Origin of the sequence: Palleronia caenipelagi, assembly GCF_007004065.1 — a bacterium.
Classification (GTDB): domain Bacteria; phylum Pseudomonadota; class Alphaproteobacteria; order Rhodobacterales; family Rhodobacteraceae; genus Palleronia; species Palleronia caenipelagi.
Window position 1 is genome coordinate 110,840 of sequence record NZ_VFSV01000007.1, and the last position, 49,874, is coordinate 160,713.

A 49,874-nucleotide genomic window follows, 5' to 3' on the forward strand; every position below is an offset into this window, starting at 1 on the left:
AAAGGCCAGATTGGCTGCACTGGAGCCCGACAGTACCTGCGTCATGCTTTACACCTCGGGCACCACGGGGCGTCCCAAAGGTGTGGTTTTGTCGAACCGCAACGTGATCGAGACAGCGCGTGCGTCGAGTGAGTTCGACAACCTGACCACAGAAGAGGAAGTCGTGGCCTATCTGCCCATGGCGTGGGTTGGCGATTTCATCTTTTCCATCGGGCAGGCTTACTGGACCGGGTTCTGCGTGAACTGTCCCGAGAGCCCCGACACGCTGACGCAGGATTTGCGGGAAATCGGCCCAACCTATTACTTTGCTCCGCCGCGCGTGTTCGAGGGCCTCCTGACAAGCGTACTGATCCGCATGGAGGATGCGGGACGGGTGAAGCGCTGGCTGTTCAGAACCTTTATGGATCACGCGCGCAAGGTCGGCCCCGCTTTGCTCGACGACAAGCCAATTGGGTTCACTGACAAGCTGAAATACCGTTTGGGTCATCTGCTGATCTACGGTCCGCTGAAAAATACCATGGGATTCAGCCATATCCGAGTGGGATACACGGCAGGGGAGGCCATCGGGCCGGAGATCTTCGACTTTTACCGCGGGCTCGGGATTAACCTCAAACAGCTCTACGGGCAGACCGAAGCGACCGTGTTCATCACCCAGCAACCCGATCACGAGGTCCGCTCGGACACCGTTGGCGTACCGTCGCCGGGGGTGGAACTGCGGATGAGTGATACGGGCGAGGTTTTCTACCGCTCGCCGGGTACCTTCCAGTGCTACTATCGCAATCCGGACTCCACTGCCGAGACCAAGGACGCGGAGGGCTGGGTGGCCACCGGGGATGCGGGTTTTATCGAGCCCGAGACGGGTCATCTGCGGATCATCGACCGTGCCAAGGATGTGGGGAAACTCGCGACGGGCGGACTTTTTGCGCCGAAATACGTGGAGAACAAACTGAAGTTCTTCCCCAATATCCTGGAAGCTGTGGTCTTTGGCGCCGGGCGCAACCGCTGCATGGCGTTTCTGAATATCGACCTGACGGCGGTGGGCAATTGGGCCGAGCGCAATAACGTGGCGTATGGCTCCTATCAGGAACTCAGCCAGAACCCGCAGGTGTTGGCGATGATGCGCGAGCACGTTGCGGCGGTGAACCGCGATGTGGCGCGGGACGAGATGCTGTCGGGCTGTCAGATCCACCGCTTTCTGGTGCTGCACAAACAGCTTGATGCCGATGACGGCGAGCTGACCCGCACCCAGAAGGTCCGGCGCAAGGTGATTGGTGACAAGTTCGAAGATCTGCTCGGGGCGCTCTATGATGGCAGCGAAGAGGTCTATACAGAAACCGAAGTGACCTACGAAGACGGTCGCAAGGGGCAGATCAAGGCGACCCTGAAAATTCAGGATGCCGAGCTGTTCACACCGAACTCCAATACAAGGACTGCCGCAGAATGAGCCGTTTTAACGTCGAAGAAAAACCGAATTACGTCATGGGCGGAATCCTGGCGCTGGCCGGACTGGTCTTGTCCTGGCTGCTGGGGTCCCTGTTCCCGCCCAAGGTCGCAACCCTGGTGATCGGCGCGCTTATCGGGGGTTTTGGTGTCGCGGCGGCGGGGCGCATCTGGCCCGGATTGCCGATGAACAAGATTCATATCTACGGCCTCTCCATGGCCGTTTATGGCGCGGTCTGTAACCTGTTGGGGAGTTTCTGAGATATGCTCGATGTTGCGACAGATCCGGGAGCGGACCAGGGCCGGATCACGGGCGAGACCTTGCTGGATCTGCGTAACATCACACTTCGCTTTGGCGGGGTAGAGGCGATCAAGAACATCTCATTTGACATCCGCGAAGGTGAAATCCGCGCCATCATTGGCCCGAACGGGGCGGGTAAATCTTCGATGCTGAACGTCATTAGCGGATTCTACGTACCGCAAGAGGGTGAGGTCTGGTTTAATGGCTCTCGTCGCCCGCCGATGAAACCCTATGAGGTCGCGCGTCAGGGGATCGCCCGGACCTTTCAGAATATTGCGCTCTTTCAGGGGATGACGGTGCTCGACAATGTGATGACAGGTCGTCTGAACGCCATGAATGCGGGGACGATGTCGCAGGCGCTCTGGTTCGGCAAGGCGCGGCGGGAAGAGGTTGAGAACCGGGAGAAGGTCGAGCGGGTCATCGATATTCTGGAGATCCAGCACATCCGCAAAGTGCCGGTGGGACGTTTGCCCTATGGTCTGAAAAAGCGGGTTGAACTCGCCCGCGCACTGGCGGCGGAGCCGCATCTGCTGCTGTTGGACGAACCGATGGCCGGGATGAATGTGGAGGAGAAGGAGGACATGAGCCGCTTTATCCTCGATGTGAATGACGAGTTGGGAACCACCATCGCGCTGATCGAGCATGATATGGGCGTGGTGATGGATCTCAGCGACCGGGTCGTCGTGATGGATTACGGGCGTAAGATCGGGGACGGCTCCCCCGATGAGGTGCGCAACAATCAGGAAGTGATCGACGCCTATCTGGGGGTGTCCCATGACTAGGTCCGGTCGCACGGCGCTCGCGCTGACGCGCATCGCCCCGCCCGCCGTCCCATGGCGCGCGCGCAAATCGAGGAAAACGCATCATGCCTGATCAGGTCCTTTTCGCCATTGAGGTGATGCTTAACGGGCTCATGGCCGGGGTGCTCTATGCGCTGGTGGCGCTGGGTTTTGTGTTGATCTTCAAGGCGAGCGGAATCTTCAACTATGCGCAGGGTGTCATGGCGCTGTTCGCCGCGCTGACACTGGTGGGGATCATGGAGGGGCAGGTGCCGTTCGAGCATCTGATCAACGTGGTCTTCGGGACCGAGATCCATGGCTTTGGCTGGACCGTCCCGGCGCTGCTCGCCATCATTTTGACCATGGTGGTCATGGTGATCTTTGCATGGCTGGTGAACAAGCTCGTCCTGCGTCATCTGGTCAATCAGGAGCCGATCATCCTGTTCATGGCGACAATCGGGCTGGCCTACTTCCTCGAGGGGCTTGGCGACATGATGTGGGGGTCCGACATCAAGGCGCTGGATGTGGGGCTGCCGCAGGGGTTGAACACCTGGATCGACGAGACGACCTTCAATCTGTTCGGTTATGGCTTCTATATCGATAACCTCGACATCTCCGCGGCGATTATCGCGGCGTTGCTGGTCGCCGGGCTCGTCGTGTTTTCGCAATATACCAAGCAGGGCCGGGCGCTGCGCGCCGTGGCGGATGATCATCAGGCGGCGCTCTCGGTCGGGATTTCGCTGAACTACATCTGGGTGCTGACCTGGTCTATCGCCGGGTTCGTGGCTCTGGTCGCGGGCATCATGTGGGGGGCCAAATCGGGCGTGCAGTTTTCCCTCAGTCTCATCGCGCTGAAGGCCCTGCCGGTTCTGATGCTGGGTGGGTTCACCTCGATCCCCGGTGCAATTGTAGGCGGGTTGATCATCGGGGTGGGAGAGAAGCTCTTTGAGTTTCTCGTCGGCCCGCTTGTGGGCGGTGCTACGGAAAACTGGTTCGCCTATGTTCTGGCGCTGATCTTCCTCGTCTTCCGGCCACAGGGGTTGTTCGGCGAACGGCTGATCGAGCGGGTATAGGGAGGTGCACGGATGAACAGTACCGCAGAGACGATCCGTTTGCTGTCCTTCATGTGCATGGCGCTGCTCGTCGTGGTGATCGCGCGGGCGTTCTATTCCGGTGTTGTGATCTGGTGGCAGATACTCGGACTGATCGCCGGATCGTGGGGATTGTACTGGCTCGGCGGGCGACTGCCGGACCAGGACGAGTGAGCGGCGCGGAAAAGGAAATGAAACATGATCTATCGTGAGGCCGGCCAGTATCGCACCAGCTATCTGGATGACGGGCAGACCTTCCCGATCCGGCTCGACCGTTGGGCGCACTGGCTGCTTATCGCCGTCGCGGTGCTGGTAGTGCCGTTCATCATTAACGACTATTGGGCCAACGCAATCCTGCTGCCCTTTCTGATCTATGCCATCGCGGCGCTGGGACTGAATATCCTGACAGGCTATTGCGGACAGGTGAGCCTCGGGACAGGCGGCTTTATGGCCGTCGGCGCCTACGCCTGTTACAAGCTCATGACGTCTTTCCCCGACATCTCCATCGCGATCCACGTGGTTCTGGCCGGGCTGATCACGGCGATCGTGGGCATTCTGTTCGGCCTGCCATCGCTCCGCATCAAGGGCTTCTATCTCGCGGTGGCGACATTGGCGGCGCAGTTTTTCCTTGTGTGGCTCTTCAACCGGGTGCCGTGGTTCTACAACTACTCCGCCTCGGGACAAATCAGCGCGCCCGAGCGCACCATATTCGGTCTGCCGGTCACGGGACCGGAGACCTCGGCCGCTGTCACGTATCTGTTCTGCCTCGCCTTCGTGCTGGCGTCGGCTTGGATCTGCCGGAACCTCACGCGGGGGGCGCTGGGGCGGAAATGGATGGCGATCCGTGATATGGACATCGCCGCGGAGATCATCGGGGTGAACCCGCTCCATGCCAAGCTGACGGCCTTCGGTGTCTCGTCTTTCTTTGTGGGCATAGCAGGGGCGCTGTTTTTCTCCGTCTATCTGGGTGCGGTCGAGGTCGGCGAAGCGTTTGGCATCAACAAATCCTTCCTCGTCCTCTTCATGATCATCATCGGCGGGCTGGGCTCGATCCTCGGGTCGTTTCTTGGGGCGGCCTTCATGGTGCTCTTGCCGGTGTTTCTGAAAAACGTGCTTACCGGCGGGCTGGGCTGGCCCACGGATCTGGCCGCTCATCTGGAATTCATGATCGTCGGCGGGCTGATCGTGTTTTTTCTGATCGTTGAGCCCCACGGGCTCGCACAACTCTGGCGCCTCCTGAAGGAGAAGCTGAGACTCTGGCCGTTCCCGCACTGACGGGCGGACCATAAAAATAAGGGAGGAAGTAACATGAAAACACGCATTCTGGCCGGGGCACTGGCTGCGGCGATGGTGACGGGGCCGGCGCTGGCGGAACTCACATTCCCCAGTCTCAGCTACCGTACCGGACCTTATGCGGCGAACGGAATTCCCTTTGCCGATGGCTATGCCGATTACTTCACGCTCCTGAATGAGCGCGATGGCGGAATCGGCGGCGAGATGATCAACATGATCGAGTGCGAGACCGGCTATAACACCGAGAAAGGCGTGGAGTGCTACGAGTCCACGAAGGGCGAGGGCGCTCTGGTGTACCAGCCGCTCTCCACCGGCATCACCTATCAGCTCATACCGCGCGTGACCGCTGACGGGATTCCGCTGCACACGCTGGGCTATGGCCGGACCAGTGCCGCGAATGGCAAGGTGTTCGAGTGGGTGTTCAACTATCCTGCCACCTATTGGGACGGCGCCTCAGTGGCGATCAAGTACCTGCTCGACGAGAATGGCGGCGATCTTTCGGGCAAGAAAATCGCGCTGGTTTACCACAACTCCGCCTATGGCAAGGAGCCGATCCGCACGCTGACCGAGCTGAGCGGCCAGCACGGTTTCGATCTGCTCGAACTGCCGGTGGATCATCCGGGGCAGGAGCAGCGCTCGACCTGGGTGCAGGTGCGTCAGCAACGCCCCGATTATGTCCTGATGTGGGGCTGGGGCGTGATGAATCAGGTCGCCATCCAGGAGGCGGTGAATATCCGGTTCCCGATGGAGAACTTCATCGGCATCTGGTGGTCCGGTTCGGAAAATGACGTAAAACCGGCGGGCGATGGGGCGAACGGGTATAAGGCGCTGAACTTCCACGCGCCCGGCGCTGATTTTGCCATCTACGATGATCTGAAAACCCACGTCTATGATGCCGGAAAAGCTGCCGGTGCGGGCGATCAGATGGGCACAGTGCTCTATAACCGTGGCCTCTACGCCGCGATGATCGCGGCTGAGGGCGCGCGCAAGGCGCAGGAGATCCACGGGGTTTCCGCGATCACGCCCGCTCAGATGCGTGATGGGCTTGAGCAACTGGCCATCGATGAGGCCCGCATGGAAGAGCTGGGTCTCGGTGGCTTCGGCCCGACCTTCGAGTCCTCCTGCGCGTCCCATGGCGGCTCCGGACGCGTCGCGGTGAACCAGTGGAACGCGGCGGATGGCAAGTGGGAGGTTCTGACCGACTATATCCAGTCCGACCAGGAACTCATCGGCCGCCTCGTGGAGGAAGACTCCGTGGCCTATGCCGAGGAAAACGGCATCGAGATGCGCTGCCAGTGACCTGACCGGCCCGGGCGTCTGCGCCCGGGTCTTTCTCCCGGAGGCGATCCATGACCCAAGCCAACACCGCCCAAGACGCGCCCCTGCTGGAGGTGAACAATATCGAGGTGATCTACAACTCGGTCATCCTCGTGCTGAAAGGCGTGAGCCTCACGGTCAGCAAAGGCGGGATCACGGCACTGCTGGGCGGCAACGGCGCCGGGAAGACCACCACGCTGAAGGCTATCTCCAACCTCGTCCATTCGGAGCGCGGCGAGGTGACCAAGGGGTCGATCCTTTATCACGGGGAGCGGGTGCAGGATCTCGCCCCGTCCGAGCTGGTGAAACGCGGTGTGGTGCAGGTCATGGAGGGCCGCCATTGCTTCGAGCACCTGACCGTCGAAGAGAACCTGATGACCGGCGCCTATACCCGTCGCGACGGGCGCGGCGCGGTCGAGGCTGATCTCGACATGGTTTACACCTATTTCCCCAGACTGAAGGAGCGGCGCAAAAGTCAGGCGGGCTATACCTCCGGCGGCGAACAGCAGATGTGCGCAATCGGGCGTGCGCTCATGTCGCGCCCCGAGACGATCCTGCTGGACGAGCCCTCCATGGGCCTCGCGCCGCAGCTCGTCGAAGAGATTTTCGGCATTGTGCGCAGCCTCAACGAGGAGCAGGGGGTGAGCTTTCTGCTGGCCGAACAGAACACCAATGTTGCCTTGCGCTACGCCCATCGGGGGTACATCCTCGAAGCCGGACGCGTGGTGATGGAAGGTGCAGCGGCTGATCTGCGCGAAAACCCGGACGTCAAGGAATTCTATCTCGGCGTGTCGGACGAGGGGCGCAAATCCTTCCGCGACACGCGGTCCTATCGCCGGCGCAAGCGCTGGCTCAGCTAAAACCCGGGAGGCCCCTATGAGTGATCCGCTGGAAACCCGCCGCACCGAGGCGCGTGCCAGCGATCTGGCCCGTGACCTGCCGCAGCAAATCGCGCGGGCGCAGGCTTTGCCCGGCGGCGGAGGTCTTGCGGATGTGGATGCCGCCTCCGTCACGGACCGCGCGGCGCTGGCGCGGCTGCCGGTGCTCCGCAAAGCCGCGCTGACCGAGGCGCAGACCAGCGATCCACCGCTGGGCGGGCTGACCGGGCCGCTCTCGGGATTTACACATCTCTTTCAGAGCCCCGGCCCGATCTACGAGCCGGGTCGGATCGACGGCGACTGGTTCCGGCTGGGCCGGTTCTTGCGCGCCTGCGGGGTGGGGCCGGGAGATATCATCCAGAACTGCTTTGGCTACCACCTAACGCCTGCGGGCATGATGTTCGAGAGCGCCGCGCGGGCCGTTGGCGCGGTGACCATCCCGGCGGGCACCGGCCAGACCGAGTTGCAGGCCCGCTCTGCCGCCCATCTGGGCGCCACCGCCTATGCGGGCACGCCGGATTACCTGAAGGTGATCCTTGAGAAAGCCGACGAGCTTGGCCTGAACCTCTCGATCACGAAGGCCGGCGTGTCTGGCGGCGCGCTCTTTCCGAGCCTGCGGGAGTGGTATGCCGACCGTGGGATCGCCTGCCGTCAGTGCTATGCCACCGCGGATCTGGGCAACATCGCCTATGAAAGCGACGCCATGGAGGGGATGATCGTCGACGAGGGTGTCATCGTCGAGATCGTCACACCCGGCACCGGCGATCCGGTTCCCGAGGGCGAAGTGGGCGAGGTTCTCGTGACCACGCTGAACCCCGATTATCCGCTGATCCGCTTTGCCACCGGGGATCTCTCGGCGGTGCTGCCGGGACAAAGCCCCTGTGGCCGGACCAATATGCGGATCAAGGGATGGATGGGCCGCGCAGACCAGACCGCGAAGGTCAAAGGCATGTTCGTTCGCCCTGAGCAGGTCGCTGATCTGGTAGCCCGACACCCGGACGTCGACCGTGCGCGGGTGACGATTTCTCGGCATGACGACGCGGATGTGATGAGTGTGGCCCTTGAGACCGGTTCTCCGGGAGATATCTCCTCTTATGAGGATAGCGTGCGCGAGGTGCTGAAGTTGCGCGCCGCCGTCCATGTCGAAGCCCCCGGGGCGCTGCCGCGCGACGGGAAGGTGATCGATGATCAGAGAGACTATTCGACCTGAGAGAGGTTCACATGAGACTTGCCCTGACCGCCCTGGCGCTGCTGGTGACCACGGGAATGGCGTCTGCCGAAAAAGAACTCGCGCTGGTGATCGGCAACAGCCAGTACCGCGATTTGCCCCGGCTTCCAGCGGCTATCGGGACCAGCGGTATCGTCGATGCGCTGCGCGCCGAAGGCGTCCGGGTTATCGAAGGGAGCGACTTGCGCCGCGCAAGCCTGTTTGATCGCTTGCGGGATTTCGACCTTGAGGCGGATAACAGCGATGCCATCGCCATGGTTCTTGTTGGCCAATTCACCGAGTTTGGGGGCGAGACGTGGTTTCTGCCAGTGGACGCAGAGGGGCGCTCGATGGTCGAGAGTGCCGAAGCGGGCGTACCGCTTTCGGTCTTTACGGGGTTTGCGGCGCGTCATGCGGGCCGCTCGATTATTGTTCTCGGCACCAACAATGATGAGCCAATCCGCGGCGGCGTCCTCACCGATCTGCCCGATGGGGTGACAGTCGTGAACGGAACGCCGTCCGCTGTTCTGCGGTTTGTGCAGGACTCGCTCGCCCGCCGGGGGGGCGTCATCAACGAGGCTGATGACGTGACGATTTCGGGATATGTACCTCCAGATTTCCGCTTCCTTGGAGATGGGGGCCCTTCGGTCATCGGCTCAGGGACCAGGTCGGTGGACACGACACCGCTGGATGAGACACCGCCGGAGCGGACGCTGTCGACGCCGAGCGCGAACGACGCACAGGAGAACTTCTGGCGTCTGACGGTGAGCCGCAATACGGAGGCGTCCTACGAGGCTTATATCGATCGCTACGTGGACGGACGCTATGTGGGCGAAGCGCAGGAGCGGCTTCGCGACCTCCGGACGACCGACGAGGAACGGTTTGAGATCTCGCTCGGACTGACACGGGAGCAGAAACAGGACATCCAGCGGGATCTGTCGCTTCTGGGCTATGACACGCGCGGCATTGACGGGATTTTCGGTCCGGGCACGCGGGGTGCAATCCGGACATGGCAGCAACGGGCCGGTTTCGGAGCCTCCGGATTTATGTCTCCAGACCAGATCAGTACCCTCCGCGCTGAAGCCTCGGAACGCGCCGATGTGCTGGAGGCTGAGGAGCGGAGCCGTCGAGAGGACTTGCGGCGTCGGGACGAAGAGTACTGGTCGCGCATGGGCGCGGAACGTGATGAGAATGAGCTGCGCGACTATCTCGACCGGTTCCCGGACGGCCTTCATTCGGATGAGGCGGTGGCGCAGCTCAACGCGCTTCGCGAGGCCGAGGCGACACGCGGTGGTGTCTCGGAGGAAGAACGGGCGCTGTGGCAGGGCGTGCAGGCGCAGAATACTGTTCAGGGATATCGCGACTACCTCGCGGCCTATCCAAACGGACCCTATGCGCAGGATGCCAAGGCTCAGATCGATCGTCAGACCAAATCGGCCGGTGCACGTCAGGAGGCCGAGGCGGCAGAGCAGGGGCTTGGCCTCAACCAGACCGCAAGGCTGGCCATTGAGACGCGACTGCAGGCGCTGGGACACGAGCCCGGCGCGGTCGATGGAGTGTTTGACGATCAGACCCGGGCGGCGCTGCGACGCTTTCAGCAGGCGTCGGGACTGCCAGCGACAGGCTACGTGAACCAGTTTACCGCCGTGCGCCTTCTCACAGACGCATTGCGCAGCATGATTCCACAGTAACGCGCGCGCCTTTGACACGGGGAATGTTTGCGTTAAACGTTTCATTAAGAGGAGAAGAGGACCCCTGATGAACGAACGCCCCATTCCGCCCCGCCGACCCATGACACTGCGCGATGTGTCGGAGGCCTCCGGGGTCAGTGAGATGACTGTGAGCCGCGTGCTGCGCAACCGTGGTGATGTCAGCGCGGCCACGCGGGAACGGGTCCTCGCGGCGGCCAAGGAACTGGGCTACGTGCCCAACAAGATCGCCGGTGCGCTGGCCTCGTCGCGGGTCAACCTTGTGGCCGTGGTCATCCCGTCCCTGTCGAACATGGTGTTCCCCGACGTGCTGGGGGGCATCACCGAGGTTCTGGATGAGACCCATCTGCAGCCCGTTGTGGGCGTGACGAATTATAGCCCCGAGCGCGAAGAGAAAGTCATCTACGAGATGCTGTCCTGGAGGCCGTCGGGGCTGATCATCGCCGGGATCGAGCATACGGACGCCTGCCGTAAAATGCTGGCTGCTGCTGACGTGCCGGTAGTGGAGATCATGGATGTGGATGGCGATCCGGTGGATTCGGTGGTGGGGATCTCCCAGCGCCGGGCCGGGCGGATGATGGCCGAGGCGATCATCAAGCAGGGATTCGAGCGGATCGGCTTTCTCGGCACGCAGATGCCGCTGGACCACCGGGCGCGCAAGCGGTTCGAAGGATTTACGGATGCGCTGGCCCGGGCCGGTCTGGAGGTCGCGGATCAGGAATTCTACTCAGGCGGGTCGTCCCTGCAAAAGGGTCGGCTGATGACCGAGGAGATGCTGACGCGGACCGAAGACCTCGACTTCATTTATTACTCCAACGACATGATCGGCGCGGGCGGGTTGCTCTATTGCATGGAGCAGGAGATCGATATTCCCGGTCGGCTTGGCCTTGCCGGGTTCAACGGCACTGAGCTTCTGGACGGTCTGCCGCGGCATCTGGCGACCATGGATGCAGGCCGGGCCGAGACAGGGCGCGAAGCCGCCCGGATCATCGCCGCGAGGGCTGATGGGGCGCTCACCGAAAGCCGTCGTATCGAGATCGAACCACGCATCGACTACGGGGATACCCTGCGCCGTTACAAACCCTGATCGCTGCGCCATTGACACCGCCTCCGGGCGGGAACAAACAGGCGCGAAACATCGAAGCAGGGGGCAGGTATGGCCGACAAAGCGGAAGAAAAGGGCGGCATCGTCGAGACGATCAAGACGGTGGTCTACGCGCTGCTGATCGCCGGTGCGTTCCGCACGCTCCTGTTCCAGCCCTTCTGGATTCCTTCGGGCTCGATGAAGGATACGCTGCTGGTCGGCGATTTTCTCTTCGTGAACAAAATGGCCTATGGCTATTCCCAGTATTCCTGCCCCTTTGCCATGTGTAAATTTATCGACGGGCGCTGGATGGGGTCTGAGCCCGAGCGCGGCGATGTGGCAGTGTTCCGCCATCCTGTGAACGGGGCGGATTTCATCAAGCGTCTTGTGGGTCTGCCTGGCGATCAGGTCCAGATGCGTGACAGCGTGCTCTACATCAACGGTGAAGAGGCGCCGCAGGAGGATGCCGGGACCTTTGTGGAGACCTATGAGCCGCAGGGGTCCATCGGCAACACGCCGCAATGTCAGAATCCGGGCGTGGCGCTCGGCAATGACTGTGTGAAAACGCGCAAGATCGAAACCCTGCCCGGCGGCGTGAGCCACAGTATCCTCGATGTGCGGACCTCGCGGCTGGACAACACCCCTGTGTTTACGGTGCCCGAGGGGCATTACTTCTTCATGGGGGACAACCGCGACAATTCCACCGACAGCCGCGTGCCGCAGACCTCCATGGGGGTCGGGTTCGTGCCCTTTGAGAACCTCATTGGACGGGCTGATCGGGTCATGTTCTCCTCTGCCGGGAAATCTATGCTCTACTTCTGGACCTGGCGGGGGGACCGTTTTTTCGAGAAGATCGAGTGAAGCTGAGCGCGGATCAGGCCCAGTTTGCGGGGCGGATCGGGCATGAGTTCGGGCGGCCCGAGCTGCTGGTGCAGGCCCTGACTCACGGGTCGATCTCCTCGGCCAGCCGTCCGGATAACCAGCGGCTCGAATTTCTGGGCGACCGGGTACTGGGGCTGGTGATGGCTGAAGCGCTGTTCATGGCAGACCCCACCAGCACCGAAGGACAGCTCGCCCCCCAGTTCAACGCGCTGGTGCGCAAGGAAACCTGTGCCGCCGTAGCCCGCGAGATCGGCCTCGGCGATGTGCTGCGGCTGGGGCGCTCGGAGATGAAATCCGGCGGCCGCCGCAAGGAAGCGCTGCTGGGCGACGCCATGGAAGCGGTGATCGCCGCAGTCTATCTCGATGCCGGGTTCGCCCCTTCGCGCGACATGATCCTGCGCCTTTGGGGCGAACGGATCACCACGGTCGAAGCCGATGCCCGCGATGCGAAGACCATGCTGCAAGAATGGGCGCAGGCCCGTGGTCTGCCGCCCCCGGCCTATGTGGAGACGGGACGCGAGGGGCCCGATCATGCGCCGGTCTTTACCATCGAGGCGCGGCTTCAGAGCGGTCAGGCCGCTTCCGCCCGCGCCAAGTCAAAGCGCGATGCCAGCCAGCAGGCGGCGCAGTCCCTGCTGCACTCGTTGAACGGCGCATGACGCCCAATCTTCGGGGTGCGAGCCTCATGGTTCTGGCCATGACGCTCTTTGCCCTCGAAGATGCGTGTTTCAAGGCCGTCACCAAGACCACGCCGCCCGGCATCGGCACGATGATCTTTGGCCTCGGTGGTCTGATCGTTTTTGCGCTCTGGACCCGGGCTGCGGGCGAGCGGGTCTGGACCCCGGCCTATCTTTCGCCCGTGATGCTGGTCCGCTCGGGATTCGAGATCATGGGGCGGCTGTTCTTCGCCTTGGCGCTGGCCTTTGCACCGCTGGCCACCACCTCCGCGATCCTTCAGGCCGCGACCTTGGTTGTGACGCTCGGTGCCGCGCTGTTTCTTGGAGAGCGAGTCGGTCTGCGCCGCTGGATCGCCATGGCGGTGGGGTTTGCGGGCGTCGTCCTTATCCTTCGCCCCGGCGCGGAGGCGTTCGAGCCGACGCTGATCTTTGCCGTTCTCGGCATGATCGGCTTCTCTGGCCGGGATCTGGCCACCCGCGCCAGCCCGCCCAGCCTGTCGCTCCGCCAGCTCGGCGTCCCCGGATTTGCGGTGGTGCTCGTCGCCGGGCTGATCATCGCTACGGTTCAGGGCGACTGGCGTCTGCCGGACGCCACAGCCGCGCTCCTCCTCTGTGGCACAATCCTCGCCGGCGTCTGCGCTTATACCGCGCTCTCGGGGGCCATGCGCAGCGGTGACGTTTCCGTCGTCGCGCCGTTTCGCTACAGCCGCCTGCTCGTGGCACTGGTCCTCGCGGTGCTGCTCTTTGATGAACGCCCCGACACGCTGGCCCTGATCGGAGCGACGCTGATCGTGACCAGCGGCCTCTACACCTTGCTGCGCTCCAGGGCTGGCGCGCGGCGCGGCTCTGGAGTATCACGCCGACCTTGACCCGGAGAGACCAGATGACCACACGCGCGGGCTTTGCCGCCCTGATCGGAGAACCCAACGCAGGCAAATCCACCCTGCTGAACCGCATGGTGGGGGCGAAGGTGTCCATCGTGACCCATAAGGTGCAGACCACCCGCGCCCGGATCCGGGGTGTGGCGATGGAGGGCGAGAGCCAGATCGTCTTCGTGGACACGCCCGGCCTCTTTGCGCCGCGCCGCCGGCTCGACCGCGCCATGGTCGCTGCCGCCTGGAGCGGAGCCGCCGATGCGGATGTAATTGTGCTGCTGATTGAGGCCCATCGGGGGCTGACCGAGGGCGTCGAGGCGATCCTGACGGCTTTGGAAGAGCGTGAGGTGCGCCAACCTGTGATGCTTGCGATCAACAAGATCGACCGGGTTGAGGCGCCGGACCTGCTGGCCCTGACCAAGGAGATGAACGACCGCTACGCCTTCGCCGAGACCTTCATGATCTCCGCCGAAAAAGGCCACGGGGTTGAGGATCTGCGTCTGGCGCTGGCCGCGCGCATGCCCGAGAGCCCGTGGCTCTACCCCGAGGATCAGATCGCCGACCTGCCCATGCGGATGATTGCCGCGGAGATCACCCGGGAAAAGCTGACCCTGCGGCTCCATCAGGAACTGCCCTACCAGCTTACCGTCGAGACCGAGAACTGGGAAGAGCGCAAGGATGGCTCCGCCCGGATCGACCAGATGATCTACGTGATCCGTGACGGCCACAAAGGAATCGTTCTGGGCAAGCGCGGCGAGACGATCAAGGCCGTCAGCCAGGCCGCCCGTGAAGAACTCGTGGAGTTTCTGGGCCGCAAGGTACACCTGTTTTTGCAGGTCAAGGTCCGCCCCGGCTGGCTCGATGAGGCCGAGCGCTATTCTGAGATGGGGCTCGACTTCTCCGACGGCAACTGATGGCGCGGCTGGCCTCGGGGATCTGGGTGGGCGCCTATCTGCGACGCCTGCAAGCTGCGCTGATCCCGGCCTACGTCACCGCCCGCGGTGACGACACCGCAGGGGCCGTACTGGTCAAACTCGCGACGCTGGACGGAAATGCCAAGGCCTTCCAGCGCAGCTACGATTTTGAGCAGGACGCTCGCATCTGGATGGAGCTTGCTTCCGGACCCGAGCCCGACGTCGACGCGTTGATCGCCCGCCAGCGCGCCTCTGACCCGGATCTCTGGGTGATTGAGATCGAAGACCGCGACGGTCGCACTCTGCTGGATGAGGAGGGCCTCGCGTGATCTCCTGGACGGAGGAGGGCATGGTCCTCTCCGCGCGCCGCCACGGCGAGTCCGACGCGATCCTCGACGTGCTCACTCGCGATCATGGACGTCACGCCGGCGTGGTGCGCGGAGGGGGCGGTCGCAGGCTGGCGCCGCTGATGCAGCCCGGTACCCAACTGTCACTGACATGGCGCGCCCGGCTCGAAGACCATCTGGGCCATTTCTCCGTAGAGCCCCTGCGCGCCCGGGCGGGTCTCCTTGCCGATCCTCTGGCGCTGGCGGGCCTTGGAGCGGTCACGTCATTGCTGGGCTACGCCTTGCCCGAGCGCGAGTCCCAGCACGGCCTCTATGAGGCGACACTGGCGCTGATCGACCTGATGGAGACCGGAGCAGACTGGCCGCTTGCGTATCTGCGCTGGGAGATGGGCCTTCTTGACCATCTGGGCTTCGGTCTAGACCTCACTTGCTGCGCCGCAACCGGGGCCTCCAGTGATCTTGCCTACATCTCCCCGAAAACCGGCCGCGCCGTCAGCGTGGCGGGCGCAGGCGACTGGGCCGATCGCCTCTTGCCACTCCCGCCCGCGATGCTCCGTAGCGACGTGAGTGCATCGCCGGAGATCGCCCGCGCCCTCACGGTTACCGGCCATTTCCTGCAAAAGCGCCTCGCTCCCGCCTCGGGGGACAAACCGCTCCCCCCCGCCCGCGACCGCCTCCTGAGTCGCCTTGCGCGGGCCCCTTCATCCGTCTGAAAATATCCCGGGGTACGGGCCCGCGCCCCGGACGGGCAGAGCCCCAGCCCTCTCCATCCTTATCCGTAGGTCGCGACTGGCGTGCCCGCGACGGCGGACATGTTCAAGAGACCGCGGGCCGTGATCGACGGCGTCACGATATGCGCCCGGTTCGCCAGCCCCATCAGGATCGGCCCCACTTCCAGCCCATTCGCCTTCATCTTCAGGATGTTACGAACGCTCGACGCCGCATCCGTGTTGGCAAAGACCAGCACATTCGCCGCCCCCTCGAACCGCGCATCGGGGAAGATCCGTCCGCGCACGTCAGGGTCAAGCGCCGCGTCCGCGTGCATCTCACCCTCATAGGCAAAGTCGCGGGGGGCGCTGTCGAGGATATCGAGCGCGGCCCGCATCCGCTGACCGGAATCGCAGGCGAAATCGCCGAATTGCGAATGGGAGCAGAGCGCAACCTTCGGCTCCAGCCCGAAGCGCCGCACGTGGCGGGCGGCGCCGATGCAGCTATTGGCGATCTGCTCCGGCGTCGGCTGCGGGTTCACATGGGTGTCGGCGATGAAGAGCGGCCCGTCCTCGAGAATCATCAGGCTCAGCGCGCCGATGGGGCGGTGGGTCTCGTCGGCAAGCACCTGTGTCACATAGTTCAGATGCCACAGATACTGGCCGAAGGTGCCACAGATCAGACTGTCTGCCTCGCCGCGATGGACCATCACCGCACCGATGGCGGTGGTGTTGGTGCGCATGATCGCCTTGGCAATATCGGGCGTCACGCCATGGCGCCGCATGATCTGGTGATAGGTTGTCCAGTAGTCGCGGTAGCGCGGATCGTTATCTGGCGCGACGATGTCGAAATCGGTCCGGGGCCGGATCTTGAGCCCCGCACGTTCGGCGCGGCGCTCGATAACATCGGGACGACCGATCAGGATCGGCTTGTCCGTGGTCTCTTCGAGCATGGCGTTGGCGGCGCGCAGCACCCGTTCGTCCTCGCCTTCGGCAAAGACGATGCGCCGTTCTGCGGTCGCCGCCGCCTGGAAGACAGGGCGCATGATGAGAGAGGACCGGAACACCGAGGCATCGAGCCCGGCTTTGTACGCGGCGATGTCGTCGATGGGACGCTCGGCCACACCCGATTCGATGGCCGCGCGCGCCACGGAGGTCGCCACGACGCCCATCAGGCGCGGATCGAAGGGCTTGGGGATCAGATAATCGGGACCGAAGGTCAACTGCTCGCCACGATAGGCGGCGGCGGTCTCGGCGGTGGTGGTCTTGCGCGCCAGTTCGGCGATGCCTTCAACGCAGGCGATTTTCATCTCGTCATTGATGGTCGTCGCGCCCACATCCAGCGCGCCCCGGAAGATGAACGGGAAGCACAGGACGTTATTCACCTGATTGGGGAAATCCGAGCGGCCCGTGGCGATGATGGCGTCCGGCGCCACCTCCCGCGCGGCGGCAGGATCGATCTCGGGGTTGGGGTTGGCGAGGGCGAAGATGATCGGACGGTCAGCCATTTTGGCGACCATCTCCGGCTTCAGCACATTTGGACCCGAGAGGCCGAGGAACAGGTCGGCCCCCTCGATCACGTCGCCCAGGTCACGCGGTCCGCCGGGCTGCGCATAGGCGGCCTTTTGCTCCGTCATGGAGGCTTCGCGACCCTCATGGACCAGCCCGTCGAGGTCGCAGAGCCAGACATTCTCGCGCTTGACGCCGAGTTTCAGCAGCATGTTGAGACAGGCGATCCCCGCGGCGCCGCCGCCGGTGGAGACGACCTTGATCTCGTCAAAGCTCTTGCCCGCGACGCGTAGCGCGTTGAGGGCAGCCGCTCCGACGACGATGGCGGTGCCGTGCTGGTCATCGTGGAAGACCGGAATATTCATCCGCTCGCGGCAGATTTCCTCGACGATAAAGCAGTCGGGGGCCTTGATATCTTCGAGGTTGATCGCCCCGAACGTCGGCTCCAGCGCGCAGACGATGTCGGCCAGCCTTTCGGGATCGGCCTCGTTCAGCTCTATGTCAAAGCAGTTGATATCGGCGAACTTCTTGAACAGGACCGCCTTGCCCTCCATCACAGGTTTGGAGGCCAGAGCGCCAATATTGCCCAGCCCCAGCACCGCTGTGCCATTGGTGACCACGGCCACAAGATTGCCGCGCGCGGTGTAGTCGCGGGCAGTGCTGGCGTCGTTCTTGATCTCGATACAGGCTTCGGCAACACCGGGCGAATAGGCTCGCGCCAGATCGCGCCCGTTGGCCAGCGGTTTCGTGGCGCGGACTTCGAGTTTTCCCGGAATCGGTTCGCGGTGATAGGCGAGGGCGGCCTCTCTCAGAGATGTGGTCTTGTCGGTGCTCATAGGTCCTCCGGGCCGCAGGGGCAGTCAAACATCCCAGACCGATAGCGTATTTGCGGGGCGCGACGCCAGACCCGTCATTGCCCTTGCGGCAGGTGTCATGCGTTAACGCTTGCCAAAGATCGTGCTCCTCATCACCATATCGTCATGACTGATTTGTTGAGCGCGGCACTGGCCGTACGAGAAAAAGCCTACGCACCCTATTCGGGCTTTAAGGTGGGCGCGGCGCTGGAGACGACCGGCGGGGCGGTGCATGTGGGCTGCAACGTGGAAAATGTGGCCTATCCGGAGGGCACCTGTGCCGAAGCGGGGGCCATCGCGGCGATGGTAGCGGCCGGGGATCGGGAGATCGCCGCGGTGACTGTAGTCGCCGACAGCCCGACGCCGGTGCCCCCCTGCGGTGGGTGCCGCCAGAAGATCGCCGAGTTTGCCTCTGGTGAAGTGGTCGTAACCATGGCGACGGTGGGCGGGGAGACCCTGCGGATGCGGGTCGATGAGCTCCTGCCGGGGGCGTTCGACGCGGCACATATGGAGATGCCGTGACCACGCGTGATCTGCTGGGCGCCCTGCGGGCCGGGGAACGCCCCGATCCCGAGGCGGTTGCACGCTTCGCCGCTGGTCTGGCGGACGGGACGGTAAGCGACGCGCAGGCGGGGGCCTTTGCGATGGGCGTCTGCATGGGGCCGGGTCTCGGCGAAGCCGGGCGGGTGGCCCTGACCCGCGCGATGGCCGAGAGCGGTGACCGGATGCGCTGGGACCTGCCGGGTCCGGTGCTCGACAAACATTCGACTGGCGGGGTTGGCGATCCGGTGTCCCTGATCCTCGCGCCTGCGCTGGCTGCGCTGGACGTGTACGTGCCAATGATCTCGGGTCGGGGGCTGGGTCACACGGGCGGTACGCTGGACAAGCTCGAAGCACTTCCCGGCGTGGTGGTCGAGCAGGGCGAAGAGCGCTTTCGCGCTATGGTGCGAGAGCTGGGCTTCGCCATCGTTGCTGCGAGCGGCGATCTGGCCCCTGCGGACCGGCGGCTCTACGCGATCCGCGATGTGACCGTGACCGTGGACCAGATTGACCTGATCACCGCCTCGATCCTGTCAAAGAAGCTGGCCGCCGGGCTGGATGGGCTGGTGCTGGATGTAAAGCAGGGCTCCGGCGCCTTTATGCAGGCGCCGGATCAGGCCCGCGCGCTGGCCGCATCGCTGGTTGCCACCGCGCGCGGCGCGGGCCTTGAGAGCGCGGCGCTGGTGACAGCGATGGATCAGCCGCTTGCTCCGGTTTGCGGCAATGCGCTGGAGATCGTGGCAGTGCTGGAGGTGCTCTGTGGATCTGGAGACGATCGGCTGCGGGAGGTGACGCTGGCATTGGGCGACCAACTCCTGACGCTGGCGGGGCAGATTGATGGCAGGCAACGTCTGGAACGGGTGCTCGATTCGGGCGCTGCGGCGGAGCGATTCGCCCGGATGATCGCCGCCATGGGCGGTCCGCGCGATGTTCTGACCGATCCGAAGCTGGCGGCGGCACCGGTGATCCGGGAGGTCTGCGCAGGTCGCGCTGGCTACGTGCGGTGTATGGATGGCCGGGCGCTCGGGCGGATCGTTGTCGATCTTGGGGGCGGCCGACAGCGCGATGGGGATCTGATCGACCCGGCGGTCGGGATCGACCACGTGGTGCGGATTGGTTCTTGGCTTGGGGAACACGATCCGTTGGGACGTGTTCATGCTCGCAGTGAGGCTGAGGCTGATCGTGCAGCGGAGGCTCTGCGGCAAGCGATCACCCTAGGGGAGGACTATGCCGCGCCAGCCCCATTGATTCAGGAGACACTCACATGAGTCGCGCGTTTCTTGTCGTCCTCGATAGTGTGGGTATTGGCGGTGCGCCGGATGCGGAGGTGTTCGGGGATACGGGTGCAAACACGGTGGGCCACATCGCGGAGGCGCTGGCGGGCAGCGCCGCGCCCCTGCACCTGCCACATCTGGACGCGCTGGGACTGGGTCAGGCGGTGACGCTCGCCTCGGGGCTGGAGGCGCCAGGACTCGGGGCCGAGCCGCAAGGCCTGTGGGGCGCAGCGACGGAAGTGAGCCCGGGCAAGGATACGCCCTCGGGGCATTGGGAGCTGGCCGGATTGCCGGTACCCTGGGAATGGACGTTCTTTCCCCATGAGGATCCGTGCTTTGACGACGCGCTGGTTGCGAAGGTCTGCGAGATCGCGGGAACGGACGGCATCCTCGGCAACCGCCATGCTTCGGGGACGAATATCATCGAGGAAGAGGGTGCCGAGCATCTGAGGACGGGCTGGCCGATCTGCTACACCTCGACCGACAGCGTGTTTCAGATCGCGGCCCATGAGGAGCATTTCGGTCTCGACCGGCTGCTTGATCTCTGTGCGCGGCTGGCACCCGAGCTGCACGCCCAGAGGGTCGGGCGGGTGATCGCGCGGCCCTTTGTCGGTACGCCCGAGACCGGCTGGACGCGGACCCCGAACCGTCAGGATTTCGCCATCGCCCCGCCCGCCGAGACGCTTTGCGACTGGGTCAGCGCGGCGGGGCGCGAGGTGCATTCCGTGGGCAAGATCTGTGACATCTTCTCGATGCAGGGGATCGATACGAAGGTAAAGGGCACCGATGCAGCGCTGCTTGAGGCGCTTACCAGCCGGATTGCCGAGGCTGAGGACGGCTCGCTGACCTTCGCGAATTTCGTCGAGTTTGACAGCCTTTATGGCCACCGTCGCGACCCTGAGGGCTATGCGCGCCATCTGGAATGGTTCGACGCGGTGCTGCCGGACTTGATGGCGCGGATGCGCGCGGGCGACATGTTGGTGATCACCGCCGATCACGGCAACGATCCGACCTGGCGCGGCACCGATCATACCCGCGAGCGGGTGCCAGTGCTCGTCGCTGGCCTCGGTGTGGGGGCGCTGGGGCAGGTGAGATTTTCTGATGTGGCGGCCAGCATTGCCGACCATCTCGGGGTTGAGAACAAAGGGCTGGGGAGGTCGTTTCTGTGAAGGATTTGCCGAAACTTGAGCTGCATCTGCACCATGAAGGCGCGGCCCCGCCCGCCTTCATCCGGGGCCTCGCGGCGGAAAAAAATGTGGATCTGTCTGGCATCTTTGAGCCTGACGGGAGCTATCGTTTCGACGGCTTCACCCATTTCCTCAGCGTCTATGAGGCGGCGACCAGTGTCTTGCAGAGCCCCGAGGATTACGCTCGCCTGACCCGTGCCGTGCTGGAGCAATCCGCCGAGGCCGGGGTGATCTACACGGAGAGCTTTGTCTCTCCCGATTTCTGCGGCGGGCGGGATGTGGAGGCGTGGCGCGACTATCTGCACGCAATCCGCGAAGCGGCGGAGCAAGCCGAGCGAGACATGGGCATCACCATGCGCGCCATCGTCACCTGCATCCGTCATTTTGGCCCTGAAAAGGCGCGAGAAACGGCGCTTTGTGCGGCAGAAACAGTGGGGGATTTCCTCACCGGGTTCGGGATGGCGGGCGACGAGATGAAGGGCACGCCGGAGGATTTTGCCTACGCCTTTGACATGGCGCGGGAGGCTGAGCTGCGGATCACCTGTCACAGCGGCGAATGGGGTGATCCGAAGAGTATAGCGCGGACCCTCGATGTATTGCGGCCGGAGCGGCTGGGACATGGGGTGCGTGCGGCCGAGGATCCGCGACTGATGGAGCGGTTGGCCGAGAGCGGCGTGGTACTTGAGGTCTGCCCGGGCTCGAACGTGGCGCTGGGCGTGGTGCCGGACTGGGCCTCTCATCCCATTGAGCGGCTGCGGCGGGCAGGGGTACGGGTGACGGTATCCACTGACGATCCGCCGTTCTTTCATACCGGCATGGTGCGGGAATATGACCGGCTCGCCGACACGTTCGGCTGGGACGAAGAGGTGTTTCGTGAACTCGCACTCACTGCCGTCGATGCGGCGTTCTGCGATGACGAAACCAAGACCCGCCTGCGCAAAAGGATTGAAACATGAGCGACCATTTGACCGTCGTGAACCACCCGCTGGTCCAGCATAAGCTGAGCCTGATGCGCGACAAAACCACGCCTACGGCCCTGTTCCGGCAGCTCCTTCGGGAAATCTCGCATCTTTTGGCCTATGAGGTGACCCGCGATCTGCCGATGACCACCCACAGTGTGGATACGCCACTGGTGGAAATGCAGGCTCCGGTTCTGGCGGGACATAAGCTCGCGCTGGTCTCGGTCCTGCGTGCCGGGAACGGGCTCCTGGATGGGATGCTCGACCTGATCCCATCGGCCCGGGTGGGATTTGTCGGGCTCTACCGCGATGAGGCGACGCTGGAGCCGGTGGAGTATTATTTCAAGGTGCCCGCAGATCTGGACAAGCGCGTGGTGATCGCAGTCGATCCAATGCTGGCCACCGGCAATTCCTCCGTCGCCGCTATTCAGAGATTGAAAGACGCAGGCGCCAAGGACGTTCGGTTCCTGTGCCTTCTCGCCGCGCCAGAGGGTGTCGCCCGCATGCGGGAGGCCCACCCGGATGTGCCGGTGACGACGGCCGCCCTCGATGAGCGGCTCAACAAAAAGGGGTACATTGTCCCGGGGTTGGGCGATGCGGGAGACCGGATGTTCGGGACGAAGTGAAGGCCGGCGCGCGATTTTGAGTATTCAAAATCGGGTTCCGGGTCGGCACCCGTGGTCTTTAAACTTGGCAGATGCGTTGCAATGCCGCCCATTGCCGTTCGGTCAGGATCTCTGACGCCCGGTCCACCTCGGCGTTGATGGCCGAACTGACGGTGGGGGGAGGGCGTGACAGCAAGCGCTCGGCCTGATCTGAGATGTCTGTTTCTGACATCTTCTTTGACATGATCAGATGGTAGGCGCTGCGGCCATCGAGATACGACCTGAGCGGGTCGCCGACTCGCGCTGCGTGTCTGGCGGCGAGAATTTGTTTTGCAATTGGCCGGAAATCCGTGGAGTTTTCGATCTTGGAGGCGTCTAACAAGAGCGTCCCGCCCGGCAGGATCGTCGCTCCACCGGGCCAGTTGGGCAATACCTTTACCTTGTTCAGGTCAGACCAACCGAGACTGACCAGAAGCAGCGAGAGCGCATTGCGCGACGCCGCGTCACCCCGGCAGCTCAGGCCCGATGGTTGCTCAGGCAGTTCTTCGATGAGCTGTCTGTCAATCTCTTGCCGTGTCTCATCGGGCGTAACGCTTGCTGCGTAGCGGATCAGCGCTACCGGCGCCCAGAGGCCGGCGGCTACCAGGAGCAGAGCGAAAAGGGTTCCGGACAAAATGAGACGGACCCGCCCCCTTTTCGGTTGGGTGCGACGGACAGATTTGCGGATCGTGCCGATGGCCTCGATCATCAGATCGTCCTCAATCTCTAGCTGCTCGTCGGTTTCGAACCCGGGCCCGAACATCGCCGGTATTTTTCCGGGATTTAAGCGCTCGATCGATGGCAGGAACCAGTGCGCCACCGGAATGTCATCCACTCCGGTGATCGAAAGGGAGCGATCTCCCAGCGACACGATGACATCGCGCGGCGTCCCATCCCCCTCGGGATGCCAGATTCCCGGAGCCTCCAGCCGCTCGAACTTACTTAGTGCCGTCATTCGGAATATCGCTCGCGCCGTTTCCCTTAGACCTAGGACGCGGAATGTGGAATCACAATGGACGCTTGCATTGCTGCGCCGGGCTTCACCGTTCAGGCGGGGCAGCAAGCTGGAGGGAGACTGTGGATGATCATTTCACCCCAACGTGGATATGTGTTTGTCCACATACCAAAGACGGGAGGCACGTCGCTGGCAAGGGCACTCGAAGAGCGGGCTACGAAGGACGACATCCTCATCGGTGATACGCCCAAGGCCCGCCGTCGGCGGCAGCGGGTCAAACAGCTGCGTGCCAGGGGCAGGCTCTGGAAGCACTCCAAGCTCCGGGATCTGGACGGGCTGCTCAGCCCGGACGAGATTCGCGCGATGCAGGTGGTCACGATTGTGCGTAATCCATGGGATCGGATGGTCAGCTATTTCCATTGGTTGCAGGAGCAGAGCTTTGACCATCCGGCGGTCCGGCTCGCAAAGACCGTTCCCTTTGACGCGTTCATGCGCGATCCTGGCACGCGAGCCTCAATCTCCGCCGATCAGGTTTCCGATTATCTTCGGCTGGCCGATGGCAGTGAGCCGCCAGCGTTGATCCTGCGATGCGAGACACTGGTCGAAGATCTGACAAAACTGGAGGAGGTGATTGGCGCCCGTCTGGAGCTGCCTCATGTGAACCGCTCAGATCGGCCTGAGGAGGTTGCTGCGCTCTATGATGACGATCTTCGCGAGATTGTGGCAAAAGCCTATGCCGGGGATATCGCGCGGTTTGGGTACGCATTTCCGGCCGAGTAGAAGATGACATGGCCGGGCGATCTGACCCGGCCATGTCTCATTTCGCGGATCAGGCGGCTTTCTGCTGAGCGGCCTGACCATTTCCGTAGCGGCCGTAGAAGGTCTCACCGGTCGCCGCCAGATCACGCAGGATCGCGGGTGCGGCAAAGCGGGGGCCCCGGTCGGCTTCGAGATCGTCGCAGATCTCGACGGCACGCTGGGCGCCGATGATGTCGAGCCATGAGAAGGGACCACCGGACCAGGGGGCGAAGCCCCAGCCAAGGATCGCGCCCACATCACCCTCGCGGATATCGGTCAGCACGCCCTCCTCAAAGGCCCGCACCGCCTCCAGCACCTGCACCATCATCAGGCGGTGCTGCACGCGCTCCAGCGACGGCTGCTCGTCGAGGGTTTCGGAGTTCTCCTCGATCCCGGCCCACAGGCCCAGACGCTTGCCGTTCTCGTCATAGTCGTAGAACCCGGCTTTGGCCTTGCGGCCCAGACGGCCCTGCTGTTCCATCCAGAACAGCGCCTCGTCGACGATCTCGTCGCTGTAGTCGTCACCGAGGGCGGCCTTGGTCGCCTTGGCGATCTTGACGCCCAGATCGACGGAGGTCTCGTCCACCAGCTGAAGCGGACCAAGGGGGAAGCCCAGCAGCTTCGCCGCATTCTCCACCAGCGCGGGCTCAACGCCGCGCTTAGCCAGCCGGATGCCCTCGTTGATATAGGGGATGATGCAGCGGTTGGCGTAGAAGAAGCGCGCATCGTTGACCACGATGGGCGTCTTGCGGATCTGGCGCACATAGTCGAGCGCCTTGGCCACCGCGCGGTTGCCGGTTTTCTGGCCGCGGATGATCTCCACCAGCGCCATCTTGTCCACCGGACTGAAGAAGTGGATACCGATAAACTGCTCGGGCCGGACCGAAGTCTGCGCCAAATCTGAGATCGGCAGGGTCGAGGTGTTGGTCGCGAAGATGCAATCCTCGTCGATCACCGCCTCTACGGCCTTCGTCACCTCGGCCTTGATAACCATATCCTCGAACACCGCCTCGATGATAAGATCGGCGCCTTTCAGCGCGTCATAATCGGTAGTGGCGGTGATGCGGCCGAGCACCTGCTCCTTCTTCTCCTGGGTCACCTTTTTGCGGGCGATGCCCTTGTCGAGGATGCTCTCGGAGTAGGATTTGCCCTTGTCGGCGGCCTCCTGCTTCTGGTCGATCAGCACGACCTCCATCCCGGCCAGAGCCGAGACATAGGCGATGCCTGCGCCCATCATGCCAGCGCCGAGAATGCCGATTTTCTTTACCGACTGGTCCGGCACATCGGGGCGGTTGGCGCCCTTCTCCAGAGCTTGCTTGTTGATGAACAGGGACCGGATCATCGCCGACGAGGACGGGTTCATCAGCACATTGACGAACCAGCGGGCCTCAATCTTCAGCGCGGTGTCGAACGGCACCATAGCGCCTTCGTAGATCGCCGACAGGAGCGCCTTGGCCGCCGGGTAGACGCCCTTGGTTTTGCCGTTGATCATTGCGCTGGCGCCGACAAAGGTCATGAAGCCCGCGGGGTGATAGGGCTCACCGCCGGGCATCTTCCAGCCCTTCTGGTCCCACGGCTTGACGATATCGGCATCGGTCGCGGACAGCACCCAGTCGCGGGCGCGGGTCAGGAGATCATCGGCAGGGACAACCTCGTCCACGAGCTGCGCACCCTTGGCCTTGGCCGGGTCGAGCATCCGGCCCTCCAGGAGCACAGGCGCGGCGGCCATGGCGCCGACCATGCGCGAGTAGCGGGTGGTGCCGCCGCCGCCGGGGAAGAGGCCCACGAGGATCTCGGGCAGGCCGATCTTGGCTTTCGGGTTGTCGGCCATGAAGCGGCGGTGACAGGCCAGCGCCAGTTCGGTGCCGATGCCCGCGCAGGTGCCGGGGATGGCACAGGCCACGGGCTTGCCACCCTTGTTGGTCTTCGGATCGAGACCTGCGCGCTCCAGCTTGCGCAGGATGCGGTGGCCTTCCATCGTAAAGTCGAACAGCCCCTGAGCCGGGTTGTCGCCGGATTCCTCGCGGATCCGTGCCAGCACATTCAGGTCCATGCCACCGGCAAAGTCCTTCTTGCCGGAGGTGATCACGATGCCCTTGACCGCATCATCGGACAGCGCGTCGTCGATTAGTTCCTCGACGAGACCGAACGCCTCACGGGTCATGACGTTCATCGACTTGCCTTCCGCGTCCCAGGTCAGGATCGCGACGCCGTCGTCGTGCTTTTCAATTTTGAAATCAGCCATTTGTCCGACCTCCTTTACACGCGTTCGATGATGGTGGCCGCGCCCATGCCGGAGGCGACGCAGAGGGTGGCGAGACCGGTGCTCTTGCCCGAGCGCTCGAGTTCATCGAGCAGGGTGCCGATGATGATGGCGCCGGTGGCACCTAGAGGGTGGCCCATGGCAATCGCACCGCCATTGACGTTAACCTTGCTGTCGTCGACGTCAAAAGCCTGCATGAAGCGCAGCACGACGGAGGCGAAGGCTTCGTTCACTTCAAAGAGGTCGATATCCCCGATCTTCATGCCGCTGTCGCGCAGGATTTTCTCGGTCACGGGCACAGGGCCGGTCAGCATGATCGTGGGATCGGTGCCGATTTTCGCAGTGGCGCGAATGCGGGCCCGGGGCTTCAGCCCGTTGGCCTCGCCGAATTCCTTCGAGCCGATCAGAACGCCAGCGGCGCCGTCTACGATGCCCGAAGAGTTGCCGGCATGGTGGATATGCTCGATGCGCTCCAGATGCGGGTACTTCATCAGCACCAGCTGGTCAAAGCCGGGCATCACCTCGCCCTGATCTTTGAACGCGGGCTTCAGCGCACCGAGGGTCTGCATGTCGGTGCCCGGGCGCAGATATTCGTCGCGCTCGAGGATCGGCAGGCCGTTCACGTCGCGCACGGTGATGACGCTGTTGTCAAAGCGCCCGTCGGCCCAGGAGGCGGCAGCGCGCTTCTGGCTCTCGACGGCCAGCGCGTCGGCATCGTCCCGGCTAAACCCGTATTCTGTGGCGATGATGTCGGCAGAGATACCCTGCGGCACAAAATAGGTGCGCATGGCAATCGAGGGATCGACCGCGATGGCCGCCCCGTCCGAGCCCATCGGTACGCGGCTCATGCATTCCACCCCGCCCGCGATATAGGCATCGCCCGCGCCGCCCTTTACCTGATTGGCGGCGAGGTTCACGGCTTCCATGCCGGAGGCGCAGAAGCGGTTGATGGAGAGGCCGGGGATGCGCTCATCAAGGCCGGAGGCGAGCACGGCGGTCCGGGCGAGACAGCCGCCCTGTTCCTTGACCTGCGTGGCGTTGCCCCAGATCACGTCCTCGACCGCGTGGCCCTCCAGCCCGTTGCGATCTTTCAGCGCGTCCAGCGTTACGGCAGAGAGCCGGGCGGCGGTCACTTCGTGCAGCGAGCCGTCAGGGCGTCCCTTGCCGCGCGGGGTGCGCACAGCGTCGTAGATATAGGCGTCCGTCATCGGTGTCTGTCTCCTTGTCAGGCCGCAGGCTCAGGCCGCGCGGGGCATCAGATCGTAGGGGTGTTTCCAGCCGTCGAGCGACTGGATCCCCGAAAGCCAGCGGTCGATCGCCGGCCAGTCAGCACGGTCGAAACCGAAGGGCTCCGGGTAAAACAGGTAAGAGCAACAAGCGAAATCCGCGACAGTGACGTTCCGTCCAACCAGCCATTGACGAGTGGTCAAGTGGTTTTCGAGCAGCTTCAGAGCGTCGTTCAGGCGTGCCTGATGAAAGCCGATCACATCCGCTGAGCGTTTGGATTCGGGCAGGAAATTCAACATGAAGCGCGTGGTCGCGGCCACGGCGGACATCTTGTGCGTGTCCCAGAAGAGCCAGCGGCGGATCTCCTGCACGTCTTCGGGCGTGTCGCCCGCGAACTGTCCGGTCTGCTCCATCAGCCACAACAGAATGTTGCCTGACTGGGTCAGGCTGGTTTCGGATGTCACGAGCACCGGGGCCTCTCCCATGGCATTTACCTCGGCGCGCCAGGCCGGGTCGCGGGTCTGGCCCTTGAAGAAGTCGATGAACACCGGCTGCCAGTCGAGCCGGGCCAGTTCGAGGAAGAGGGCGACTTTGTAAGAGTGGCCGCTCTCGCCCAAGCAATGGAGCTGGTATGTCATGCAGGGATCCTGTCGGGTCAGAGGCCGGGGGTTTCACACCCCCGGACCCCCGTGGGGTATTTTTGGAAAGATGAAGTCCTTTATGCGGATCTTCATGTTTCAGGTTGAGGATCCTCTCGCGGGACAGGCTGGGGAGCCGATGCCCGCGAAAGGTGAAGCCCTGCCCGCGACGAAGGTGCGGGCAGGGTGGACAGAATCAGAAGTTGGCGGCGTCGAGGGCCATTACCGTCTCGGAGCCGCTCAGGATGCGGGCGAGGTTGGTTTCGGTCATCGGCAGCTGGCGGGCCATGTAGTATTTGCCGGTCGTGATCTTGGTCTCATAGAACTCCGGGTTGCCTGTGCCGGCGTCGAGCGCGGCGTAGGCGGCCTTGGCCATGTGGGCCCACATCAGGCCGAGGCAGACATGGCCGAAGAGGTGCATGAAGTCATAGGAGCCAGCGAGTACGTCATTGGGGTTCTTCGCGCCGTTCTGCATGAAGAACATGGCGGCGTTCTGCAGACGCTTGGAGGCCTCTTTCAGCGGATCAAGGAACGGGCCCTTGAGGCGCTCGTCGCCCTCGTTCTCTTTCAGGAAGGATTTCACCTCCTCGAAGAAGGCCATGGCCGTCTTGCCGCCATTCAGGCCCAGTTTACGGCCCACGAGATCGAGGGACTGAATGCCGTTGGTGCCTTCGTAGATCATGGCGATCCGGCAGTCGCGGACATATTGCTCAAGGCCCCATTCGGTGGTGAAGCCGGACCCGCCCAGGGTCTGCTGCGCGAGCACCGTGGTCTCGAAACCCTTGTCGGTCAGGAAGCCCTTGAGGACCGGGATCAGCAGCGACAGCATGTCGTCCGCGTCTTTGTCATCCTTGCGGTGGGCCTCGTCGAGGAGTTTCGCGCCCCAAAGGCAGAAGGCCCGGGCCCCTTCGACAAAGCTCTTTTGATCCATCAGGTTGCGCCGCACGTCGGGGTGCACGATGATCGGATCGGCGGGGCCGTCGGGGTTCTTCACGCCGGTGGCGTCGCGGCCCTGGAGACGGTCGAGGGCAAAGCCCAGCGCGTTCTGATAGGCGATTTCACCCAGCGCATAGCCCTGCAGTGCCACATAAAGGCGGGCTTCGTTCATCATGGTGAACATGGCCCGCATGCCCTTGTTCAGATCACCGATGAGATAGCCAGTGGCCTCATCGTAGTTCATCACGCAGGTAGCGTTTCCGTGGATGCCCATTTTCGACTCGAGGCCGCCGCAGGAGACGCCGTTGCGGGCGCCGATGGAACCATCTTCGTTAACGTGGTACTTGGGCACGATAAAAAGGGAAATCCCCTTGATCCCTTCGGGCGAGCCCGAGGCGCGGGCCAGTACGAGGTGGACGATGTTCTCGGTCATCTCGTGATCGCCGGCGGAAATCCAGATCTTCTGGCCGGAAAGCTTGTAGCTGCCGTCATCCTGAGGCTCGGCCTTGGTGCGGATCAGGCCGAGATCGGTGCCGCACTGGGGCTCGGTCAGGTTCATGGTGCCGGACCACTCGCCCTCGATCATCTTGGGCAGGAAGGTCGCTTTCTGCTGGTCGGAGCCGTGGGTCTGGATCGCGGCGATGGCGCCGTGGCTGAGGCCGGCATACATGGCGTAGGCGATGTTCGCGGAGGTGAAATACTCGCTGACAGCGGTGTTCAGCAGGTGCGGCATGCCCTGACCGCCATAGTCCGGGTCGCAATCCAGGGCATTCCAGCCGCCGGCGCGTAGCTCATCATAGGCTTCCTTGAACCCGTCCGGCGTGCGGACGACACCATTTTCCAGCTTGCAGCCTTGCTCGTCGCCGACCTTGTTGAGTGGCTCAAGCACGTTTTTCGCCAGCTTGCCGGCTTCTTCCAGCACAGCGCCGGTGAAGTCGCGGTCGAGCTCATCATAGCCCGGAATATCGCTTTGCGAGACGTTCAGCACTTCGTGCAGAACGAACTGGGTGTCTTCGACGGGAGCGGTATAGGTGGTCATGTTAATCTCCGGTGGGGGTAATGGTCAGGCAGCGTTGGAGCGCTGGAGGTCAGTGATCATGTCATCGACGAGGCCCAGCTGGTCCTTCAGATCTTCGATGGCGTGATCGAGTTCGGTGCGGCGATCGAGGAGATCGTTCAGCCGCTGCTGCGCCAGCGCGTGAGCGCGGCGGAGCTGTTCTTCCTGCTCGTGACCGGGCGCATAGAGGTTCAGCAGTTGGCGGATCTCTTCGAGGGAAAAGCCGAACCGCTTGCCGCGCAGGATCAATTTCAGCCGAGCCCGGTCGCGGCGGGTAAACAGCCGCTTCTGGCCGTCCCGCTGCGGAGCAAGCAGTTCCTTTGCTTCGTAGAACCGCAAAGTGCGGGGTGTGACGTCAAATGCGTCACACATCTCACGGATCGTCATCAGGTCCTTCGTCGACATGGCGTCCTCCTAGTTTGTTCCCAGGGCAGGTCTGTCAAACGATGTAGGACACTTTCTCAAATTGACGTAGTCAGACGTTACGTAAAATCACGTTGCGTCAATTTCACCTCAGGCAGTTTCAGAGGAAACCGGGGCGCCCGTTTCCAGCATCGCCGCGATCTGGTCACGATTTTCCTGAAGCGATTCAATCGATTCCTGTAGAGTCGCCATTTCCGCTTTCAGAGTTTCAAGCTGCTTGTCAGCCGACTCCACCCAGGTCCGCATCTGCGCCTCATCGCCCTGTTCATCGTAGATTAACAGAAATTGTCGGATCTCTTCGAGGCTGAAACCCCATCGACGACCACGCAGGATGAGCTTCATCCGGGCCACGTCACGGGGATGGTAGAATCTGGCGCGGCCTTCGCGCTCGGGAGACAGAAGTTCGATATATTCATAATAGCGAAGCGTCCGGGGTGTGACGTCGAATTCGGCGCACATCTCCTTGAAGGACAATCTTTCAGCCATGTATGCTCTCCGTATTTGTGGTTGAGCGTATTTGATAACGGGCAGATTACGCGCAGAGTTCCCCCCTCTGGCAAGGGGCGATCTGATTTATTTTCTCATAGTGAGATGCAATCCGGGGTTGATTTTCCGGGAAGCTGACCCTTGGCGCGCTCCAAGGATCAATCTGGTTGTCGTGGAACTGTCCTGGTTCTAGGTCTGTGCAGAGCAAGTGAAGGAAGAGCCATGTCGGACAGTCAGCCAAATGTGCAGCGGTTCATTGATGCCTTGCCCCACGCCTGCGATTTGGGCCTGCAGGCTGAGCCGGGCTGCGGGGGAGGCGTGGCCCGGATGTCCATGCCCTATGACCCGAAAATCGTTGGCGATCCACGCAGCGGCGTGATCCACGGCGGCGCGGTGTCGGCGCTGATGGATACCTGCAGCGGGGCGGCGGTTTTGTCCCATCCCGACTATGTTGGGGCCACGGCAACGCTGGACCTGCGGATCGATTACATGCGCCCGGCCACCCCCGGTCAGACCATCCATGCACGAGCCGAATGTTACCATGTGACCCGCTCAGTCGCTTTCGTCCGGGTAACAGCCCATGACGATCTGAGCGATCCGCCGGTGGCCAGCGGCCATGGGGCGTTCACCATGACCCATGGAGCCAAATCATGAGCCGTCCTGCCCCCGAACCCGTCCATGTGGTCAAACAGCGCCGGGATTCGGCGCTGCAGGCGCTGGTCTCGGGCATTCCCTATCTCAACCATCTGGGAATCCGGTTCGAGCGGCGTGGGGATGAGCTGACGGCGCTGCTGCCATTCTCCGAAAAACTCATTGGCAACCCCCTCCTGCCCGCGCTTCATGGGGGTGTGACGGCGGCGTTTCTGGAGACGACCGCCACCATCGAACTGGCATGGACGCAGCTCTGGGCAGAGATCGAGAGCGGGGAGCTCGACCCGGTCACGCTCGATCCCGAGAGCCTGCCGAGGATGCCGAAAACCATCGATTTTACCATCGACTACCTGCGCACGGGCCTGCCTCGCGATGCCTATGCTCGCGCGCGGATCGTCCGCTCGGGGCGGCGCTACGCCAGTGTTCAAGTCGAGGCGTGGCAGGACAATCGCAACAAGCTCTTTGCCCAGGCCACCGGGCACTTCCTGATGCCGCAAAGCCGCGATGGCTGACGTCACTGAGGTCACCCACCGCCGGGTGCTGGCGGTGGCGCTGCCCATCGTCCTTTCCAACGCGTCTGTGCCGATCCTCGGAACGGTCGATACGGGTGTGGTCGGGCAGATGGGCGAGGCCGCGCCCATCGGTGCGGTCGGGATCGGCGCGATCATCCTGACCGGGATCTACTGGATCTTCGGGTTCCTGCGCATGGGGACCACCGGCTTTGCCTCGCAGGCCATCGGGCGCGGGGACGGGGCCGAGACCTCGGCGATCCTGATGCGCGGTCTGGGTCTCGCCGCCGTCGCCGGGGCAGGGCTGATCCTGTTGCAGGTGCCGCTCTTCTGGCTGGCTTTTCAGGTTTCGCCCGCCAGCGCCCGGGTCGAGGAGTTGGCCCGCGACTACATGGCCATCCGTATTTTCTCCGCGCCCGCCATCATCGCCGTCTATGCCCTGACCGGCTGGCTCATCGCTGCCGAGCGCACGCGGGCTGTGTTCGCCATCCAGATCGTCATGAACGGGCTGAATATCCTGCTGGATCTCTTGTTCGTTCTGCAACTGGGCTGGGGAGTGGAGGGCGTTGCCATCGCGACCTTCATCGCCGAGTGGTCGGGCGCGGCGCTGGGCCTGTGGTTCTGCCGCGATGCGTTCCGTCATCCGGCCTGGCGGGACAGGGCGCGTTTGCTCGATCCCGCGAAACTCCGGCGCTTTGCGCAGGTGAACACCGACATCATGATCCGGTCGATGCTGCTGCAGGCGATCTTTATCAGCTTTCTGCTGCTTGGTGGCAGGTTCGGGGATGTGACGCTGGCCGCCAATCAGGTGCTGCTGCAATTTCTCTACATCACCGCCTACGGGATGGACGGATTTGCCTTTGCGGTCGAGGCCATTGTCGGCTCCGCGCTGGGGCAGGGGCGGCGTGATCTGTTCCGCCGTGGCGCGCTGCTCTGCGCGTTCTGGAGCGGCGTGATCGGCGTGACCATGGCTGTCGCCTTCTCCCTGTTCGGTGGCCATCTCATCGACCTGATGAGTACCGATCCGGAGGTGCGGGAGGCGGCGCGGCGGTTCCTGCCCTACATGGTCGCCGCCCCGATTCTTGGCTGGGCCGCCTGGATTCTCGACGGCATTTTTATCGGCGCGATCCGGACAAAGGACATGCGCAACATGATGCTGCTGTCCTTCGCAGTCTACGCGCTGGCCTTGCTGGCGCTGCTGCCGGTGGGCAACCACGGTTTGTGGCTGGCTTTTCTCATCAGCTTTGTGGTGCGGGGGCTGACCCTTGGCAGCCGCTATCCCGCCTTGGAGGCCTCGGTGGGCTGAGCCTCAGCCCAGCCACCTCTCCCGGTCCGTTCCCACTGCGTCGGACACATGGGCGAAGCCATCGGTCGCCAGCAGATCGTCGAGCCCCCGGGCGATCTCGGCGGCCAGCGACAGCCCGCCATAGATCAGCGCCGTGTAGAGCTGCACCGCCGAGGCCCCGGCGCGGATCTTGGCATAGGCGTCCGCCGCCGAAGCGATCCCGCCCACGCCGATCAGCGGCAGGTCGGTCATGGTGGACAGATGCGCGAGAATCCGGGTCGAGGGCGCAAAAAGCGGCACGCCCGAGAGCCCGCCGGTCTCGCCCCGGTGTACTGATTGCAGCCCGTCGCGGGACAGCGTCGTGTTGGTGGCGATGATCGCCGCGACGCCGGTTTCTTCGGCCACCTGCGCGATTTCCTTTAGCGCAGAGAGGTCCAGATCCGGCGCGATCTTCAACAGGATCGGCAGGCCGCGCGTATTGGCCTCCATCACGCCCCGCAGCAGGGCCGACAGCGCCTCCGCGCCCTGCAGGTCCCGCAGCTTTTCGGTGTTGGGGGAGGACACGTTGACAGTGGCAAAGTCGATATGCGCCGCCGTCGCCTCCAGCACCCGGGCGAAATCGCCGGGGCGGTCGGTGCTGTCCTTGTTCGCGCCGAGATTCAGGCCGCGCGGGATCTCGGTGGGCGCCTTGTCCAGCCGCTCCGCGATGACCTCCGCGCCATCATTGTTAAAGCCGTAGCGGTTGATCACCGCCCGGTCTTCCGGCAGCCGGAAGGAGCGGGGGCGCGCATTGCCGGGCTGGGGGCGCGGCGTGGCGGCGCCAACTTCGAGAAAGCCGAACCCCGCCCGCGATAGGGGCTGAACGGCCTCGGCATTCTTGTCAAACCCGGCGGCAAGCCCGACCGGGTTCGGCAGATCAAGCCCCGCCACCCGCGTGCGCAGCCGGTCCGAGGTGACGCAACCACTCATGGGTACCAACCCCGAGCGCAGGGCGCGCAGGCCAATATTATGGGCAGTCTCCGAGGAGAGGCGATGCAGGGTCAGGATGCCCAGCCGTTCCATCATGTTCATTCTTTGCCCTCCAGAAGCTGCGTGACGCCGGTTGTCGGGATCGGCGCGTGCCAGAGCACCTCTTCCCGGTTCAACTCGCGATAAAGATGCGGAAACTCTTGCCCTCCGCGCGATATTTCCCAGCGCAGCGCGTCGCCCAACGCATCGGTCTCCAGCGCCGCGAGGATCAGCTCGGTCTCGCCCGCAAAGTGCTTTTCTAGCGTCTTGGGCGTCTGGTCGGCGGTGGAGAAATGAATGAAGCCGTCGCGCACGTCATCCGCCGAACCCGCCGTGGCGCCACTCCGGTCTAGCACGTCCCACTCCGCCTGCCGAAAGATTTTGTAGACCTGCATCCGCTCCCCCACGCTTTGTTGCGCGGTGCCTACAGCAAGTTCGCGGCGATTGGGAAGGGGGGGCACTCGGGCGCCTGAGATTGACGAAAAGCGGCCGGTTCGTCATCAGCGCAAAGATAACGGCCCTTTCGAAGGGACGCCTTACGCCCCCGCCCGCTCGACCCCTTTGGCAATTGCTTCCCGCAGTTTCTTTTCCAGCGCTTTTTGCTTCGCCTCGGTGTGGATCTTCAGGCCAAACATGTCCTTGACGTAGAAGGTGTCCACCGCCTGCTCACCATAGGTGGCGATGATGGCGGAGGTGATCGAGATGTTGTTATTCGCCAGCACCCGCGTGAGATCGTGCAGGAGGCCGGGGCGGTCGCGGGTATCGACCTCGATCAGGGTGTAGATTTCGGAGCCTTCATTGTCGAAGGAGATCGAGGTCGGCACGCGGAAACCCCGTTCGCGCTTCTTGATCTTGCCGTGGGTCTCCATGGCCACGGAGGTAATGACCTCGCCCGCCAGCGTTTTCTTGATCGTCCTCCGCAGGCGGTCGAGCCGGGTGGGGTCATAAGGGTGGCCGTCCCCGTCCTGCACCCAGAAGATCGGCGTCGCGTAACCGTCTTTGGAGGTGTAGGTGTTGGCATCCACCACATTCGCCCCTGCGAGAGCCAAAGCGCCTGCAAGGCGTGAGAAGATACCGGGGTGATCCACCAGCGCAAAGCAGATCCGCGTGGCGTCCCGGTCGGCGTCGGCCTGGATATCAATGCGGATCTCGTCATCACCGATATTGCGTAAGAGTCGGGCAAAGGTCTCGTGGGCTTCCAGCCTGAGGCCCTGCCAATAGGGCGGGTAATGGCGCTGTGTCTCGGTGCGCAGGTCCTTGGCGGGCCAGTCGGCCAGCGCCTCGCGCAGCCTTTTGCGGGCCTCTTCGCCGCGGGTCTCGCGGTTTAAGGCCTCCATGCCGTTTTCCAGCGCGTAGGCGGTCTCGCGGTGAAGGTCGCGCAGGAGCTGGGCCTTCCAGTTATTCCAGACGCCGGGTCCCACGCCGCGAATGTCGCAGACCGTCAAGACCGTTAGCAGGTCGAGGCGCTTGCGGGTCTTCACCGCCTTGGCGAAGTCACGGATGGTGCGCGGGTCGGAGAGGTCGCGTTTTTGCGCCATGTCGGACATCAGTAGGTGATAGCGCACCAGCCATTCCACCGTTTCGGTGTCGGCCTTGCTCAGCCCCAGGCGCGGGCAGATCTTGCGGGCGATACGCGCACCGACAACCGAGTGATCCTCGTCTCGGCCCTTGCCGATATCGTGCAGCAGCAGCGCGGCATAGAGCACCTTGCGGTTTACGCCCTCTTCAAGGATCCGGCTCGACAGGGGCAGGTCCTCGACCAGTTCGCCCGCCTCGATCTTGGCGAGGTTGGTGACCACCTGAATGGTATGCTCGTCCACCGTGTAATGGTGATACATGTTGAACTGCATCATCGCCACAATGGGCTCGAACTCGGGGATGAAAGCCGACAGGAGCCCCAGTTCGTTCATTCGCCTGAGCGCCCGTTCGGGGTTGCCGTGGGTCAGCAGGAGCCGCCAGAAGATCCGCTTGGCTTCCGCGCTGGTGCGATAGGCGTCGTCGATCAGGTCGAGATTGGCTGAGATCAGGCGCATGGCTTCGGGGTGCAGCAGCGTGCCGGTGCGCAGGGCTTCGTCAAAGATCCGCAGGATGTTCAGCGGGTCGTCCATGGCGCTGTCAGGATCGGCAAAGTCCAGCCGACCGTGCTTAACCACATATCCCTTTCTGGTGCGGCGACGGCGCAGGAGGCCCAGCAGACCGGGGGCTTCTTTCTTTTGCGACACTTCCAGCGCGGTCAGCAGAATCCGTGTGAGTTCGCCGACCCGCGTGGCATGGCGAAAGAAGTCCTGCATAAAATGCTCGACTGCCCGGCGTCCTTTGGAATCCGTGTAGCCCATGCGGTCGGCGACCTCGATTTGCAGATCGAAGGTCAGCTGATCGCTGGCACGCCCGGTCAACAGATGCAGGTGGCAGCGGACTGCGAGCAGGAAGCTCTCGGCCTTGATGAATTTCTCGAATTCCTCGGCAGAATAGGTGCCGGTGCCCACCAGATCGGATACGTCCTGAACGTGATTGACGTATTTGGCGATCCAGAACAGCGTCTGGAGATCGCGCAAGCCGCCCTTGCCTTCCTTCACATTCGGCTCGACCACATAGCGCTGGCCGCCCTGTTTCTTGTGACGGTCCGAGCGTTCGGCGAGTTTGGCGGTGATAAATTCGGCTTCGGTGCCGGTAAAGAGGTCGCTCCACAAAGTCTCCGACAGCTCCTCGGCCAAAGGGCCATGACCGCAAAGATACCGGTGTTCGAGCAGTGCAGTGCGGATGGTGATGTCGTCGCGTCCCAGCCGGATACATTCGGTGACCGTGCGACTGGCATGACCGACTTTCAGCTTGAGATCCCAGAGGATATAGAGCGTGGACTCGACCACGCTCTCGATCCAGCCGGTCATTTTCCATGGCAGCAGGAACAGAAGGTCCACGTCAGAAAAGGGCGCCATCTCGGCGCGCCCGTAGCCGCCGACGGCCAGAACGGCGATGCGTTCGCCTTCCGTCGGGTTTGGGTTCGGATGCAGATGGGTCGTGACCACCTGATAAACCGTGTTGACCACACGATCGGTGAGCCACGAATAGGAGGACACCGTGGCCCGCGAGGCCCTCGGGTCGGCGGTAAAGGCCTCCGCGATGGCGGCGCGCCCGTCTTTCAGAGTTGCCTTAAGGACTTGGACGGCAGCTTTGCGGATGACGGCAGCGGTCGGATCCTCTCCGGCAACCGCGAGGATCTCGGCCATGACGGCCTCGGGGCGAAACAACACCTCCTCGGGAACCACCAGCTCCGAAGGGAGCCGGTGACTGTCATCGGGACCAGCGGTCTCAGAAACCGGCACGGCCGAAATTGCTCGGGGCCGGGGAGATGACGGCAACGGAGTTGTTGCGCACCTGAGCCACGGCCAGAGCGCGCTCGGTGGTGCCGTCTCCCTTCAGGCGGAACGCACCATAAGCGCCGCGGAAGCCGCCGCTCCGGGTGAGGGCCGATCCGGACACCGCATCCCGACGACCGGCGGCCGCCAGCGTGCCAATGGCTTGCAGAGCGTCGTAGGAGAGGCCCGCGATCGGATGCGGATTAGAGCCGTAAGCCGCGCGGTAGCGGTTCTCGAAATCGTTGGTGGCGTTGGTGTCGGGCAGAGTGAAGAAACCACCCTGCAGACCCGGCAGAGCCAGTGCTTCTGGGATCGCGTTCCAGCGGGTCAGCCCGAAGGCCGGCGTCTGGCTCGGCGAGACACCGTTCTCAGGCAGCGTTGTGCTGATCAGCGGCAGGTCGGCGTTCACGCTGGCGGTGAGGAACACGGTTTCAGCGCCCGAACTCTTGATTGCTGCCGCAATGGCCGGGCCTTTCCCGGTGATGCTCTCCTGCGACAGCGTGTACCCCTGTACGGTTGCCACCTTCAGGCCCGCGCCTTGAGACGCCTTCACGATGGCATCCCGACCGGCCAGGCCCGAGACGTCGCCGCCATGAACGACAGCGACCGATTTTTTGCCTTGGCTCTTTGCGAAACGAACGAGCCTGTTAGCGGTGTCGTCGAAGGTCTGACCCATCACAAAGACGTTGCCCCCCGCGACAGACGCGTTGTTGGACAGGGACAGGATGTTGAGGTTTTGCGAAGCGATCACCGGTGTGATCGCACCGATGGACTGACTATAAAGCGGCCCAACGATGATCTGCGCGTTATCGGCAAGGGCGGATTGCGCCGCGGAGGCTGCACCCGCCGTGGTGCCAGCGGTGTCATACACCTTGAGGTCGATCTTTGCCCCTTGGAGTGATGCAATGGAGAGCCGGGCCGCGTTTTCCAGCGACCGGGCCACGGGTGCGGCGGAACTGTCGCTTTTGGGGATCAGCAGGGCCACCCGCACAGGCTGACCGGGTTCGATTTGCGGGCCTTTCACGCCGCCGGACCCGCCACCGCCAACAGAAATATTGCCGCAGGCGGCAACAGAAGCCATCATGAGCAGGGCGGCAGCCTGCTTGCGGAACCGGAAGATACGGGCGAACATGTGAGGGTCCTTCGCAAAATAACTATCGGGGTCCTTACTATGAAAGCTGCTGCGCCCTGTAAATCGAAAGCCTTGCCGTGACCTCCTTGCTCCCCGGTCTCTACCTCGTCGCAACGCCCATTGGCGCTGCACGTGACATCACGCTGAGGGCGCTTGACGTGCTTGGAAGCGCCGATCTTCTGGCTGCGGAAGACACACGGACACTCCGGCATCTGATGGAGATCCACGGCATTCATCTGAGCGGACGTCCGCTCATAGCGTATCACGATCACAACGGTGACCGGGTCCGGCCCGTGATTCTCAAGGCATTGTCCGAAGGCAAATCGGTGGCCTACGCCTCCGATGCAGGGACACCGCTGGTGGCGGATCCCGGGTATCAGCTTGCGCGCGCTGTCCGGGAAGCCGGGCATCTGGTGACCACTGCCCCCGGTCCATCCGCGGCGCTGGCGGCCCTCAGCCTCTCGGCGCTGCCCAGCGACAGGTTCCTGTTCGAGGGGTTTCTCCCCGCGGCTGCCGGTGCCCGTAGCTCCGTCCTGAAAGATCTGGCCGCGGTCCCGGCGACGCTGATCTTTTTCGAGGCGCCGAGCCGGATCGGACAGATGCTGTCGGCTCTGCACGAGCATCTTGGTGACCGACAGGCGGCTCTGTGCCGTGAGTTGACAAAGCGCTTCGAGGAAGTGCGGCAGGGGACGCTGTCCGAGCTTGTCCAAAGCGTTTCCGATGACCCACCGCGTGGCGAAATCGTGGTAGTCGTGGATCGTGATCGCTCCGAGACTGGGGCCGCGGATCTGGAGACAGCTCTGCGACAGGCGCTTGTGTCGATGAGCGTCAAGGACGCTGCCAGCGTGGTGGCCGAAGCGGCGTCCGTCCCCCGGCGACAAGTCTATCAACTGGCGCTGAAGCTCGCGTCAGAATCCGGCGCAGATTAATCAGGCGGCAAGACTTTCCCCGTAAACCTCACCCTACCGGATGGGGGCAGGATGGTGACGTCAGGGCAGCAGGGGCGACGGCAACGACAAGGCGCTATGGCCGATGCGGGTGGGCGCGCGGCAGAGCATCAGGTGGCGCGGCTTTACGAGGCGCAGGGCCACCGCCTTGTCGCTGCCCGTTGGCGGGGTCAGGGTGGCGAGATCGATCTGATTTTTGACGCGCCTCCGGCCTTGATCTTCGTTGAGGTGAAGCGCGCTCGGACCCATGATCTGGCATTGCATCGTCTGGCCGAGCATCCGCGCCATCGTCTGTTTTCTGCGGTTGCTGAGTATCACGCCCTGCAAGCCGTGCCGCAGGAGTGTATCTGTCGCATCGACGCGGCCCTCGTTGACGGGACCGGGCGCATCAAAATCCTCGAAAACGCTTTTGTCTAAGCGTCGACGACCCTGCGATCCCTTGCGGTGCGGGCGGCTTCGGGCCACATGTGGGCGACCACACCAAGGAGGCCGCCCCCCGTGACCCGCACTGTTGCCTTTCAGATGGACCCGATCGCGCCGATCAACATCGACGCCGATAGCTCATTTCGCCTGGCTGAATCGGCGCAGGCCCGCGGGTATAAGCTGTTTCACTACTTGCCTGATCAGATCGTATGGCGCGAGGGTGAGGTGCTGGCGGTCGGTCACGATCTCGAAGTTCGCCGCGAAAAGGGGAACCATTTTACCTTTGGTGAGACCCGCGAAGTCGCTCTGTCTGAATTCGACGTGGTGTGGCTGCGGCAGGACCCGCCCTTCGATATGGGATATATCACTACTACGCACCTGCTGGATCTCGCCGATGGTCCGCTGGTGGTGAATGATCCATTCTGGGTGCGGAATTTCCCTGAAAAGCTCTTGGTGTTGCAGTTTCCCGACCTGATCCCCCCCACCATGATCGCCCGCGATCTGGGCCAGCTTCGCGATTTCCGGGAGCGGCACGGGGACATCATCATCAAACCGCTTTACGGAAATGGCGGCGCAGGTGTGTTCCGGCTGAAGCCCGGAGACAGCAACCTGAACTCGCTCCATGAAATGTTCGCGGGGATCAATCGGGAGCCTCTGATTGCGCAGGCATTTCTGCCGGCCGTCTCTGCGGGAGACAAGCGGATCATCCTCGTTGACGGTGAACCGGTGGGCGCCATTAACCGCGTGCCACAAAAGGGTGAGACGCGCTCGAACATGCATGTAGGCGGGCGAGCCGAACCGGTTGAGCTGAGCGCGCGGGACCGCGAGATCTGTGAAGCGATCGGTCCGACCCTGCGCGAACACGGGCAGGTTTTTGTCGGGATCGACGTGATTGGTGACCGGCTCACCGAGATCAATGTGACCTCGCCGACGGGCATTCAGGAAATGGAACGCTTCAACGGTGGTGACATTGCGGGCAAGGTCTGGGACGCCATCGAAGCACGACTGGCCACGCGCGGCTAACCTCCGGGCGTCAGGACCAACCGATAGGACAGCGCTTCGGCAATGTGGGGCTGGCGAACCTCCGCCGTGCCTTCGAGATCGGCGATGGTTCGCGCGACCCGCAGGATCCGGTGATAGCCCCGGGCACTCAGTCCCAGGCGGTCGGCTGCTTTGACCAGTAGCGCGCGCCCCTCGGCGTCCGGTCGCGCCACCGCGTCGAGCAAGCTGACCGGGATATCGGCGTTGCACAGAATGCCAGGGATATCCGCGTAGCGCGCCATCTGGCGTGCGCGGGCTGCGGCCACCCGGGCTGCCACCGTCCGGGTGCTTTCGCCTGCGGGCGCCCGATCCAGATCGGAGATTGTCACCGGTGGCAGTTCGAGACGCAGATCGAACCGGTCGAGTAGTGGACCTGAGATCCGCCCCAGATAATCTGCGCCACACCCAGGCGCGCGGCCGCAGGCACGCGTCGGGTCGGTGAGGTGTCCGCAGCGGCAGGGATTGGCCGCCGCCACCAGCATGAACCGGCAGGGGTAGCGGATATGGGCGTTTGCGCGTGCGATCACCACGTCGCCCGTCTCAATCGGCTGACGGAGTGTTTCAAGAACAGGCCGCGCGAATTCCGGGAATTCGTCCATGAAAAGAAGGCCGTTATGGGCCAGACTGATCTGACCGGGCCGGGCTCCCTTGCCGCCGCCGACGATGGCGGGCATCGACGCGGTATGGTGCGGTTCCTGAAAGGGGCGGGTGCGGCTGATGCCGCCCTCTTCGATTAGCCCCGCGAGCGAGTGGATCATCGACGTTTCCAGCGCTTCGGCTGGCGTCAGGGGTGGCAGAAGGCCGGGAATGCGGCGGGCCAGCATGGATTTACCCGACCCCGGCGGTCCCACCAGAAATATGTGATGGCGACCGGCGGCGGCGATCTCGGCTGCGCGCTTTGCGCGTTCCTGGCCACGGATATCCTGCAAATCGAGGGTGCATGGCGTGTCCCGGATTTCGCCCGGATCTGCAGGAGACAGGACCCTCTGGCCGGTAAAGTGCTGAATTGCATCAAGGAGAGTCGCCGGAGCCAGCACCCGCACCTGATCGAGCCACGCCGCCTCAGCGCCGCAGCCCTGCGGGCAGACCAGGTCGCGCGCTTCCCCCGCCGCGTGGAGCGCCGCCGGGAGTGCGCCGGGCACTCCGATGAGCCGACCGTCGAGGGACAATTCGCCCAAGGCGGTCACGCTCTCGACCGCATCTGCTGGCAGCACTCCGATCGCTGCGAGGAGGGCGAGGGCGATGGGCAGGTCGAAATGGGAGCCTTCCTTGGGCAGGTCTGCGGGTGACAGGTTCACTGTGATCCGTTTCGACGGGAGCGCAATCGAGAGCGCCGTCAGCGCGGCGCGGACCCGGTCGCGCGCCTCCGAGACAGCCTTGGTCGGCAGGCCCACAAGTGTAAATCCCGGCAGGCCGTTGCTAAGCGCGCACTGGATTTCGACTTCGCGGGTTTCGATTCCCTCAAAGGCAACGCTGAAGGCGCGGGTGACCATGGCCGAGCTCCCTTATGGCACGGACACACTAACCAGCGGGCTCTTGCGTTAGGGTTAATTGGCCAGAAGGGCGGTCCAGTCGACCTTCGGCAAATCCTGCCAGTAGGGCGCGTCGGGCGACTTGTGCCGATCCGGTCCGATCTCTGCGGCAAGCCGCCGCCAATCCGCGAAAAGCGGGTGAGCGAGGTTCTGGGCTGCATAGTCTTGCATTGTGCTGCCGACTGGCAGGCCGTAGCCCACGATCCGGGCGCAGACCGGCGCATAGAAGGCATCGGCCACCGAGTATCCTCCGGCCAGCCACGGCCCGCCTGAACGGCTGAGTGCATCCGTGAACAGGGCATCGAGCCGCGTCAGATCGGCTTTGATTGCATCGTCCGGCTGTTCCATTTGCCACGCTTGCCGCAGGTTCATGGGGCAGGCTGACCGCAGGGCGCCAAAGCCGGAATGCATCTCAGCAGTGAGTGACCGGGCCAGCCCCCGTAGCGCCGGATCTGCAGGCCAGAGGGGCGCGTCAGGATGTCGCTGGGCCAGCTCTTCGGCGATGGCGAGACTATCCCGAACCACGGCGCCGCCTTCGCAGACCAGCACCGGAACAGTGCGCGCCGGAGGCAGGCCGATCTGATCAGGCAGGGGCGGGGAGCCATAAATCTCTGTCCAGCGAAGCGCATACGGAACTTCGGCGAGGCGCAGCGCCAGCCAGCCACGCAAGGACCAGCTCGAATAGGCAGGTTCGGAAATGACGAGTTCGTAGGACATAAATGAGCTCCGCTTGACCGTTCGCGCGTAGCACGCGGAAGGGTCCTGACAAAGGGTCCGTTAAACTTTTCCGGGATCTCGGGGAACTTTCGTTACGTCGCGGAATTTAGGACTCATCGTGCAGCGCCACTCGCACGCCACAAGTCGATCTGGAATTTCGCCGTTGGGGGAGAGAAGAAAATGGCTTTCGATGGAATGATGGATCAAGGTTTCTCGCGCCGGGCCATGCAGGCTGAGCTGTTGGATGCCGAAACGGAACTGCGACTGGCCTATGCTTGGCGCGACCATCGGGACGAAGCCGCCCTGCATCGCTTGATTACGGCCTATATGCGCCTCGCGATATCCATGGCGATGAAGTTCCGCCGCTACGGCGCGCCGATGAACGACCTCATTCAGGAGGCGGGGCTCGGCCTGATGAAGGCGGCCGACAAATTTGACCCGGATCGCGGTGTGCGGTTTTCAACCTATGCGGTCTGGTGGATCAAGGCCTCGATCCAGGATTACGTCATGCGGAACTGGTCCATGGTCCGGACCGGGTCCACATCTTCTCAGAAGTCTTTGTTTTTCAACATGCGCCGGGTCCAGGCTCGTCTGGAGCGAGAAGCCGCTGCACGGGGCGAGAGCCTGGATCGCCACCAGATGCGGCATATGATTTCGGTGGAAGTCGGTGTGCCGCTCCACGATGTCGAGATGATGGAAGGCCGTCTGTCGGGCTCGGATTTTTCGCTGAACGCAACCCAGTCCAGTGAGGATGAGGGACGCCAGTGGATTGATGCGCTCGAAGATGATGCGGCTCAGGCGGACGAAACGGTGAGCCACGCCCGCGACTTGGCCACACTGCGCGGCTGGCTGTTTGAAGCGATGCAGGATCTGAGCGAGCGCGAACGGTTTATCGTGCGGGAGCGTAAGCTTCGTGACGAGCCCCGCACGCTGGAGAGTCTTGGGACCGAGCTTGGCCTGTCGAAGGAGCGGGTGCGCCAGCTTGAGGCGGCCGCTTTTGGCAAAATGCGCAAGATCCTGGAGAGCCAGTGTGCCGAGGTGCGGCAGCTCCTCCAGTAACATGCGCTGGTTCATCGCGATCCTGTCGGCCCTGATCCTCATAGCGGTGGGACCTCTTCCAGAGGCGGATATCTACGTGCTGGGCGAAGAACACGACGCGCCCGCGCACCATGACAATCAAGCCGCGTGGGTCCGGGATCTTGGGCCAACGGCTGTGGTGTTCGAAATGGTCCCGCCGGATCTCGGTGCCGTCGCGACCGAGCGTCAGGGCGATCCGGCTGCCGAGCTTGGCAAAGCGCTGCGGTGGGAAGAGCGTGGCTGGCCCGACTTCGCAACCTATGACCCGATCTTCAAGGCGGCGGCGGGAGCCCGGATTTATGGTGCTGAGCTGGATGGCGACAGCCTGAACGCGGCCATGACAAATGGCGCGGCAACTGTGGCAGATGAGCCAAGTCTGTTTGGGCTCGACGAACCGCTGCCAAGTGATCAGCTCGATGCCCGAAAAGAATTGCAAGATGCCGCTCATTGCGGATTGCTGCCGAAGGACTTGCTGAGCGGGATGGTCGAGGCGCAGCGGTTACGCGATGCTGCACTGGCCGGTACGGCGCTGAGCGCGTTTGCGGAGACCGGCGGCCCCGTGGTCGTGATCACCGGCAGCGGTCATGCGCGCAGCGATTGGGGTGTCCCGGCCTTGATCCGCCGCGCGGCCCCGGATCTGGCGGTGATTTCGGTGGGCCAGTCCACCGCGCCCAATCCGGACGCACCGACCGATATCGTCGTGATTACCGACCCACCCGAGAGCCGTCAGGGCGATCCCTGCAATGCTTTGCGCTGAGCGCTTGTGCTTGCCGTGCCGTGCGACCGCGCCTAGGGTCGCGTCATGCTGACTGATCGCCGAATTCTCCTCATCGTCGGGGGCGGTATTGCCGCCTACAAGACGCTCGAACTGATCCGCCTTCTGCGCAAGGCGGGCGCCCATGTGACGCCGGTTCTGACCCGCGCCGGAGCGGAGTTCGTGACACCGCTCTCGGTCTCGGCCCTTGCCGGAGAGAAAGTCTATTCCGACCTTTGGGATCTCACCGACGAGGCCGAGATGGGCCATATCCAGCTCAGCCGGGTAGCGGATCTGGTCGTCGTCGCGCCCGCGACCGCCGACCTGATGGCGAAGATGGCGCACGGCCACGCGGATGATCTCGCCTCGACGCTGCTGCTTGCCACGGATACGCCGGTGCTGATCGCGCCCGCTATGAATGTGCGCATGTGGGAGCATCCCGCGACCCGGCGCAATGCCACAACGTTGCGGCGCGATGGCATTGCCTTTGTCGGACCGGACGAGGGCGAGATGGCCTGCGGGGAATACGGTCCGGGTCGCATGGCAGAGCCCGAGGCGATCTTTGCAGCGATTACGGCAAGGCTCGCCGATGGCCCACTCGCCGGTCGGCATCTCTTAATCACCAGCGGCCCCACCCATGAGCCCATCGACCCGGTGCGCTACATTGCCAACCGCTCTTCGGGGGCGCAGGGCACGGCCATTGCGCGCGCCGCTGTGCGGGCAGGGGCGCAAGTGACCTTTGTCACCGGCCCGGCCGATGTGCCGCCGCCTGAGGGGGTGACGCTGGTCCGGGTCGAGACCGCGCGGCAGATGCTGGATGCGGTCGAGGCCGCGCTCCCAGCCGATGCGGCGGTATTTGCCGCCGCAGTGGCGGATTGGCGCGTGCTCTCTGAGGCGGGCAGAAAGATGAAAAAGCAGGACGGCGCCCTGCCGCAGCTGGAGCTGGCCGAGAATCCGGATATCCTCGCGACAGTCTCGCAAAAGACCGAAGGTCGCCCCGGTCTGGTGGTCGGGTTCGCCGCCGAGACCCATGACGTACTCGACAATGCCCGCGCCAAGCGACTGCGCAAAGGCTGCGACTGGATCGTGGCCAATGACGTCTCCGAAGGCACCGGCATCATGGGTGGGACCGAGAACGCGGTGACGCTGGTCACCTCCGAGGGTGAGGAAAGCTGGCCGCGCGCCTCCAAGGATGTAGTGGCCGAACAACTTATAGACCGGATCGCGGAGGTGCTCGCATGATGGCCGTTCGCATCATCCGTGCCGACTGGGCTGATCCCGGGATCGCGCTGCCCGCCTATGCCACGACCGGAGCCGCCGGGGCTGACCTGCGTGCGAACCTGCGGGCTGAGGACCGGGCGGAGGGTGTCATGCTGGTGCCGGGCCAACGGGCGCTGGTGCCCACGGGGTTCTCTGTGGCGCTGCCGCCGGATATGGAGATGCAGATCCGCCCGCGCTCGGGCCTTGCGCTGAAGCATGGGCTGACGCTGGTCAACGCGCCCGGTACAGTGGATGCCGATTATCGTGGCGAGGTCGGTGTTTTGATGGTCAATCTCGGGCAGGAGCCTGTTACTCTGCGCCACGGCGACCGGATTGCGCAGGCGGTGTTCGCGCCGGTGGTGCGGGCTATGTTTCAGGAGGTGGACAGCCTTGATGCCACCGCCCGGGGACGGGGCGGCTTCGGTTCGACAGGTCAGGCCTGATGCTGCTCGCTCTCGTGCTGGCCGCCGTCATCTGGTTCGGATCGGGCCGCCTCGGCTGGCCGAAGCAAGCCCGCCTGATCGCCCTCGGTCTCCTGTATTTAGGGGTGCTCGCGCTGCTCCTCATCTTGCCTCCGGGCGCGCCACTCCGGGCTGCCTTGGGGGGCGAAGCAAGCGAATGGCTGATTTTGGGTGGTTTGATTGCGGTCGTGCTGGCCTACCGTCAGGGCCTGCGCTGGGTACGGACCCGCGTGCGACCGGAGAACCGGCCGCAAGAGCGGGATAGTGGCACCTTCGGTCCCGGTGAGATCGACCGCTACGCGCGCCATGTCATGCTGCGCGAGATCGGGGGGGCGGGGCAGGCGCGGTTGAAATCGGCGAAGGTTCTTGTGATCGGCGCTGGAGGGTTGGGAGCGCCCGCGCTCCTCTATCTCGCGGCGGCGGGCGTGGGGCGGATCGGTGTGATCGATGACGATGTGGTGGAGGCCAGTAACCTGCAACGGCAGGTGATCCACACCAGCGACCGGGTCGGGATGCCCAAGGTTTTCTCCGCGCAAAAGGCGATGGAGGCGATCAACCCGTTTCTGGAGGTTCGCCCCTATCATCGTCGCCTGACCGCCGAGATCGCTGAGGATCTGGTTGCGGAGTATGATCTGGTGCTTGATGGTTGCGACGATTTCGAGACCCGCCGCGTCCTGAATGCCGCCTGCCATGCCGCTCGTGTGCCGCTGATCTCCGGCGCGCTCAGCCAGTGGGAGGGGCAACTGACCACCTACGCCCCCTGGGGGGGTACGCCGTGCCATGTCTGTGTGTTCCCCGAGAAACCGGCCGCCGGTCTGGCGCCGACCTGCGCGGAGGCTGGTGTGCTGGGGCCACTGCCGGGGATTGTCGGCGCGATGATGGCCGCCGAGGCGGTCAAGGAGATCACAGGGGCCGGGCAGGGGCTGCGGGGCCGGATGGCCTTCCACGATGCGCTCTGGGGGGAGCACCGGGAGATCCGGCTGAGCAAGCGGGCTGACTGTCCCGTTTGCGGCAACGGCCCATGAACTACTCAGCGCACCGCACGAAAAAAGCGCCCCAGAGGGGGCGCTTTGTGTCATTGCTCAGAATGTCGGTCAGGTGCCGGCAATAAGGCCCATGCTTTCGAGCTTGAGGATCACCTGGTGGGCGCAGTTGTCGACGTCCGTGCCTTCGGTTTCGACGCGCAGCTCGGGGTTGGCGGGAACGTCATAGGGGTCGGAGATCCCGGTGAATTCCTTGATCTTGCCCTCACGCGCCAGCTTGTAGAGACCCTTGCGGTCGCGCTTTTCGCATTCCTCGATGGTGGTCGCCACGTGGACCTCGACGAAGGCGCCGTACTGCTCCACGTCCTCACGCACCGCGCGACGGGTCGTCGCGTAGGGGGCGATGGGTGCGCAGATCGCGATGCCGCCGTTCTTGGTGATCTCGGAGGCCACATAGCCGATCCGGCGGATGTTCAGGTCACGGTGCTCCTTGGAGAAGCCCAGCTCGGAGGACAGGTTCTTCCGCACGATGTCGCCATCGAGCAGCGTCACCGGACGGCCCCCCATCTCCATCAGCTTGACCATCAGCGCGTTGGCAATGGTGGATTTGCCGGAGCCGGAGAAGCCGGTGAAGAACACGGTGAAACCCTGCTGGGCGCGCGGCGGTTTCGTGCGGCGCAACTCGCGGACCACCTCGGGGAAGGAGAACCACTCGGGGATTTCCAGACCCTCGGCCAGACGGCGACGCAGCTCGGTGCCGGAGATGTTCAGGATCGTGACGTTATCCTTGTCTTCGATCTCGTCGGCAGGTTCGTACTGGGCGCGCTCCTGCACATAGACCATGTGCTTGAAGTCCACCATTTCGATGCCGATCTCGTCCTGATGCGCGCGGAACAGCTCCTGCGCGTCATAGGGACCGTAGAAATCTTCRCCCTGGCTGTTCTTGCCCGGACCGGCGTGGTCGCGGCCCACGATGATATGGGTGCAGCCGTGGTTTTTGCGGATGATCCCGTGCCAGACGGCTTCACGCGGGCCGGCCATGCGCATGGCGAGGTTCAAGAGCGACATGGTGGTGGTCGATTGCGGGTACTTGTCCAGCACCGCCTCGTAGCAGCGCACGCGGGTGAAGTGGTCCACGTCGCCCGGCTTCGTCATGCCGACCACAGGGTGGATCAGCAGGTTGGCCTGCGCTTCCTTGGCGGCGCGGAAGGTCAGTTCCTGGTGCGCGCGGTGCAGCGGGTTGCGGGTCTGGAAGGCCACGACCTTGCGCCAGCCRAGCTTGCGGAAATAGGCGCGCAGCTCGTTGGGGGTGTCGCGRCGGGCGCGGAAGTCATAATGCACCGGCTGCTGGATGCCGGTCACCGGGCCACCCAGATACCAGTCGCCCGCGGTGTTGTGCAGGTAGTTCACGGCCGGGTGGGCCGAATCGTCGGCGCCAAAGACCTTCTCGGCCTCGCGCGCCTTGTTCGGCTTCCACTTGTCGGTGA

The 49,874-nt window shown here is 63.5% G+C and carries 49 protein-coding genes (1 of these 49 cut by a window edge); 34 read left to right on the forward strand and 15 right to left on the reverse strand.

The window, feature by feature from the left end; all coding sequences use genetic code 11:
* The 17 genes from FEV53_RS05950 to recO all read left to right on the forward strand — a co-directional run.
* Window positions 1-1,444: the 3' portion of an AMP-binding protein gene (locus tag FEV53_RS05950; protein ID WP_246100740.1), read on the forward strand. The gene continues 515 nt to the left of window position 1, outside the view; 1,444 of the gene's 1,959 nt are visible here — the last part of the coding sequence; its start codon lies off the left edge, out of view; it ends in the stop codon at window positions 1,442-1,444.
* Window positions 1,441-1,701, forward strand: a complete 261-nt coding sequence (locus FEV53_RS05955) for a hypothetical protein (RefSeq protein ID WP_142833898.1) — start codon at window positions 1,441-1,443, stop codon at window positions 1,699-1,701. The genes FEV53_RS05950 and FEV53_RS05955 overlap by 4 nt, the downstream gene beginning before the upstream one ends.
* Window positions 1,702-1,704: 3 nt before the next feature.
* Entirely contained in the window at window positions 1,705-2,523 is an 819-nt protein-coding gene (locus FEV53_RS05960; protein WP_142833899.1) for an ABC transporter ATP-binding protein, read from the forward strand.
* Window positions 2,524-2,606: 83 nt separating this feature from the next.
* Window positions 2,607-3,593, forward strand: a complete 987-nt coding sequence (locus FEV53_RS05965) for a branched-chain amino acid ABC transporter permease (protein WP_142833900.1) — start codon at window positions 2,607-2,609, stop codon at window positions 3,591-3,593.
* 12 nt (window positions 3,594-3,605) lie between these two features.
* Window positions 3,606-3,785, forward strand: a complete 180-nt coding sequence (locus tag FEV53_RS05970) for a hypothetical protein (protein ID WP_142833901.1) — start codon at window positions 3,606-3,608, stop codon at window positions 3,783-3,785.
* A gap of 24 nt (window positions 3,786-3,809) precedes the next feature.
* Complete coding sequence (locus FEV53_RS05975) at window positions 3,810-4,886, forward strand: branched-chain amino acid ABC transporter permease (RefSeq protein ID WP_142833902.1); 1,077 nt, start codon at window positions 3,810-3,812, stop codon at window positions 4,884-4,886.
* A 33-nt stretch (window positions 4,887-4,919) separates the two neighbouring features.
* Window positions 4,920-6,203 (forward strand): ABC transporter substrate-binding protein, encoded by a 1,284-nt coding sequence (locus FEV53_RS05980; protein ID WP_142833903.1) that lies wholly within the window; start codon window positions 4,920-4,922, stop codon window positions 6,201-6,203.
* 50 nt (window positions 6,204-6,253) lie between these two features.
* Window positions 6,254-7,081, forward strand: coding sequence for an ABC transporter ATP-binding protein (locus tag FEV53_RS05985; protein ID WP_142833904.1), 828 nt, complete (start codon window positions 6,254-6,256; stop codon window positions 7,079-7,081).
* Window positions 7,082-7,097: 16 nt separating this feature from the next.
* Window positions 7,098-8,309: a phenylacetate--CoA ligase family protein gene (locus FEV53_RS05990; protein ID WP_142833905.1), complete on the forward strand. Its 1,212-nt coding sequence runs from the start codon at window positions 7,098-7,100 to the stop codon at window positions 8,307-8,309.
* An 11-nt stretch (window positions 8,310-8,320) separates the two neighbouring features.
* Window positions 8,321-9,997, forward strand: a complete 1,677-nt coding sequence (locus FEV53_RS05995; protein WP_142833906.1) for a peptidoglycan-binding domain-containing protein — start codon at window positions 8,321-8,323, stop codon at window positions 9,995-9,997.
* A 67-nt stretch (window positions 9,998-10,064) separates the two neighbouring features.
* Window positions 10,065-11,102 carry a LacI family DNA-binding transcriptional regulator gene (locus FEV53_RS06000; protein ID WP_142833907.1) on the forward strand — a complete coding sequence of 346 codons (1,038 nt, stop codon included), beginning with the start codon at window positions 10,065-10,067 and terminating at the stop codon, window positions 11,100-11,102.
* Between the two features lie 69 nt (window positions 11,103-11,171).
* Entirely contained in the window at window positions 11,172-11,960 is a 789-nt protein-coding gene (gene lepB, locus FEV53_RS06005) for a signal peptidase I (RefSeq protein WP_142833908.1), read from the forward strand.
* Complete coding sequence (gene rnc, locus FEV53_RS06010) at window positions 11,957-12,640, forward strand: ribonuclease III (RefSeq protein ID WP_142833909.1); 684 nt, start codon at window positions 11,957-11,959, stop codon at window positions 12,638-12,640. The genes lepB and rnc overlap by 4 nt, the downstream gene beginning before the upstream one ends.
* Window positions 12,637-13,527 (forward strand): DMT family transporter, encoded by an 891-nt coding sequence (locus FEV53_RS06015; protein ID WP_142833910.1) that lies wholly within the window; start codon window positions 12,637-12,639, stop codon window positions 13,525-13,527. Before rnc ends, FEV53_RS06015 begins: the two co-directional genes overlap by 4 nt.
* A gap of 14 nt (window positions 13,528-13,541) precedes the next feature.
* A complete protein-coding gene (gene era, locus FEV53_RS06020) occupies window positions 13,542-14,447 on the forward strand; it encodes a GTPase Era (RefSeq protein WP_142833911.1) in 906 nt (301 codons plus the stop codon).
* Complete coding sequence (locus FEV53_RS06025) at window positions 14,447-14,776, forward strand: DUF1491 family protein (protein ID WP_142833912.1); 330 nt, start codon at window positions 14,447-14,449, stop codon at window positions 14,774-14,776. Before era ends, FEV53_RS06025 begins: the two co-directional genes overlap by 1 nt.
* Entirely contained in the window at window positions 14,776-15,507 is a 732-nt protein-coding gene (recO, locus tag FEV53_RS06030) for a DNA repair protein RecO (protein ID WP_142833950.1), read from the forward strand. The genes FEV53_RS06025 and recO overlap by 1 nt, the downstream gene beginning before the upstream one ends.
* A gap of 59 nt (window positions 15,508-15,566) precedes the next feature.
* On the opposite strand, the gene FEV53_RS06035 is transcribed toward recO, so the two are convergent.
* Window positions 15,567-17,846: an NADP-dependent malic enzyme gene (locus tag FEV53_RS06035; protein WP_142833913.1), complete on the reverse strand. Its 2,280-nt coding sequence runs from the start codon at window positions 17,844-17,846 to the stop codon at window positions 15,567-15,569.
* A 48-nt stretch (window positions 17,847-17,894) separates the two neighbouring features.
* On the opposite strand from FEV53_RS06035, the gene FEV53_RS06040 reads away from it, so the two are divergent.
* From FEV53_RS06040 to upp, 5 genes are read left to right on the forward strand one after another with little or no spacing between them, the layout of a single operon-like run.
* Window positions 17,895-18,386, forward strand: coding sequence for a cytidine deaminase (locus FEV53_RS06040; protein WP_185962120.1), 492 nt, complete (start codon window positions 17,895-17,897; stop codon window positions 18,384-18,386).
* Window positions 18,383-19,672 (forward strand): thymidine phosphorylase, encoded by a 1,290-nt coding sequence (locus FEV53_RS06045; RefSeq protein WP_142833915.1) that lies wholly within the window; start codon window positions 18,383-18,385, stop codon window positions 19,670-19,672. The genes FEV53_RS06040 and FEV53_RS06045 overlap by 4 nt, the downstream gene beginning before the upstream one ends.
* Window positions 19,669-20,847, forward strand: a complete 1,179-nt coding sequence (locus FEV53_RS06050; RefSeq protein WP_142833916.1) for a phosphopentomutase — start codon at window positions 19,669-19,671, stop codon at window positions 20,845-20,847. Before FEV53_RS06045 ends, FEV53_RS06050 begins: the two co-directional genes overlap by 4 nt.
* On the forward strand, window positions 20,844-21,821 hold the full coding sequence (locus FEV53_RS06055) for an adenosine deaminase (RefSeq protein WP_142833917.1): 978 nt from the start codon (window positions 20,844-20,846) through the stop codon (window positions 21,819-21,821). The genes FEV53_RS06050 and FEV53_RS06055 overlap by 4 nt, the downstream gene beginning before the upstream one ends.
* Window positions 21,818-22,450 carry a uracil phosphoribosyltransferase gene (gene upp / locus FEV53_RS06060; protein WP_142833918.1) on the forward strand — a complete coding sequence of 211 codons (633 nt, stop codon included), beginning with the start codon at window positions 21,818-21,820 and terminating at the stop codon, window positions 22,448-22,450. Before FEV53_RS06055 ends, upp begins: the two co-directional genes overlap by 4 nt.
* 58 nt (window positions 22,451-22,508) lie before the next feature.
* On the opposite strand, the gene FEV53_RS06065 is transcribed toward upp, so the two are convergent.
* Window positions 22,509-23,423, reverse strand: coding sequence for a hypothetical protein (locus FEV53_RS06065; protein ID WP_142833919.1), 915 nt, complete (start codon window positions 23,421-23,423; stop codon window positions 22,509-22,511).
* Window positions 23,424-23,549: 126 nt separating this feature from the next.
* Here FEV53_RS06065 and FEV53_RS06070 point away from each other — a divergent pair, with 126 nt between their 5' ends.
* Window positions 23,550-24,203 (forward strand): sulfotransferase family 2 domain-containing protein, encoded by a 654-nt coding sequence (locus FEV53_RS06070; RefSeq protein ID WP_142833920.1) that lies wholly within the window; start codon window positions 23,550-23,552, stop codon window positions 24,201-24,203.
* Between the two features lie 49 nt (window positions 24,204-24,252).
* On the opposite strand, the gene FEV53_RS06075 is transcribed toward FEV53_RS06070, so the two are convergent.
* The 6 genes from FEV53_RS06075 to FEV53_RS06100 form a co-directional block, all read right to left on the reverse strand.
* The gene (locus FEV53_RS06075) at window positions 24,253-26,466 is read right to left on the reverse strand and encodes a 3-hydroxyacyl-CoA dehydrogenase NAD-binding domain-containing protein (protein WP_142833921.1); all 2,214 of its coding nucleotides are present in this window, start codon (window positions 26,464-26,466) and stop codon (window positions 24,253-24,255) included.
* A 14-nt stretch (window positions 26,467-26,480) separates the two neighbouring features.
* Window positions 26,481-27,692, reverse strand: coding sequence for an acetyl-CoA C-acetyltransferase (locus tag FEV53_RS06080; protein WP_142833922.1), 1,212 nt, complete (start codon window positions 27,690-27,692; stop codon window positions 26,481-26,483).
* Between the two features lie 30 nt (window positions 27,693-27,722).
* Complete coding sequence (locus FEV53_RS06085; protein ID WP_142833923.1) at window positions 27,723-28,349, reverse strand: glutathione S-transferase family protein; 627 nt, start codon at window positions 28,347-28,349, stop codon at window positions 27,723-27,725.
* Window positions 28,350-28,545: 196 nt separating this feature from the next.
* A complete protein-coding gene (locus FEV53_RS06090) occupies window positions 28,546-30,324 on the reverse strand; it encodes an acyl-CoA dehydrogenase C-terminal domain-containing protein (RefSeq protein WP_142833924.1) in 1,779 nt (592 codons plus the stop codon).
* A 24-nt stretch (window positions 30,325-30,348) separates the two neighbouring features.
* Complete coding sequence (locus tag FEV53_RS06095; RefSeq protein WP_142833925.1) at window positions 30,349-30,747, reverse strand: MerR family transcriptional regulator; 399 nt, start codon at window positions 30,745-30,747, stop codon at window positions 30,349-30,351.
* A 108-nt stretch (window positions 30,748-30,855) separates the two neighbouring features.
* Window positions 30,856-31,251: a MerR family transcriptional regulator gene (locus tag FEV53_RS06100; protein WP_142833926.1), complete on the reverse strand. Its 396-nt coding sequence runs from the start codon at window positions 31,249-31,251 to the stop codon at window positions 30,856-30,858.
* 222 nt (window positions 31,252-31,473) lie between these two features.
* On the opposite strand from FEV53_RS06100, the gene FEV53_RS06105 reads away from it, so the two are divergent.
* The 3 genes from FEV53_RS06105 to FEV53_RS06115 are packed head-to-tail and all read left to right on the forward strand — an operon-like array spanning window position 31,474 to window position 33,717.
* Window positions 31,474-31,905, forward strand: a complete 432-nt coding sequence (locus tag FEV53_RS06105; RefSeq protein WP_142833927.1) for a PaaI family thioesterase — start codon at window positions 31,474-31,476, stop codon at window positions 31,903-31,905.
* The gene (locus tag FEV53_RS06110; protein ID WP_142833928.1) at window positions 31,902-32,414 is read left to right on the forward strand and encodes a PaaI family thioesterase; all 513 of its coding nucleotides are present in this window, start codon (window positions 31,902-31,904) and stop codon (window positions 32,412-32,414) included. Before FEV53_RS06105 ends, FEV53_RS06110 begins: the two co-directional genes overlap by 4 nt.
* Entirely contained in the window at window positions 32,407-33,717 is a 1,311-nt protein-coding gene (locus FEV53_RS06115) for an MATE family efflux transporter (RefSeq protein ID WP_142833929.1), read from the forward strand. Before FEV53_RS06110 ends, FEV53_RS06115 begins: the two co-directional genes overlap by 8 nt.
* A gap of 3 nt (window positions 33,718-33,720) precedes the next feature.
* On the opposite strand, the gene FEV53_RS06120 is transcribed toward FEV53_RS06115, so the two are convergent.
* The 4 genes from FEV53_RS06120 to FEV53_RS06135 all read right to left on the reverse strand — a co-directional run bounded on the left by FEV53_RS06120 (window position 33,721) and on the right by FEV53_RS06135 (window position 39,192).
* The gene (locus tag FEV53_RS06120; RefSeq protein WP_142833930.1) at window positions 33,721-34,767 is read right to left on the reverse strand and encodes a quinone-dependent dihydroorotate dehydrogenase; all 1,047 of its coding nucleotides are present in this window, start codon (window positions 34,765-34,767) and stop codon (window positions 33,721-33,723) included.
* Complete coding sequence (locus FEV53_RS06125; protein ID WP_142833931.1) at window positions 34,764-35,099, reverse strand: DUF952 domain-containing protein; 336 nt, start codon at window positions 35,097-35,099, stop codon at window positions 34,764-34,766. The genes FEV53_RS06120 and FEV53_RS06125 overlap by 4 nt, the downstream gene beginning before the upstream one ends.
* Before the next feature lie 141 nt (window positions 35,100-35,240).
* Window positions 35,241-38,027, reverse strand: a complete 2,787-nt coding sequence (locus FEV53_RS06130) for a [protein-PII] uridylyltransferase (protein ID WP_281283448.1) — start codon at window positions 38,025-38,027, stop codon at window positions 35,241-35,243.
* On the reverse strand, window positions 38,014-39,192 hold the full coding sequence (locus FEV53_RS06135) for a penicillin-binding protein activator (protein ID WP_142833933.1): 1,179 nt from the start codon (window positions 39,190-39,192) through the stop codon (window positions 38,014-38,016). Before FEV53_RS06135 ends, FEV53_RS06130 begins: the two co-directional genes overlap by 14 nt.
* Window positions 39,193-39,269: 77 nt before the next feature.
* On the opposite strand from FEV53_RS06135, the gene rsmI reads away from it, so the two are divergent.
* The 3 genes from rsmI (at window position 39,270) to gshB (ending at window position 41,585) form a co-directional block, all read left to right on the forward strand.
* Window positions 39,270-40,121, forward strand: coding sequence for a 16S rRNA (cytidine(1402)-2'-O)-methyltransferase (rsmI, locus tag FEV53_RS06140; RefSeq protein ID WP_246100741.1), 852 nt, complete (start codon window positions 39,270-39,272; stop codon window positions 40,119-40,121).
* 96 nt (window positions 40,122-40,217) lie between these two features.
* Entirely contained in the window at window positions 40,218-40,556 is a 339-nt protein-coding gene (locus tag FEV53_RS06145) for a YraN family protein (protein ID WP_185962119.1), read from the forward strand.
* An 81-nt stretch (window positions 40,557-40,637) separates the two neighbouring features.
* Window positions 40,638-41,585 carry a glutathione synthase gene (gene gshB / locus FEV53_RS06150; protein WP_142833936.1) on the forward strand — a complete coding sequence of 316 codons (948 nt, stop codon included), beginning with the start codon at window positions 40,638-40,640 and terminating at the stop codon, window positions 41,583-41,585.
* Here the strand turns inward: gshB and FEV53_RS06155 are convergent.
* Window positions 41,582-43,096: a YifB family Mg chelatase-like AAA ATPase gene (locus tag FEV53_RS06155; protein ID WP_142833937.1), complete on the reverse strand. Its 1,515-nt coding sequence runs from the start codon at window positions 43,094-43,096 to the stop codon at window positions 41,582-41,584. The genes gshB and FEV53_RS06155 overlap by 4 nt on opposite strands.
* 54 nt (window positions 43,097-43,150) lie before the next feature.
* Complete coding sequence (locus FEV53_RS06160; protein ID WP_142833938.1) at window positions 43,151-43,852, reverse strand: glutathione S-transferase; 702 nt, start codon at window positions 43,850-43,852, stop codon at window positions 43,151-43,153.
* A 180-nt stretch (window positions 43,853-44,032) separates the two neighbouring features.
* On the opposite strand from FEV53_RS06160, the gene FEV53_RS06165 reads away from it, so the two are divergent.
* Genes FEV53_RS06165 through FEV53_RS06185 form a run of 5 tightly spaced genes read left to right on the forward strand, consistent with a single transcriptional unit; the run spans window position 44,033 to window position 48,429 of the window.
* The gene (locus FEV53_RS06165; protein WP_142833939.1) at window positions 44,033-44,911 is read left to right on the forward strand and encodes an RNA polymerase factor sigma-32; all 879 of its coding nucleotides are present in this window, start codon (window positions 44,033-44,035) and stop codon (window positions 44,909-44,911) included.
* A 1-nt stretch (window position 44,912) separates the two neighbouring features.
* Window positions 44,913-45,686 carry a ChaN family lipoprotein gene (locus FEV53_RS06170; protein ID WP_142833940.1) on the forward strand — a complete coding sequence of 258 codons (774 nt, stop codon included), beginning with the start codon at window positions 44,913-44,915 and terminating at the stop codon, window positions 45,684-45,686.
* Window positions 45,687-45,731: 45 nt separating this feature from the next.
* Window positions 45,732-46,925: a bifunctional phosphopantothenoylcysteine decarboxylase/phosphopantothenate--cysteine ligase CoaBC gene (gene coaBC / locus FEV53_RS06175; RefSeq protein WP_142833941.1), complete on the forward strand. Its 1,194-nt coding sequence runs from the start codon at window positions 45,732-45,734 to the stop codon at window positions 46,923-46,925.
* Window positions 46,922-47,386 (forward strand): dUTP diphosphatase, encoded by a 465-nt coding sequence (gene dut, locus FEV53_RS06180; protein WP_142833942.1) that lies wholly within the window; start codon window positions 46,922-46,924, stop codon window positions 47,384-47,386. The genes coaBC and dut overlap by 4 nt, the downstream gene beginning before the upstream one ends.
* Window positions 47,386-48,429 (forward strand): HesA/MoeB/ThiF family protein, encoded by a 1,044-nt coding sequence (locus FEV53_RS06185; protein ID WP_142833943.1) that lies wholly within the window; start codon window positions 47,386-47,388, stop codon window positions 48,427-48,429. The genes dut and FEV53_RS06185 overlap by 1 nt, the downstream gene beginning before the upstream one ends.
* A 69-nt stretch (window positions 48,430-48,498) precedes the next feature.
* On the opposite strand, the gene FEV53_RS06190 is transcribed toward FEV53_RS06185, so the two are convergent.
* Window positions 48,499-49,874: bifunctional sulfate adenylyltransferase/adenylylsulfate kinase (locus tag FEV53_RS06190; RefSeq protein WP_142833944.1), on the reverse strand; the 1,376-nt coding region annotated here is incomplete at its 5' end.

Excerpts from the sequence above, each read along its gene's own strand:
- FEV53_RS05990 (WP_142833905.1), top strand. The coding sequence starts at position 7,098 with ATGAGTGATCCGCTGGAAACCCGCCGCACCGAGGCGCGTGCCAGCGAT.
- FEV53_RS06000 (WP_142833907.1), top strand. The coding sequence starts at position 10,065 with ATGAACGAACGCCCCATTCCGCCCCGCCGACCCATGACACTGCGCGAT.
- coaBC (WP_142833941.1), top strand. The coding sequence starts at position 45,732 with ATGCTGACTGATCGCCGAATTCTCCTCATCGTCGGGGGCGGTATTGCC.
- era (WP_142833911.1), top strand. The coding sequence starts at position 13,542 with ATGACCACACGCGCGGGCTTTGCCGCCCTGATCGGAGAACCCAACGCA.
- FEV53_RS06120 (WP_142833930.1), bottom strand. The coding sequence starts at position 34,767 with ATGAACATGATGGAACGGCTGGGCATCCTGACCCTGCATCGCCTCTCC.
- FEV53_RS05975 (WP_142833902.1), top strand. The coding sequence starts at position 3,810 with ATGATCTATCGTGAGGCCGGCCAGTATCGCACCAGCTATCTGGATGAC.
- FEV53_RS06145 (WP_185962119.1), top strand. The coding sequence starts at position 40,218 with ATGGCCGATGCGGGTGGGCGCGCGGCAGAGCATCAGGTGGCGCGGCTT.
- FEV53_RS06135 (WP_142833933.1), bottom strand. The coding sequence starts at position 39,192 with ATGTTCGCCCGTATCTTCCGGTTCCGCAAGCAGGCTGCCGCCCTGCTC.
- FEV53_RS06080 (WP_142833922.1), bottom strand. The coding sequence starts at position 27,692 with ATGACGGACGCCTATATCTACGACGCTGTGCGCACCCCGCGCGGCAAG.
- FEV53_RS05985 (WP_142833904.1), top strand. The coding sequence starts at position 6,254 with ATGACCCAAGCCAACACCGCCCAAGACGCGCCCCTGCTGGAGGTGAAC.
- FEV53_RS06170 (WP_142833940.1), top strand. The coding sequence starts at position 44,913 with ATGCGCTGGTTCATCGCGATCCTGTCGGCCCTGATCCTCATAGCGGTG.
- FEV53_RS06035 (WP_142833913.1), bottom strand. The coding sequence starts at position 17,846 with ATGAGCACCGACAAGACCACATCTCTGAGAGAGGCCGCCCTCGCCTAT.
- FEV53_RS06105 (WP_142833927.1), top strand. The coding sequence starts at position 31,474 with ATGTCGGACAGTCAGCCAAATGTGCAGCGGTTCATTGATGCCTTGCCC.
- FEV53_RS05980 (WP_142833903.1), top strand. The coding sequence starts at position 4,920 with ATGAAAACACGCATTCTGGCCGGGGCACTGGCTGCGGCGATGGTGACG.
- FEV53_RS05955 (WP_142833898.1), top strand. The coding sequence starts at position 1,441 with ATGAGCCGTTTTAACGTCGAAGAAAAACCGAATTACGTCATGGGCGGA.
- FEV53_RS06100 (WP_142833926.1), bottom strand. The coding sequence starts at position 31,251 with ATGGCTGAAAGATTGTCCTTCAAGGAGATGTGCGCCGAATTCGACGTC.
- FEV53_RS05965 (WP_142833900.1), top strand. The coding sequence starts at position 2,607 with ATGCCTGATCAGGTCCTTTTCGCCATTGAGGTGATGCTTAACGGGCTC.
- FEV53_RS06160 (WP_142833938.1), bottom strand. The coding sequence starts at position 43,852 with ATGTCCTACGAACTCGTCATTTCCGAACCTGCCTATTCGAGCTGGTCC.
- FEV53_RS06165 (WP_142833939.1), top strand. The coding sequence starts at position 44,033 with ATGGCTTTCGATGGAATGATGGATCAAGGTTTCTCGCGCCGGGCCATG.
- FEV53_RS05995 (WP_142833906.1), top strand. The coding sequence starts at position 8,321 with ATGAGACTTGCCCTGACCGCCCTGGCGCTGCTGGTGACCACGGGAATG.
- FEV53_RS06075 (WP_142833921.1), bottom strand. The coding sequence starts at position 26,466 with ATGGCTGATTTCAAAATTGAAAAGCACGACGACGGCGTCGCGATCCTG.
- FEV53_RS06095 (WP_142833925.1), bottom strand. The coding sequence starts at position 30,747 with ATGTCGACGAAGGACCTGATGACGATCCGTGAGATGTGTGACGCATTT.
- FEV53_RS06090 (WP_142833924.1), bottom strand. The coding sequence starts at position 30,324 with ATGACCACCTATACCGCTCCCGTCGAAGACACCCAGTTCGTTCTGCAC.
- FEV53_RS06015 (WP_142833910.1), top strand. The coding sequence starts at position 12,637 with ATGACGCCCAATCTTCGGGGTGCGAGCCTCATGGTTCTGGCCATGACG.
- FEV53_RS05960 (WP_142833899.1), top strand. The coding sequence starts at position 1,705 with ATGCTCGATGTTGCGACAGATCCGGGAGCGGACCAGGGCCGGATCACG.
- FEV53_RS06065 (WP_142833919.1), bottom strand. The coding sequence starts at position 23,423 with ATGACGGCACTAAGTAAGTTCGAGCGGCTGGAGGCTCCGGGAATCTGG.
- FEV53_RS05970 (WP_142833901.1), top strand. The coding sequence starts at position 3,606 with ATGAACAGTACCGCAGAGACGATCCGTTTGCTGTCCTTCATGTGCATG.
- FEV53_RS06025 (WP_142833912.1), top strand. The coding sequence starts at position 14,447 with ATGGCGCGGCTGGCCTCGGGGATCTGGGTGGGCGCCTATCTGCGACGC.
- FEV53_RS06070 (WP_142833920.1), top strand. The coding sequence starts at position 23,550 with ATGATCATTTCACCCCAACGTGGATATGTGTTTGTCCACATACCAAAG.
- FEV53_RS06085 (WP_142833923.1), bottom strand. The coding sequence starts at position 28,349 with ATGACATACCAGCTCCATTGCTTGGGCGAGAGCGGCCACTCTTACAAA.
- FEV53_RS06110 (WP_142833928.1), top strand. The coding sequence starts at position 31,902 with ATGAGCCGTCCTGCCCCCGAACCCGTCCATGTGGTCAAACAGCGCCGG.
- lepB (WP_142833908.1), top strand. The coding sequence starts at position 11,172 with ATGGCCGACAAAGCGGAAGAAAAGGGCGGCATCGTCGAGACGATCAAG.
- FEV53_RS06115 (WP_142833929.1), top strand. The coding sequence starts at position 32,407 with ATGGCTGACGTCACTGAGGTCACCCACCGCCGGGTGCTGGCGGTGGCG.
- FEV53_RS06185 (WP_142833943.1), top strand. The coding sequence starts at position 47,386 with ATGCTGCTCGCTCTCGTGCTGGCCGCCGTCATCTGGTTCGGATCGGGC.
- FEV53_RS06050 (WP_142833916.1), top strand. The coding sequence starts at position 19,669 with ATGAGTCGCGCGTTTCTTGTCGTCCTCGATAGTGTGGGTATTGGCGGT.
- dut (WP_142833942.1), top strand. The coding sequence starts at position 46,922 with ATGATGGCCGTTCGCATCATCCGTGCCGACTGGGCTGATCCCGGGATC.
- upp (WP_142833918.1), top strand. The coding sequence starts at position 21,818 with ATGAGCGACCATTTGACCGTCGTGAACCACCCGCTGGTCCAGCATAAG.
- FEV53_RS06155 (WP_142833937.1), bottom strand. The coding sequence starts at position 43,096 with ATGGTCACCCGCGCCTTCAGCGTTGCCTTTGAGGGAATCGAAACCCGC.
- FEV53_RS06125 (WP_142833931.1), bottom strand. The coding sequence starts at position 35,099 with ATGCAGGTCTACAAAATCTTTCGGCAGGCGGAGTGGGACGTGCTAGAC.